The sequence below is a fragment of the Occallatibacter sp. genome (genome assembly GCF_036502485.1).
In the GTDB taxonomy this organism is placed as follows: Bacteria; Acidobacteriota; Terriglobia; order Terriglobales; family Acidobacteriaceae; genus Telmatobacter.
Map to the genome: position 1 here is coordinate 1 of NZ_DASXYM010000084.1, position 57,671 is coordinate 57,671.

38 protein-coding genes (1 of these 38 running past the window's edge) are annotated in these 57,671 nt (G+C 61.0%); 18 read left to right on the forward strand and 20 right to left on the reverse strand.

Translation table 11 applies throughout. From position 1 onward, the window contains the following. Positions 1-624: 624 nt before the first annotated feature. Positions 625-2,616, reverse strand: coding sequence for a sensor histidine kinase (locus VGL22_RS11905; protein WP_465267146.1), 1,992 nt, complete (start codon positions 2,614-2,616; stop codon positions 625-627). Between the two features lie 221 nt (positions 2,617-2,837). Here VGL22_RS11905 and VGL22_RS11910 point away from each other — a divergent pair, with 221 nt between their 5' ends. Then, entirely contained in the window at positions 2,838-3,752 is a 915-nt protein-coding gene (locus VGL22_RS11910) for a LolA-like protein (RefSeq protein ID WP_465267147.1), read from the forward strand. A 90-nt stretch (positions 3,753-3,842) separates the two neighbouring features. Here the strand turns inward: VGL22_RS11910 and VGL22_RS11915 are convergent, their stop codons facing one another. Continuing rightward, entirely contained in the window at positions 3,843-6,275 is a 2,433-nt protein-coding gene (locus VGL22_RS11915; RefSeq protein ID WP_465267148.1) for an ABC transporter permease, read from the reverse strand. Positions 6,276-6,523: 248 nt separating this feature from the next. Next, positions 6,524-7,132, reverse strand: a complete 609-nt coding sequence (locus VGL22_RS11920; RefSeq protein ID WP_465267149.1) for an HD domain-containing protein — start codon at positions 7,130-7,132, stop codon at positions 6,524-6,526. 581 nt (positions 7,133-7,713) lie between these two features. Between VGL22_RS11920 and VGL22_RS11925 the strand changes: the two genes are divergently transcribed. Further along, entirely contained in the window at positions 7,714-8,043 is a 330-nt protein-coding gene (locus VGL22_RS11925; protein ID WP_465267150.1) for a hypothetical protein, read from the forward strand. Positions 8,044-8,138: 95 nt separating this feature from the next. On the opposite strand, the gene VGL22_RS11930 is transcribed toward VGL22_RS11925, so the two are convergent. The 3 genes from VGL22_RS11930 to VGL22_RS11940 form a co-directional block, all read right to left on the reverse strand. Beyond that, on the reverse strand, positions 8,139-8,495 hold the full coding sequence (locus tag VGL22_RS11930) for a hypothetical protein (protein ID WP_465267151.1): 357 nt from the start codon (positions 8,493-8,495) through the stop codon (positions 8,139-8,141). 146 nt (positions 8,496-8,641) lie between these two features. Further along, positions 8,642-9,004: a hypothetical protein gene (locus tag VGL22_RS11935; protein ID WP_465267152.1), complete on the reverse strand. Its 363-nt coding sequence runs from the start codon at positions 9,002-9,004 to the stop codon at positions 8,642-8,644. Between the two features lie 151 nt (positions 9,005-9,155). Next, positions 9,156-9,773: a superoxide dismutase gene (locus tag VGL22_RS11940; RefSeq protein WP_465267153.1), complete on the reverse strand. Its 618-nt coding sequence runs from the start codon at positions 9,771-9,773 to the stop codon at positions 9,156-9,158. 245 nt (positions 9,774-10,018) lie between these two features. On the opposite strand from VGL22_RS11940, the gene VGL22_RS11945 reads away from it, so the two are divergent. From VGL22_RS11945 to VGL22_RS11975, 7 genes are all read left to right on the forward strand, one after another. After that, the gene (locus VGL22_RS11945) at positions 10,019-12,469 is read left to right on the forward strand and encodes a glycoside hydrolase family 15 protein (RefSeq protein WP_465267154.1); all 2,451 of its coding nucleotides are present in this window, start codon (positions 10,019-10,021) and stop codon (positions 12,467-12,469) included. A 46-nt stretch (positions 12,470-12,515) separates the two neighbouring features. Then, a complete protein-coding gene (tkt, locus tag VGL22_RS11950) occupies positions 12,516-14,522 on the forward strand; it encodes a transketolase (protein WP_465267155.1) in 2,007 nt (668 codons plus the stop codon). A 100-nt stretch (positions 14,523-14,622) separates the two neighbouring features. Further along, positions 14,623-15,105 (forward strand): ribose 5-phosphate isomerase B, encoded by a 483-nt coding sequence (gene rpiB, locus VGL22_RS11955; RefSeq protein WP_465267156.1) that lies wholly within the window; start codon positions 14,623-14,625, stop codon positions 15,103-15,105. A 359-nt stretch (positions 15,106-15,464) separates the two neighbouring features. Further along, complete coding sequence (locus VGL22_RS11960; protein WP_465267157.1) at positions 15,465-16,076, forward strand: HAD family hydrolase; 612 nt, start codon at positions 15,465-15,467, stop codon at positions 16,074-16,076. A 22-nt stretch (positions 16,077-16,098) separates the two neighbouring features. Further along, positions 16,099-17,004, forward strand: coding sequence for a phosphogluconate dehydrogenase (NAD(+)-dependent, decarboxylating) (gnd, locus tag VGL22_RS11965; RefSeq protein WP_465267158.1), 906 nt, complete (start codon positions 16,099-16,101; stop codon positions 17,002-17,004). A 107-nt stretch (positions 17,005-17,111) separates the two neighbouring features. Continuing rightward, complete coding sequence (gene zwf, locus VGL22_RS11970; protein WP_465267159.1) at positions 17,112-18,674, forward strand: glucose-6-phosphate dehydrogenase; 1,563 nt, start codon at positions 17,112-17,114, stop codon at positions 18,672-18,674. A 139-nt stretch (positions 18,675-18,813) separates the two neighbouring features. Beyond that, a complete protein-coding gene (locus tag VGL22_RS11975; protein WP_465267160.1) occupies positions 18,814-19,533 on the forward strand; it encodes a hypothetical protein in 720 nt (239 codons plus the stop codon). Between the two features lie 6 nt (positions 19,534-19,539). Here VGL22_RS11975 and VGL22_RS11980 read toward each other — a convergent pair whose 3' ends face one another. From VGL22_RS11980 to ptsP, 3 genes are all read right to left on the reverse strand, one after another. After that, entirely contained in the window at positions 19,540-19,947 is a 408-nt protein-coding gene (locus VGL22_RS11980) for a carboxymuconolactone decarboxylase family protein (protein ID WP_465267161.1), read from the reverse strand. Positions 19,948-20,041: 94 nt separating this feature from the next. Beyond that, a complete protein-coding gene (ptsG, locus tag VGL22_RS11985; RefSeq protein WP_465267162.1) occupies positions 20,042-21,820 on the reverse strand; it encodes a PTS glucose transporter subunit IIBC in 1,779 nt (592 codons plus the stop codon). Between the two features lies 1 nt (position 21,821). Then, positions 21,822-24,380: a phosphoenolpyruvate--protein phosphotransferase gene (gene ptsP, locus VGL22_RS11990; protein ID WP_465267163.1), complete on the reverse strand. Its 2,559-nt coding sequence runs from the start codon at positions 24,378-24,380 to the stop codon at positions 21,822-21,824. A gap of 373 nt (positions 24,381-24,753) precedes the next feature. Here ptsP and VGL22_RS11995 point away from each other — a divergent pair, with 373 nt between their 5' ends. Together VGL22_RS11995 and VGL22_RS12000 are read left to right on the forward strand one after the other, a co-directional pair. Then, the gene (locus VGL22_RS11995) at positions 24,754-26,442 is read left to right on the forward strand and encodes a carbohydrate porin (RefSeq protein ID WP_465267164.1); all 1,689 of its coding nucleotides are present in this window, start codon (positions 24,754-24,756) and stop codon (positions 26,440-26,442) included. A 121-nt stretch (positions 26,443-26,563) separates the two neighbouring features. Next, positions 26,564-27,262, forward strand: coding sequence for an alpha/beta fold hydrolase (locus tag VGL22_RS12000; protein ID WP_465267165.1), 699 nt, complete (start codon positions 26,564-26,566; stop codon positions 27,260-27,262). On the opposite strand, the gene VGL22_RS12005 is transcribed toward VGL22_RS12000, so the two are convergent. Further along, the gene (locus VGL22_RS12005) at positions 27,259-28,491 is read right to left on the reverse strand and encodes a BaiN/RdsA family NAD(P)/FAD-dependent oxidoreductase (protein WP_465267166.1); all 1,233 of its coding nucleotides are present in this window, start codon (positions 28,489-28,491) and stop codon (positions 27,259-27,261) included. The genes VGL22_RS12000 and VGL22_RS12005 overlap by 4 nt on opposite strands. Before the next feature lie 182 nt (positions 28,492-28,673). Beyond that, complete coding sequence (locus tag VGL22_RS12010; RefSeq protein WP_465267167.1) at positions 28,674-29,429, reverse strand: tetratricopeptide repeat protein; 756 nt, start codon at positions 29,427-29,429, stop codon at positions 28,674-28,676. A 360-nt stretch (positions 29,430-29,789) separates the two neighbouring features. Between VGL22_RS12010 and VGL22_RS12015 the strand changes: the two genes are divergently transcribed. Beyond that, positions 29,790-31,340, forward strand: coding sequence for a malectin domain-containing carbohydrate-binding protein (locus tag VGL22_RS12015; RefSeq protein WP_465267168.1), 1,551 nt, complete (start codon positions 29,790-29,792; stop codon positions 31,338-31,340). A gap of 145 nt (positions 31,341-31,485) precedes the next feature. Continuing rightward, positions 31,486-33,372 carry a VWA domain-containing protein gene (locus VGL22_RS12020; protein ID WP_465267169.1) on the forward strand — a complete coding sequence of 629 codons (1,887 nt, stop codon included), beginning with the start codon at positions 31,486-31,488 and terminating at the stop codon, positions 33,370-33,372. Between the two features lies 1 nt (position 33,373). On the opposite strand, the gene VGL22_RS12025 is transcribed toward VGL22_RS12020, so the two are convergent. Beyond that, complete coding sequence (locus VGL22_RS12025) at positions 33,374-34,513, reverse strand: multiheme c-type cytochrome (protein WP_465267170.1); 1,140 nt, start codon at positions 34,511-34,513, stop codon at positions 33,374-33,376. Next, complete coding sequence (locus tag VGL22_RS12030; protein ID WP_465267171.1) at positions 34,479-35,618, reverse strand: tetratricopeptide repeat protein; 1,140 nt, start codon at positions 35,616-35,618, stop codon at positions 34,479-34,481. The genes VGL22_RS12025 and VGL22_RS12030 overlap by 35 nt, the downstream gene beginning before the upstream one ends. A gap of 266 nt (positions 35,619-35,884) precedes the next feature. On the opposite strand from VGL22_RS12030, the gene VGL22_RS12035 reads away from it, so the two are divergent. The 3 genes from VGL22_RS12035 to VGL22_RS12045 are packed head-to-tail and all read left to right on the forward strand — an operon-like array spanning position 35,885 to position 41,376. Continuing rightward, positions 35,885-39,025 carry a VWA domain-containing protein gene (locus VGL22_RS12035; protein WP_465267172.1) on the forward strand — a complete coding sequence of 1,047 codons (3,141 nt, stop codon included), beginning with the start codon at positions 35,885-35,887 and terminating at the stop codon, positions 39,023-39,025. Between the two features lie 54 nt (positions 39,026-39,079). Then, the gene (locus tag VGL22_RS12040) at positions 39,080-40,222 is read left to right on the forward strand and encodes a tetratricopeptide repeat protein (RefSeq protein ID WP_465267173.1); all 1,143 of its coding nucleotides are present in this window, start codon (positions 39,080-39,082) and stop codon (positions 40,220-40,222) included. Beyond that, positions 40,222-41,376, forward strand: coding sequence for a tetratricopeptide repeat protein (locus VGL22_RS12045; protein ID WP_465267174.1), 1,155 nt, complete (start codon positions 40,222-40,224; stop codon positions 41,374-41,376). The genes VGL22_RS12040 and VGL22_RS12045 overlap by 1 nt, the downstream gene beginning before the upstream one ends. A 566-nt stretch (positions 41,377-41,942) precedes the next feature. On the opposite strand, the gene VGL22_RS12050 is transcribed toward VGL22_RS12045, so the two are convergent. The 4 genes from VGL22_RS12050 to VGL22_RS12065 all read right to left on the reverse strand — a co-directional run bounded on the left by VGL22_RS12050 (position 41,943) and on the right by VGL22_RS12065 (position 51,902). After that, on the reverse strand, positions 41,943-45,722 hold the full coding sequence (locus VGL22_RS12050; protein ID WP_465267175.1) for an outer membrane beta-barrel protein: 3,780 nt from the start codon (positions 45,720-45,722) through the stop codon (positions 41,943-41,945). 459 nt (positions 45,723-46,181) lie between these two features. Then, positions 46,182-47,969 carry a CRTAC1 family protein gene (locus VGL22_RS12055; protein ID WP_465267176.1) on the reverse strand — a complete coding sequence of 596 codons (1,788 nt, stop codon included), beginning with the start codon at positions 47,967-47,969 and terminating at the stop codon, positions 46,182-46,184. A 68-nt stretch (positions 47,970-48,037) separates the two neighbouring features. Then, positions 48,038-49,663 carry a tetratricopeptide repeat protein gene (locus tag VGL22_RS12060; RefSeq protein WP_465267177.1) on the reverse strand — a complete coding sequence of 542 codons (1,626 nt, stop codon included), beginning with the start codon at positions 49,661-49,663 and terminating at the stop codon, positions 48,038-48,040. A gap of 52 nt (positions 49,664-49,715) precedes the next feature. Next, positions 49,716-51,902, reverse strand: a complete 2,187-nt coding sequence (locus tag VGL22_RS12065) for a tetratricopeptide repeat protein (protein ID WP_465267178.1) — start codon at positions 51,900-51,902, stop codon at positions 49,716-49,718. A gap of 459 nt (positions 51,903-52,361) precedes the next feature. Here VGL22_RS12065 and VGL22_RS12070 point away from each other — a divergent pair, with 459 nt between their 5' ends. Together VGL22_RS12070 and VGL22_RS12075 are read left to right on the forward strand one after the other, a co-directional pair. Then, positions 52,362-54,488, forward strand: a complete 2,127-nt coding sequence (locus tag VGL22_RS12070; RefSeq protein ID WP_465267179.1) for a DUF3857 domain-containing protein — start codon at positions 52,362-52,364, stop codon at positions 54,486-54,488. Positions 54,489-54,760: 272 nt separating this feature from the next. Further along, positions 54,761-55,147, forward strand: coding sequence for a response regulator (locus VGL22_RS12075; RefSeq protein ID WP_465267180.1), 387 nt, complete (start codon positions 54,761-54,763; stop codon positions 55,145-55,147). A 111-nt stretch (positions 55,148-55,258) separates the two neighbouring features. On the opposite strand, the gene VGL22_RS12080 is transcribed toward VGL22_RS12075, so the two are convergent. The 3 genes from VGL22_RS12080 to VGL22_RS12090 all read right to left on the reverse strand — a co-directional run. Continuing rightward, entirely contained in the window at positions 55,259-56,212 is a 954-nt protein-coding gene (locus tag VGL22_RS12080) for a tetratricopeptide repeat protein (protein WP_465267181.1), read from the reverse strand. A gap of 14 nt (positions 56,213-56,226) precedes the next feature. Further along, positions 56,227-57,408 (reverse strand): tetratricopeptide repeat protein, encoded by a 1,182-nt coding sequence (locus VGL22_RS12085; protein WP_465267182.1) that lies wholly within the window; start codon positions 57,406-57,408, stop codon positions 56,227-56,229. A gap of 140 nt (positions 57,409-57,548) precedes the next feature. Then, positions 57,549-57,671, reverse strand: partial view of a TonB-dependent receptor gene (locus tag VGL22_RS12090; protein WP_465267183.1) — the 3' end only. 3,456 nt of this gene lie beyond the right edge of the window; 123 of the gene's 3,579 nt are visible here — the last part of the coding sequence; its start codon lies beyond the right edge, outside the window; it ends in the stop codon at positions 57,549-57,551.

Here is a 57,671-nt window from a genome sequence, read left to right on the forward strand (position 1 = left end):
ACGTTCCTCTATAACTACTTCTTCCGATTGGGATTTCTGGATGGGCGCGAGGGCCTGCTGCTGCACCTGAACCATTCCGTGTACATCCATTGGAAGTTCATCAAGGCGTGGTGGATCGGGCGGAAGGGGAGTCTACAGTAGCCCTCTGTCGGGGAGCCGGGGGGATCTGGCTTTGTTGGAGCCTCTGCGGAGTTCGGACGCTGCAAAGATTGGCCGGTCACGAGGCCTCCGCCGGATACGCCAAATTTCCCATAGTTACTCATCGGTAAGTTTTGTTCTTATTTTGCCTTCGCTCGGGGCGCCAATGTTTCGCCGGTTCCTCGTATTTTATTCGGGTTCGGGGCGAAGATTGATGTAACAGGATTTATTTTGATAACTCGCGTGTATTAATAGATTTGCAAGATATATTGCTGCGCGTTTTATGCAGCGAATGGAGGGGAAACCCTATTAGTTTTGTAGTAAACATGCTGGCGCGGGCCGGCGCGATGGCAGAGAGCTGCTGGGCGGGATGGCGTGGAACATAGCATGGTCGAGGGAATCTATTGTGCACCAGAGTGAACCTATGGACTGTGCCGGCGGTCACAGGGGAGCGGTCAGACAGGCGACGCTGCATCCCGTCTGACTTCAGGCCCCTTGCAGTTCCAGCAGGATCGCCGCGCCCCGCGGGACGAGGTTGACGGCCTTTGCGCTACCGCTGTTGTCCTGCATGATGGTGGCGCACAGGCTCAGGCCCAGCCCGGCGGCCTCGCCGCTGCCTGCCTGGGGCGGCACAAACGGGTCGAACGCCCGCTCGGGGTGCTCGAAGGCAGGCCCGCTGTGGGCAATCATGATTTCCACGTGCTTGCCGTCGGGCTTTGCCTCCAGGCTCACGGTCCGGTCGCTCGATTCTTCCACATGCTCCACCGCGTCCATGGCGTACTGGAGGCAGTGCAGCACCGCCTGGCGCAACTGCTGGGCATGCGCGCGGACCTGGGGCAGGTGCTCGTCCACCCGCAAGCGGAACTCGATGGCCCGCTGGAGGAATTCGGAGCGGTGCAGGCGCTCCATGTCCATCAGCATCTCGGTTACGGACACCTTAGCCAACTGAGCGCTGGGCGCGCGGGCCACGCGGTGCAGGCTCTCGAGGGTGGAGCGCATGGTCCGCGCCGCGCCGAGGATCGAGTCGACCGCCTTCAGCTCCTGGGTGTCCATACGGGGCGAATCCTCCAGCAGCGATGCGTATCCCAAAATCACTGTCAGGGGATTGTTCAACTGCTGTGTGACGTTGCCCGCCAGTTGACCCAGACCGGCAAACCGCTCGGAGTCAATCAGCTTCTCGAGCATTCTGGTCTGGCTGCGCATGGACTGCAGCCGGGAGGCCAGAATTTCGATGGGAGCCAGGTCGTCGGGCCGCAGCGGGTCTTCGGGCTCCCGCATCCCCGCAACCAGCAGGGCTCCTTCAATGGCGGTGCGGCCGTGCATCGGCGTAGCCAGCGCGGAAGTAAAGTGCAGGCGCATCAGGTCATCTCCCGGGGTGAGCCAGGGGCGGAGATCCAGGTACACTGTCACCCCGTTCGCGACGGGTTTGGAAAAGGTGAGGAAGTCGGCCACAGGAATGCGCAGCGCCAGGGAGTCCAAAGCCCGAAAGGCGGCGCTATCCAGCCCCGCCGAGCCGGCGATCCGGTACATCCCCAATGGATGCAGCAGCAGCAGCGCGGCCTGCGAGAAGCGGCTATTCTCCGCAATGGCCTTGCAGATCTGGTCAGCCTGGCGGTCAAAATCCTCAACGCGCTGGCGTGTGAGGGAGAGTCCGCCGTACGCCTCCATCTCCCGGCGTGCGCGGCGTTCCCTCGCTCCGGCGGCCGCATTGATGGCGAGCTCGGACTCCAGCGCCAGCACAATCAGCCCCAGGGCCGCCGCCACCTTGGACATGACGATGGCGCGTAACAGCCAAAGACTCACCAGGGGCAGGTGAGAAGCCGGGAAGATCAGCAGGATGGGCATGGCCCACACCGCGAATCCGAGCATGCTGAGGACCACACCGGGCGATAGCCGCCGGAACACCGAAAGCACGAGGAGGGCAGCCATGACGTGAATGCCCGATTCAGCCATTACCAGTGGCCAGAACACACCGGTCTTGAAGTAGAGCCACAGAGCGGCGCCGCCAAACATCACGCACGCGGCGATCGCCAGCGCCGGCGGGAGCGTTCCCCTGGCATTGCCCCAAAACAAAGCAACCACAATGGATAGGGCGGCCAACAGGGGGAAGATCCAGAAGAACAGACCGTGGGGGGTCACCTGGCGATAGAGCCCATAACTGAGGAGCGCATACACGATCAGGGGGAGAATGAAGGGGATGACGTAGAGTATCCGCATTTTGCCGATGCGGAACGAGAGCGGCGAAAGGGAGGCGAGGAAGAGGCCGGATGCCAGCATCGCGCACGACTGCGCAACGGCTGCCATCCAGGGGCGGGGGCTGTCCCACATCTGCCATACGGAGAACGGGTAAAGCAAAGACATCCGCACCAGCACAAAGCAGAACGCGAGGAACCAGAGAAGGTTACGCGTATCGCGTGTGCGCCAGTACAGATGACCAAAGGCAGGCAGCAGCAGCGCCGTCAAGATCAGCGCAGGCATCTGATACCAATCCGGCATCGAAGTGGGGAATCCCTTCTGTGTAATTCCTCGGGAGGAATTGCATGTGGTTCAATTGCACAGGGTTGCGGGTCCTGGCGCCCCCGGCATGATTATCGTGGCACCCGCCCTCAGTGTCCATGCGTCTAACGTTGTAGACGACGGCGTATGATGAAACGCCTCAGGCGAACTCTGCCGGTATCTACAGCTTCGGAGCACAAACGATGACTTCCCCCCACCGCTGGGTTCTCCCCCTGTCCGCCCTCACACTAGCCATTCCGCTGGCCTTGCCTTGTTTGGCCGCCGCCCAGGACAGGGACTCCTTCACGCCGATGCCGCTCGACGCCGGCTTCAGCCGGCTCGACCTGACGCCGCCCACCATCCAGCCTGAGGAGATCATCAAAAAGTTTGCGGCCAAAGAGGCGGAGTTCCAGGAAGCGCTGAATCACTACACATACCAGCGCCAGGCGCGCGTGCAGACGGTTGACGACGATACCAAGAAAGTGGACGGCGAGTGGTACGAGGTGGATGACGTCACTTTCACGCCGGACGGACGCCGCACGGAACGCACCGTCTTTGCACCCGAAAGCAGCCTGCAGCGGGTGATGATGAGCCCCTCCGACATGCAGGACATTCAGCGCGGCTATCCGTTCGTACTCACCACGCAGGAGATCCAGGCCTACAACGTCAGCTACGTGGGGCGGCAAAAGGTGGACGAGGTGGATTGCTACGTGTTCGACGTCGCGCCCAAGCAGATCCTCAAGAACAAGCGCTATTTTCTGGGGCGTGTGTGGGTGGATCAATCGGAGATGCAGATTGTTGTGACCAATGGCCGCATGGTTCCCGACAACACCAAGAGGGGCAGCGAAGACCTGCACCCGCCGTTCATGACCTGGCGGGCCCAGGTGGACGGCCATTACTGGTTCCCGGTCTACACCAAAGGGGAGGGCGTTCTCCACTTCGCCGGCGGAAAGGGTTACATGGGCGACGATGTTCACATCCGCGACGTGATCAAGTACACCGATTACAAGCAGTTCGGATCGACTTCGAAGATTATTTATGACGGCCAGGAAGTGAAGACCGACCAGCCCGCGACGCCGGGCCAGCAGCCCGCCCCACCCAAACAGCCCAAGCAATAGATAGATAGATTTCAAAGAAAGTTATTACAAAGGAGTGTGAACCTTGATGACAGCAGTGAGCCTCATGCCGAGGCTCACTCTGCTCACCAGCTACTCGTAGCGCAGAGCGGTCATGGGGCTCACGTGGGTGGCCCGCCGCGCCGGAATGAGGATTGCGAGGAAGGCCACGGCCACCAGCACGGCCGCGCCACCGGCGATGGCCAGAGGATCAGCCGGCCGCACAGAGAAGAGCAATCCTTTCATCATGCGGGTTATCAACGGCGCCAGGAGCACGCCGATCGCCAGCCCCACTGCGATCGTCGCCATGCCGCCGGCGATCATCATGCGCAGCACCTGGCCGCGGTTCGCGCCCAGAGCCATGCGCACGCCGATTTCCACCTGGCGTTGCGCCACACCGTACGAGGTCACGCCGTAGATGCCGACGCCGGCCAGCGCCAGCGCCAGGCCCGCAAACACCTCGAGCAGGATCAGAGCGAGCCGGCGGCGCTGCACTGACTCGCCCATCACCTCGGTCATGGTGCGCACGCGGTACACGGGCAGATTTGGATCGATCCCGGCCACCTCGCGCTCGATGGTGGGCGCCAGGGTTGAGGGATTGCCCGCGGTCCGTACCGCCAGCGTCATGCCGTTGAAGGGCATCTGGGCCTCCGGCGCATAGATCTCTACCCGCGACCTTGCTTCCAGCGTGCGATTGTGCACATGCCGCACCACTCCTACCACTGTCATCCAGGGCGAAGTGGATTTTACGCCGCCGAAGTGAACCCGCTTGCCCACTGCATCCTGGCCCGGCCAGTAGGTCTGCGCGAAACTCTCGTCGACCATTGCGACGCGCTGGGCTCCGTCGGCGTCGCGCAGCTCAAAGGCGCGCCCGGCGACCAGGGGGATTCCCATGGCGCGGAAGTAATCCGCCGTCGCGGTCCGCATATCCGCTTCCGGGGTGCGCTCCTCCAGCGGTACGGACTGGGTATCGACGGTAACGGTGCCTGATCCGCCGGGATCGCCCAAGGGCAGGGCGGACACCGCGCCGGCTGCCTCCACGCCGGGCAGGTTCTGCACGCGCTCGGTTAGAGAGCTATAGAAGGCGCGAACCTGTTCAGGTTTGCCGTAGACCGCCTGGGGCAGCGAGACGCGCATGGTCAGCACGCCTTCCGGCTTGAATCCGGGATCGACCTTCAGCACCTCGGCGAAGCTGCGCAGCAGCAGCCCCGCACCTACCAGCAGCAGCAACGAGAGCGCGGTCTCGCAGACTACCAGGGCGCTACGCAGCCGCTTGGGCTGCCGGCCTTCGGTGTTGCGGCCGGTGCGCAGGCCGTCGAAGTTGCGCTTGCGTGCGACCTGCACGGCGGGCGCGAGGCCAAAGAGAATCCCGGTGGCCAGAGAAGCCATGAGTGTCAGGGCCAGCGCGGGCATGTCAATCGAGGTATGCACCGCACGCGGGAGGGACTTGGCGGCGATGGCAACGAGCCCTTTTAAAGCGAGAGGCGCCACGGCCAGTCCCACCAGGCCGCCGGCCAGGGCCAGCATCACACTTTCAGTGAGCAACTGCCGGGCCACGCGTCCGCCGCTCGCGCCGAGCGCCATCCGCGTCTCGATCTCGCGCTGCCTCTCGGTAGCTCGCGCAAGCAGCAGGTTGGCGATATTGGCGCAGGCGATCAGCAGCACCAGTCCCACGGCCGCCATCAGGACCAGCAGCGAGGGTTTGACGTCGCCCACGGTCTCCTCCAGCAGCGGGTGGAGGATGATGCCGAAGTTGAACTTGCTGTAGGGATAGGAAGCGTGCTGCTCGAGGATGGTCCGGGCCGCGCGGTCCATGTCGCCCTGCGCCTGGGCCAGGGAGACGCCGTCGCGCAGGCGCGCCAGCACTTCCAGGCCGTGGCCCCCGCGGCTGTTCTCGCTCAGGTCGTCGGGGCTAAAGGCCAGGGGAGCCCAGATCTCGGTGTCGTTTGGATAGCCGAAGCTTGCGGGCATGACGCCGACCACGGTCATGCCGACGCCGTCGATATCGACGGTGCCGCCCACGATGTTGGGATTGGAGGCGAAGACCCGCCGCCACAGGCCGTAGCTAAGCAGGACCTCTTTCTCGCGTCCTGGCTGCGCCTCTTCGGCGAGGAAGGTCCGCCCCAGCAGCGGCTGCGTGCCCAGCATCCCGAAGAGGCTGGGCGAGACGGCTGCTCCCAGCACCCGCTGCGGGCTGCCCTTGACCCCGAGATTCACGGAGTCGGCCTGCATGGCTGCCATGTCGCTGAAGCTGTGCTGCAACTGCCGCATGTCGCGTAGCTCCGGCGCGGAGACCCAGTTCTGGTCGTTGGGCGCACCGATGCCGGTGAAGCGCGTCCAGACCTTGATGAGCTTGTCGGGCTTGGGGTAGGGCAGCGGGCGCAACAGCACCGCATCCAGCACGCTGAAGATAGCCACATTGGCGCCAATCCCCAAGGCCATGGTGAGAACGACCAGCAGAGTAAAGCCGGGCTTCTGCATCATCTGGCGAAGCGCAAAGCGCGCGTCCTGCAGCAGGACTTTCATTTGCAACCTCCGGTAGGGAACGGCGCTGCCCGGCGCGAAAGCAGATCAGGACGGCCGGACGGCAGGGGAAACCATCCCGTTGAAGACAGCAGCTATCCGGCCAAACTCATCCGGTACGGATCTGATGCAGGGCAGGAGCTTAGGCGCGCGCTGCGAAATCGATTTCGTCCGCAGGTGAAAACCATTGGCCGGAAATGAACACCCGGAAGAAGGATTAAAGCGAGCGGAGCTTACGCGCGATGCGGACCCTAAAACAGCAACTCGCCCGCTTCGGAGTGTATAGCCTCAAGAAACGCCTTGAGCGCCGCGACTTTTGGCTGGGCCAGCTTACGCGCCTTCTCCAGGCGGATCTGCTCCGGTAATCGTTCCACCGCGCGCAACAGGACTGGCACCACCTGGGAGTAGGTGGGATAGCGGGTGTCACGGCCTACTTTGACCAGGGCTCGGAGCGCGCCGATGGCGCCAAGCTGCTCCAGGATGTCGGCGTCGCGGAGCAGGGTCGCCTCCGCGGTGAGGGGGCTGTCGTGCGGCTGGTGGGTACGGATCGCCTCTGCCACCGCTTCGAGCTTCTCCCGAGGGAATCCCCAGCGGGGAAGGAATTCGCGGCAGCGCGCGATGGTGTAGGGCACATGATTCCAGCGCGCCAGTTCTTCCGGGTCGGCGGGGCGGTGACCGAGGAAGACGCCGAGGTCGTGCATCCATGCTGCCGCAAACACCACGTCGTCGTCGTATTCCATGCCTTCACCGATGATCCGAGTCAGCGCGTAGAGGCGCGGCTGATGGCCGAACTTGTCGTGAGGCGCGGCCTCCGCGCCGATGTATTCGACTACCGATTCACGCCAGGCTGGTTTGTTCATGCCGTCTCATCCCGTTCGTACCGATGCAATCATGCGCAAGCCCAAGGCCGTGTTGGCGCGGGCCTTAGCCTGCTAGCCGCAGCCTTCGGAACCCGTCGGACGTCTGCAGTGGAGACTGAAGCTGCGTAGTGAGGCAATCAGGCACCTTCCTCTTGTGAAGCGTTTGGAAAAGGTGGTCTTTTGCGGTAAGTCAGCTGTTGCAGGGGCTAAAGCCCTCGCATTCTCAATGCAACTTATCGGCACGACTGAAGTCGTGCCCTGTTACAAATATAAGGTCGCACGCTTAGTAGAATCAATCGCTTACAAATGCCTCTCGTTGTTTGTGCTAATTCTGTGCTATGGGCGTTCACAAGGTGGGTGCCTCACACCGAATAACTTCGGGCGCCGGGGCTTCCGCATCGGCGGTGATACACCCGGAGCGAGTTAGGGTTGTTTAGTGGCCGACTCGGAAGTAATGCCGCCCGAAATTCCCAAAGGCAACCGCGGATCCTTCACTGCGTTCAGGATGACATGGTTTTGATGAGATGGTTTTGATGACTTGGTTGATGACATGGTTTGGATGACATGGTTGATGACATGGTTTGGATGACATGGTTTGGATGCAGCCGGCCGCGGTTGGCAGCATCACAGCCACCCCCCACCCTCCTCTGAGAATGGAGGCGGCGAAGCCGCAGTTGGCCCCACCGCAGGTGGCGCAGGTGGCGCAGGTCGTGGCGGCGCCTCGAAAGCCCTCCACAACTCCTCCGCTCATCAATCGAAAAGAGATAGACCGCATTCTGGAACAGCTCTACAGCGGCATTCTCCCCGGAGAATCCCGAAATCAGCACCCCCACCCCCTCCCTCCTCTGAGAATGGAGGCGGCGAAGCCGCAGTTGGCCCCACCGCAGGTGGTCCCTGCCCGGAATGCCTGAAGGCCACAGGTGCCCGTCATGTTTACTTTGTAGTAAACACATCGCCCACACAAAAGCCCGGCGCCTTCGCGCCAGGCTTCCTTGCGTTCTCGCCTCTAGCGCCGATCCATCTCGTGCTCATCCTTCATGTGGTGCATGGCTTCGGAGTATCCGCGCTTGAACGCGTCCCGATAGTCATGCGTGAACTGCCGGTCCACCGGTGGATGACGGAACCGCTCGTGATCATCCGCGTCCTTGTGATCGTGGCGCTCCCGGTCTTTCCGGGCTGCCTCAATGCCGTCGCGAAAACCCTGCTTCTGTACATCGCGGTACTCGTCCGGAGGATTGTCCCACGGACGGTCCTGGTAAAGGCCTGTCGCGGCCGGCAAAGCCGCTGCGTGGGCTTTGGCCGTCAGCATGCTCGCGGGCGCCGCAAGCGAAACTGTGAGTGCCGCGATCGAAAACCATTTCATATTCATCGTTGGTCCTCCTTGCGCTCCAGATGCAAGAGATGGGCCGACCCTGATTCCGTGTTGCTTTATGAGAATTTTCGAGGTCGTCCGCCCGTCCGCATCACGAGCGTAGAACGCTCAAAATGCACGCGCTGCGCACCGCCCGCTTACGACGCGTGGCCGTGCGTCTTGGTGAGATGCCTCAGCGCGTCGTCATAGCCGCGCTTGAAACCCTCGCGATAGTCGGGAACGTAGCTGCGGTCCACCTTGGGATGCACGTACTCCTTGTGCCTCTCCAGGTCGGGCTCGCGGTGCTTGTCGTAATCCTTGATGGCCGCTTGGACGCCCGCATGAAATCCCTTGCGCTGCACGTCCTTGAACTCCGCAGGCGGCTGTGCCCAGGGAACCGTAAAACCATCCTGAGCCATCGCCGCTGAAGCCCGCCCGGCCACCGGCATGATCGAGAAAACCGTCAGGGATGCCGCCGCCAGAAGAATCTTCCGGCCGAACTTCCCTTGGAATACTTTCATCTACACGACTCCTTTTATCCCGAGTCGTAAAGATGGGTCGAGCGGCATCCGCGTTGCTTTGCGGTGCACACCCGCAGTGCACCTGTTCCGAGTTCATAGTTCACAGCCGTCCACCCGCTGAAGGCACAACTGTGAACTACGAACTGTGAACTTATCCCTTCGCCGTTTCGAAGCGCTTGGCCACTTCGCTCCAGTTCACCACGTTCCACCACGCAGCCAGGTACTCTGGCCGGCGATTCTGGTATTTCAGATAGTAGGCGTGCTCCCACACGTCGTTTCCCAGAATCGGATACAGCCCCTGCGACAGCGGCGAGTCCTGGTTGGGCGTGGTGATGATGCTGAGCTTGCCGCCCTTCCAAACCAGCCAGCCCCAGCCGGAGCCAAACTGTTTGGCGGTGGTCTCGTTGAATGTCTTCTTGAAGCTCTCAAAGTCGCCAAAGTCGGCTTTGATCTGGTCCGCCAGCGCTCCTGTGGGTGCGCTGCCGTTCTGGCCCGCGGGACCCATGATGGCCCAGAACATCGAGTGGTTGGAGTGGCCGCCGGCGTTGTTGCGCAGCACCGTGCGCACGTCCTCGGGAATCGCATTCAGGTCGGCGAGCAGCTCGTCCGCCGTCTTCGACGCCAGCTCCGGATGCTTCTCCAGCGCGCCATTGGCGTTGGTCACGTACGCCTGGTGGTGCTTGTCGTGGTGGAGCTTCATGGTCTCGGCATCGATAGTTGGCTCGAGCGCCGGGTAATCGTAAGGAAGCGGGGGTAATTCGTATGCCATTGTGGGGAATCTCCTCCATCGGAAATTGTAGCTCGGAAATTGTAGCTGGTTGGGGGTATGCCACGCGGACACGCAGCGATTCGGAATCAACAACTTCGCTTGGGTGGATGCGCCAGCACCGCCCCGGGATTCTTTCCCGTCCCGCTCTGAAAAGCGAAACTCCGCTCCGTCTGCGGCATCCTGACCAGTTAGCATCACAGTGCAGCTTTCCCCGCGGTTCGAGCTGAAATGAAGCACAACCCCTCATGAACGGACACTCCCTCTATCGCTGGCTGCAACAGGATGGCGAAGCCCCCGGCGCGCCCGGCCTTGAGCCCCGCTGGACCTCCGCCGTCAAAGACGCCGTGGGCACAGCCTACTCAGCCTCGTCGCGCCTCTGGTTCACCTGCTCCCACGGCATCGTCAACGAGCTCTATCACCCCACCATCGACCATCCCCAGGTCCGCGACATGGGTTTCCTCATCACCGATGGCGAGACCTTTGCCCACGAAGAAAAGCGCGACCTCGATTCCGAGTTCGAGTACATCCACGCCGAGACCCTTGGCGTCCGCTACACCAACCGCGACCGCGAAGGCCGCTACGCGCTGATCAAAGAGATCATCTGCGACCCGCATCACTCGGTCCTGCTGACGCATGTGCGGCTGGAGGGCGATCCGGAGCTCGTCGACCGCCTCCATATCTACGCGCTTCTCGCCCCCCACCTTGATGGCGGCGGCGCCGGCAACTCCGCGCGTGCCGTAGACGTCGCCGGCCACAAGATGCTCACCGCCTGGAAAGACCCATTCACGCTGGCCATGGGCGCAACCTGCGGCTTCATGCGCGTGAGCTGCGGCTTCGTAGGCGCAAGCGACGGCTGGCGCGACGTGATGGAAGACTTCGGCATCACCAGGGAATTCGGCTCTGCCATCAACGGCAACATCGCGCTGCTGGGCGAGCTCAACCTCGACTGCGCACGCAACTGCGGCAAAGCCGATGGCGCGCGGGAGTTCACCGTGGCCGTGGGCATCGGCGACACGATGCACACCGCCCTGCAGAAGACCATGAGCGCGCTCGTGATGCCCTACGAGCAGCACAAATCAAGATTCATCGCCCAGTGGCAGCGCGCCGCCAATCCTGAGTGGCTCGCAGAAAAAGCCCAGGACGGCGGCCTGCTCATGCGCGCCAGCCATAACGTCCTGCTGGCCCATGAAGACAAGACCTACTCCGGCGCGTTCGTCGCTTCCGCGTCCATCCCCTGGGGCAATGCCAAAAGTGACGACGACCTCGGCGGCTATCACCTCGTCTGGACCCGCGACATGGTGCAGACCGCCACCGCCATGCTGGCCTGCGGCCGTGTCGAAACCGCCCGCCGCGCCCTCGTCTACCTCGCCTGCACGCAGCAGCCCGACGGCGGCTTTGCGCAGAATTTCTGGGTGGACGGCAGCCCCTACTGGAGCGGCGTGCAACTCGATGAAGTCGCCTTCCCCATCATTCTCGCGTGGCGCCTCTGGAAAGCCAACGGCCTCGGCGAGATGGACATTTTTCCTTTTGTGGAGCGCGCTGCCGGGTTCCTCGTCCGCAAAGCGCCCATCACCCACCAGGAGCGCTGGGAGGAGAACGCCGGCTACTCGCCCTCCACGCTCGCAGCCGTGATTGCCTCCCTCATCTGCGCAGCGGAGATGATCCGCGACCACGGCGGCGCTGAACTTGCCGAGTTCCTCGAAGAGTTCGCCGACTGGATCGAAGGCCACCTCGAAGACTGGACCGTCACCAACGACGGCGTCCTGCTGCCCGAGGTAAAACGCCACTACATGCGCGTCCGTCCGCCTGAAGCCGGCGAGGCCTACTGGTGTGAGAGCTGCGGCACTGAAATGATCCGCCTCAACAACCGCCCTCCCGGCACCCGCTGCCAGTTCGAGGCGCGCGAGATCATTGATGGCGGCTTCCTCGAGCTGGTCCGTTACGGCATTCGCCGCGCCGACGACCCGCTCATGGTCGATTCGCTCAAAGTCGTCGATGCCGTGCTGAAACGCGAACTGCCCCAGGGTTCCGCCTGGCTGCGCTACAACTTCGACGGCTACGGCGAAACCGCGGACGGAGGCGCTTTTCACGCCTGGGGACAAGGACGGCCCTGGCCTCTGCTCACCGGCGAACGTGCCCATTACGAACTGGCCGCCGGCCATGACATCTCCAGCCACATCCGCATCTATGAGCAGTTCGCCACCCCCGGCCAGATGCTGCCGGAGCAGGTCTGGGACGATCGCGACATGCCCGAGCATGGACTGTTTACAGGCAAGCCCGCCGGATCGGCCACACCGCTGGTATGGGCCCACGCCGAATATCTCAAGCTGCTTCGCTCCGCCCTCGACGGCAAAGTCTTTGATCGCGTAACACCCGTCCACGATCGCTACTGCACGGAGGACGGACAGCGCACCGTAAGGCGCGGATTGGAAATCTGGTCCGTCCGCCGTCCGATCCAAAGAGTAAACGCCGGAGACACCCTCCGCATCCTAGACGGGGACCGCTTTGAACTGCTGTGGACCACCGACGGCTGGAACTCGACCCATACCACCCAGAGCCGCGGACTGGGCAGCGCCGGCTTCAGTGCAGACCTTGATACAGACACCGGGGCGAGCCGGATATCATGGACTTTGCACTGGCCGGAGTCAGGCCGATGGCTTGGATACAATGGAAACGTCGAGATCGTATCAAAGTAAATGGCTTTACTCAACGATTTCTGACTCACACTGAAAGGACGATGGAATGACGACCAGCCCTGCGAGCGTTTCTCTTGACCAATTGTCGATCGACACCCTGCGACTGCTCGCCGTGGATGCGGTGCAGAAGGCCAACAGCGGCCACCCCGGTGCCCCCCTGGGCTGCGCCCCCATCGCCTACCTGCTCTATCACAAGCTGATGAAGCACAACCCCACGCACTGGAAGTGGTCCGACCGCGACCGCTTCGTGCTCTCCAACGGACATGCTTCCGCGCTGTTGTACTCCACGCTGCACCTGGCCGGCTACGGCCTTTCGCTGGACGATCTGAAGTCATTCCGCCAGTGGCACTCCAAGACGCCAGGCCATCCGGAAAGCGGCGAGGCCGAAGGCGTGGAAGTCACCACCGGCCCTCTCGGCCAGGGCTTCGGCATGGCGGTCGGCATGGCCATCGCGGAAAAGCACCTCGCCGCGGTTTACAACAAGCCCGCCCACACCATCGTCGACCACCACACCTACGTCCTCTGTGGCGATGGCGATCTGATGGAAGGCATCTCGCACGAAGCGGCTTCGCTGGCAGGCACCCTCCACCTCGGCAAACTCATCGTTCTCTACGACGACAACCTCATCTCCCTCGATGGCCCCACCGAATGGAGCTACACCGAGGACGTGCTGAAGCGCTTCGATGCCTACCACTGGCACACCTCTCGCGTCTCCGACGGCAACGACCTCGTCGCGATTGAGAAGGCTATCGAAGAAGCCAAGGCAGTCACCGACAAGCCCTCGCTCATCGCCGTGCGCACCATCATCGGCTATGGCAGCCCCCTGGCCGGCACCAACAAGGTCCACGGCGAAGCCCTGGGTGCCGCCAACGTCGCGGCCACCAAAAAGTTCTTCGGATTCCCTGAGGACCAGAGCTTCTACATCCCTGAAGACGCCCTCAAGAACTGGCGCCAGGCCGTCGATCGCGGCAAGCAGGCTGAAGCCGAATGGCAGACACGCTTCGATGCCTACGCCAAAGAGAATCCCGAGCTCGCTGAGCAGTTCAAGCGCGCCGTCGTCAACAAGCGCAAGCCGGGCTGGGAGAAGTCGCTGCCCACCTTCGGCACGGAAAAGAAGATAGCCACCCGCAACGCCGGCAACACCATCATGAACGCCATCGCGAACGACGTGCCGGAGCTGTTTGGGGGGGCTGCCGATCTTACCGCCTCCACCAAAACCATCTTCAAAAACAGCCCGCACTTCGCCGAGGACCCCGCCGGCCGCAACGTCTTCTTCGGCGTGCGCGAGTTTGGCATGTGCGCCGCAGTCAACGGCATGGCCGCGCATGAAGGCCTGGTGCCATACGGTTCAACCTTCTTCTGCTTCAGCGACTACTGCAAGCCTGCACTGCGCCTTGCCGCGTTAGCCCGCGCGCACTCGCTGTTCATTTACACACACGACTCCATCGGTTTGGGTGAGGACGGCCCCACGCACCAGCCCATCGAGCACCTCATGATGCTGCGCGCGGTGCCCGACCTCACCGACTATCGGCCCGCCGATGCCAACGAGACCACCGCCTGCTGGCGCCTGATGCTGGAGCGCAATGGAGCCGCCTTCATGGCCCTCAGCCGCCAGGACCTGCCCGTCATCGACCCCGCCAGGGTGGACGTCTATGCCGGCGTGAGCAAGGGCGCATACATCCTTGAAGACGCGGAGAATCCGCAGGTCATCCTCATCGGCACAGGCGCGGAGGTCTGGCCCTGCATGGACGCGAAGAAGCTGCTGGAGCGGGAAGGCATTCGCGCCCGCGTGGTCAGCATGCCCAGTTGGGAAATCTATGACGAGCAGAGCGCCGCGTACAAAGCCGGCGTCCTGCCCCACAATCTCCCCCGGCTGGCTGTCGAAGCAGGTTCGCCGCTAGGCTGGTACAAATATGTTGGCGAAGACGGCGGCATCATCGGGCTCGATCGCTTTGGCGCCTCCGCCCCCGGACCCACCGTCCTCGAAAAGCTCGGCTTCACCGGGCCGAACGTAGCCGAGCAGGCCAAAAAGCTGATTAAGAGCAGGGAATAGGGAATAGGCAGTAGGGAATAGAACGTTGTGCCTGCCGCCCGGTGCACGCCTTCTACTCCCTGCTCCCCGCTCCCCACTCCCTGCACTCCAAGGAGTGCACGTGAAGTTAGTCATCAGCGCGGACCACGCCGGTTTTCCTCTAAAAGAGGACGTGCGCGCGTACCTAAGCAAGAAAGGGCATGAGGTCGTGGATCTCGGCGCCTTCAACGGCAATGCCCCAGACGACTATCCCGATTTCGCCGAGTTGGTCGGAAACGCAATCAATGAAGGCGTTGCGCAGCGCGGCGTTCTCATCTGTGGATCCGGCGTAGGCGTCTGCGTCGCCGCCAACAAGATCCCCGGCATTCGTGCCGGCATGTGTCACGACACCTATTCCGCGCACCAGGGCGTGGAGCACGATGATATGAACGTCGTTGTGCTGGGCGCGCGCATCATCGGCTCGGCCCTGGCCTACGAAGTGGTTGATTCATTTCTGAACGCGAAGTTCCAGGCAACGGAAGAACGATTCAAGCGGCGATTCCAAAAGGTCATGGCCATCGAAGCGAAGTACCGCTGCGGAGACGGCTCCAACAGCAACGCATAAGAATCGCGGAGCGATGCAAGGTCCATCGCTCGCTGAACACGAGAGAACTGCAGCACTCCGGCACCATCAGAGACCTGCGGCGAAACAGTCTTTGTAGCAGGAGTTGATCGCCGTGATCATCAGTCACCTGTCGCGAAGCAGTCTGTGACAGAGAGTGAATCGCGGTAAACGATCAGAAATCTGCGCGGGTTTGTAACAGGGCACGGCTTTAGCCGGGCCGATGAATCACTGATTCCCTGCATCGGGGCTTTAGCCCCTGCTATCTTGCCTCATCACATGAATTCAAGCCGTTCCATGGCTGCTCCGGTTTCCGCAGCCGCACAGGATGCAGCTACACGCTGCCTGGAAGTGAGGCGCCGATGTTCCCCTTCGACGTGATCCTTTTCGATGTAGGCGGAGTCCTGCTTACCAACGGTTGGGATCATTGCGAGCGCAAGGCTGTGCTGGACCAGTTCGGTCTGGACGCTGCCGAGTTCGAAGCGCGCCATCCGCAACCCAACGACGCCTGGGAACGCGACGTCATTACGGCTAAGCAGTACCTCGATCTCACGGTGTTCTATGAGCCACGCCGTTTCACCGCGGACGACTTCCTTCAGGCGCTGTTCGCGCAATCCGTCCCGCTTCCGCACGGCGGGTTAAGCATCCTTCAGGAGTTGGCCGCATCTGGCAAGTGGATGCTTGGCTGTTTGAACAACGAGGCACGCGAGCCCAACGAGTACCGCCTCAGGAAATACAATCTTCGCGACACGTTCGACGTCGCTCTAAGTTCCTGTTACGTTGGCCTGCGTAAGCCGTACCCGGCCATTTACAAGCGCGCGCTCAATATCCTAAGCAAGCCAGCGGAGCGCATTCTGTTCATTGACGACCGGCAGGAAAACGTCGCTGGCGCAGAGGCGGCGGGCATGAAGGCAATTCGGTTTGACGGCGCCGAGCAGTTGCGGCGCGATCTGGAAACATTAAGCGTCTTTTGACGCTTCTCGAAGGGAGAACGAGATGCAACTCGGTTTGATCGGCCTCGGCAAAATGGGCGGCAACATGGCGGAACGTCTGCGGCTCGGCGGCCACCAGGTGATTGGCTTCGACTTCAACGCTGAGGCCGTGCAGAAACTCACGGCGTCAGGCAACGTGGGCGTTTCGTCTCTCGAAGAGATGGCCAAAAAGTTTGAGGGCCGCAAGGCTATCTGGATCATGGTGCCGCAGGGCAAGCCGGTCGACGACACCATCGCCCAACTCGAGCCGCTGCTCAATCAGGGCGACATCCTGATTGATGGCGGCAACTCGAATTACAAGGATTCGCAGCGCCGCCATGCGGAAGTCGCCGCCAAGGGCTTTCAGTTTGTCGACGTAGGAACCTCCGGCGGCGTGTGGGGCCTGAAAGAGGGTTACAGCATGATGATCGGCGGCGACAAAGACGCCGTCGACTACCTCACCCCCATCTTTGAAACACTTGCCCCCGCGAAAGACAAGGGCTGGGGTCACGTGGGGCCGGCTGGCGCCGGGCACTTCGTCAAGATGGTCCACAACGGCATCGAGTACGGCATGATGCAGGCCTTCGCCGAAGGCTTCACCATCATGGAAAAGAAAGAAGAGCTGGACCTCGACCTGGCGCAGATTTCCGAGATCTGGCGTTACGGCAGCGTAGTGCGCAGTTGGCTCCTCGACCTTACCGCCGACGCCCTCAGCAAAAATCCCACTCTCGACGGATTGTCCGCCTACGTGGCTGATTCCGGCGAAGGCCGCTGGACTGTCTTCGAGGCGATCGACCTGAACGTCTCGGCCCCCGTCATTACTGAATCACTGATCCGCCGCATTCGTTCCCGCGAAGAAAACAACTTCACCGACCGCATGCTGGCTATCATGCGCAACGCCTTCGGCGGCCATGCCGTCAAGAAAGACTAACCAAGGGGAATACGAACAGCCGATAGGGAGTCTACAAAAGGCAGACTGCGATGTGGCGCCTGCTCCCTATCCCCTACCCCCTCCCCCTGTCGATCGGAGATCGATTTATGGCAACCGTGCAGATGAGAGTTCGTCCTGAGGACCTTTCGAGCGTGCCGCCGGCCACCGAAAGAATCCCCAATCCCGCCATCCTGGTGATCTTCGGCGCCTCCGGCGACCTGACCAAACGCAAGCTTCTGCCTTCGCTGTTTCACCTGCGTCAGGCCGGCCTGCTCCCAAAGCAGTTCGCCATTGTAGGGGTTGCGCGCCGCCCGCTCGGCAATGAATTCGCTGAAGACATGAAGGAAGGCATCCTCCAGTTTGGCGGAGTAGAAGCATCCGACCCGAAACTCGATGAATTCATTCAGCACGTCAGTTACTATCCACTCACCTTCGACGATGCCGCGGGATATGCCGGACTCAAAACCGAGTTAGACCGCATCGCGAAAGAGAAAGGCATCGGCAACGATCGTCTTTTCTATCTCGCCACGGCTCCGGAATACTTCGCTTCCATCGTCGAAAACCTCGGCGCCCAGGGCATGAACGAAGTGGAAGACGGGCGCATCGGCGTGGTCATTGAGAAGCCCTTCGGCCACGATCTCGAATCGGCTCGCGACTTGAATCACCAGGTCAATGCCGTGTTCCACGAGAACCAGGTGTTCCGCATCGATCACTATCTTGGCAAGGAGACGGTCCAGAACATATTAGTGTTCCGCTTCGCCAATGGAATCTTCGAGCCCATCTGGAATCGCAACTACATTGACCACGTGCAGATCACCGCGGCCGAGAGCATCGGCATTGAAGGCCGCGGCCCTTTCTACGAAAAGGCCGGCGCGCTGCGCGACGTGCTCCAAAACCACGTCATGGAACTGCTCAGCTTCGTCGGCATGGAGCCGCCCTCCAGCTTCGACGCAGACGCCGTCCGCCGCGAAAAGGTCAAGCTGTGGCAATCCATTCCCAACATTCCTATCCTCAACGCCGTGCGCGGCCAGTACGGTCCCGGCATCGTGGACGGCAAGCGCGTTGGCGGCTATCGGGAAGAGGAACGCGTCAATCCGGAGTCGGGCACCGAGACCTACGCGGCCGTGCGCCTGCAGATTGAAAACTGGCGATGGGCCGGAGTGCCCTTCTATCTGCGCGCCGGAAAACGCCTCAAAAAACGCGCCACTGAAATCACCATTCAGTTCAAGCAGCCGCCGTTGCTGATCTTCAACCGCATGCAGGCGGCGGGCCCCTGCACGGAGATCCAGCCCAACGTCCTCAGCATTCGCATCCAACCCGACGAAGGCATCGCCCTGCGGTTTGGAGCCAAGGTGCCCACCGCGCCGGGGATGGCCGTCTGCCCGGTGAACATGGATTTCGATTATTCGCAGGCCTTCGGCAAGTCCACCGCCACCGGCTACGAGCGGCTCTTGATGGATGCCATGCTTGGCGATCAGACGCTGTTCTCGCATCGCGACGGCGTGGAGATCAACTGGGCGCTTTATACGCCGATTCTGCAGGCTTGGGCCGCCAAAGAGCCTGAGGTGTTCCCGAATTACTTCGCCGGTTCCTGGGGCCCCGACTGCGCTGATCGCCTTTTGGAGCGCGATGGCCACATCTGGCGGAACAAACTGGGTAAGCCCGAATAAAGCGGGAAAGAAGAGGGCGGGGAATTGACAAGACATCTTGGCTCACAGGCTGACCGCGAGCCCTCTTCATTTTGGCAAATCTTCCTCGCCCATCACAACCGTTCGTGCCGGCTCGTGTCTAACTACACAGATGAAAGGCTTGCTCAATCTTGGTGTGTCTGGGTGGATGATCGCCCTTCTGTTGGTGATCGGCGCCGGTGAGGCCCACGCACAATCAGGAAGCTTCACGGTAAGTCAGAACGGCCACCAGGTTGGCACAGCGTCGTTTCAGATAACTCCCGGCACGTCCGGCTATGACTCCACCGCCACCGTGAAGGTCTCGATGCAGGGCCTCGAATATAGCCTGTCAAAGACTGAACAACAGGACACGAACCATCACCTTCAGCACGTTGTGCTCAGCGGCATCGTCAACAACTCCGTCGTCAACGTCATCGCCAGGCCCGACGCGTCGAACTTACTGGTGAATATCTCGGCAAAGGGTCGCAGTTCCACCTCACGCCTGCCCTTGCACGCATCGGCCGTACTTCTGCCGGACTTTGACCCCGGCGCACTTCAGACTCTGCTGCTGGCTGCCGCCGCGCAGAACGGCCGCGATCTCTGGGTCATCCTTCCCAAGCAGGCCGGATCAACGCAGGCTGTTCAGTTCGCAACCTTCGCAGATGAGCAGGGTGCCCTGGAGGGCAAGGCAGTTGCGGTGCACCATCTGGCTGCAACGATATCCGGAGAAGAAACCGACCTGTTCGCCGGCCCTGACAACCAGCTTCTCCAAGCCGAACTGCCGCAGCCGGGTTTCGCTCTGGTGCGCAAGGGCTTCGTGCTCACCCCGCCCAAACGCGCCCCGGCGCCATCGAATCAGTAGCCTGTCTCAGAAAACCAGAAACTCCGCATCCACCGGAACCTGCAGAGCATTCGCGAGGGCGTTAGTCTCAGCCGCCAGCCCTACGATCGCCAGCAACTCACCGTGCTGCTCATTCGTCATCCCTTTGGCGCGCGCCGCCGCCGTGTGGGAGTGAACGCAGTACGTGCAGGCATTGTTTGCGGAAACGGCAATGTAGATGAGTTCCCTGGTGAGCGGATCGAGAGTCCCCGGCGCGAGCATCACCTGCTTGATACTGGTCCACGTTCGTTCCAGTAACGCGGGTTGACTGGCGAGAGCGCGCCAGAAGTTGTTCACAAATTCCGATTTGCGGGTTATGCGGATGTCGTCGAATACCGCCTTCACTCGCGGATCGGCTGCGGCTTCTTCATCTGTCCAAAGCTTTGCAGTTCCCATAGGCCTGCCCCTTGTTGAGGGTCCGCGCCCAAAAGCCGAAACTCGCGCCCGACGCGTTTCCTCTATGTTCTCAGAGACAGCTGACCGTGCCTGATCAGGCCGCAAGCTGCGCACGCATCTCCGCAGCGTACTGGTCCGCGTTCAGTCCCGCGAGCAGATGGATCACATCTCCGTCCAGACGGACCACGCCACCAATGCCCTCCGCCTTCAGATCCGCATCACTCACATGGCTCACTTCGCGTACCACCAGCCGCAGCCTCGTTTCCGCGCAGGCATCCACGCGAACAATATTGCCCTTGCCGCCCACCGCCGCAATGTAGACATTGGCCTTGCGCGCCGCATCCGGATCGCGGAGCGGCGGCTGCATGCCAGGATTCACGGGCGCCTTCACTGGCGAAGGTTCTTCGATTTCGTCGGCCTCGGGCCCCGCAGTTTTCAGGTACTCCTGAATCTCGGTCTTTAGATTTTCGCTCTGCGTGCCGAAGATGGCCTGCACACCGTCTCCTAGAATCACCACACCCGCGGCGCCAAGAGCCTTGAGTCTTTCGGGGCTCGCCTTGGTGACATCATTCAGCTTCACGCGCAAACGCGTGATACACGCGTCCAGGCTGGCTATATTGCTGCGGCCGCCGAAGGCGCGCACAATCTGCAGCTCGAAGCTGTCTGCGGCAGAGCGCACCGCTGCGCCTGCTTCCTGTTCCACCTCGCGTCCCGGTGTGAGCAGATTGAAGCGGCGAATGGCGAAGGAGAACACGCCGTAATACATCGCAGCCCATATGGGCCCAAGCACCCACAGCCAAAGCGCATTATGCGATTTGTTGAACAGCACAATGTAATCGATGAGCCCGTGGGAAAACGTGAAGCCGTGCCGGATGTTCAAGAGTATGCACACAAGGTACGCCGCGCCGGCAAGCACCGCATGTATCGCATACAACACCGGCGCCACAAACAGAAACGAGAATTCGATGGGCTCTGTGATGCCGGTAAGAAACGCAGTCAGTGCCGCGGAGATCATGATACCGCCCACCTTGACTCGCTGGTCGGGACGCGCAGCGCGCCAGATAGCGATAGCTGCCGCGGGCAGGCCGAACATCTTGAACAGATAGCCACCGGTCATCCTGCCTGCCGTGGGATCGCCCGAGATGAAGCGCGCAATCTCGCCATGTACGAGCGTGCCGGTCGCCGGGTCGGTATAGTCGCCGGCCTGAAAGAAGAACGGCACGTTCCACACGTGGTGCAGCCCGAATGGAATGAGCGCGCGCTCCACGACTCCGTAGATCGTGAAAGCCAGCGCCGGGCTCTCGTGCACCGCCCAATGCGAGAATGCGTCGATGGCACGATCAATGGGAGGCCAGATGAAGCTGAGCATGGCCCCGGCCACTATGACGGCGAACGCCGTGATGATCGGAACCGAGCGCTTCCCGGAGAAGAAGCCGAGATAGCTGGGCAACTTCGTTCGATAGAACCGCTTGAACACCGCTGCCGCGATCAGTCCAACGATGATGCCACCGAATACGCCGGTTTCGATCGATGGGATACCCATGATCGTGTCGGTTTCGATGCCGCGCAGCTTCGCGCAGGTTCCCAGCGTCGCCAGGAACACCACATAGCCCACCGTGCCGGCCATGGCGGCCACGCCGTCGTTGTCGGCAAGCCCGATGGCGACGCCGATCGCAAACAGCAGGGGCAGATTCCCGAAGATGGCGCTTCCCGCGGTCGCCATGATCTGCGATAGCCACAGCGGCAACCATGGAAAATTCGCACTGCCCACGCCCAGCAGGATGCCCGCCACTGGAAGCACGGACACCGGCAGCATCATGCACTTGCCCACCTTCTGCAACAGAGAGAACGCGCCCTGAAAGGAGATCTTCATGTCATGCCCCCGCGCCGGTCAGTGATGGTTCGGATTCAAAGCTCGCCACGAGCGCACGCACGTCCTCCGCGGACTCGGCAGTGAGGGCGCTGGTCGCCAGCTTGCGGCAGCTATCGATGTTAAGCGTGCGGATCTGCGCCTTCACCGCGGGAATCGCCGGCAGGCTGGCGCTGAGTTCATCCACTCCCAGCCCAATCAGCAGCGGCACGGCACAGGCGTCGGTAGCAATTCCCCCGCACACCCCCACATGCCGGCCCGCCGCGTGAGCGCCCTCGACGGTATGTGCGATGAGATTGAGCACCGCTGGATTGAGCCCATCTACTCGTGGGGCCAGCTTCGGATGACCACGGTCCATGGCCAGCGTGTACTGCGTCAGGTCGTTTGTGCCGATGGAGAAGAAGTCCGCCTCGCGCGCAAACTGCGCCGCCATCACTGCCACCGCCGGGACCTCCACCATGATGCCCGTGGGCACCGTCGGCACGCCCAGCGCAGCGGCTTCTTCCGCCAGCATCGCTTTCACATCGCGCAGCTCATCCAGGGTGGTGATCATGGGAAACATCACCCGCACCTGCCCGTAAGCCGCAGCGCGAAGGATGGCGCGCAACTGGGTGCGCAGAATCTCCGGGCGATCCAACCCCACACGAATTCCGCGCTCGCCCAGGAATGGGTTGTCCTCTTCAGGAATCGGCAGATAAGACAGGGGCTTGTCGCCTCCCACATCAAGGGTGCGTATCGTAAGCGGATGCTCCAAGCCCATCGTTTCCGCAATCGACTTGTAAAGCTCGAACTGCTCCTCTTCGCCCGGCGCGTCCCCACGTTCCATGAACAGAAATTCCGAACGCAGCAGCCCAACGCCTTCCCCGCCCAGCGTTACCACCTGCCGGGCCTCCTTCAAGCCGCCGATATTGCCGAACACCTCAATGCGCGTGCCATCTGTCGTAATGGCAGGTTCCATCGCATGCGCCAGGTTGGTTTTGCGGCGCTCTTCCGCTACCTGCTGCGCGGAACGCACTTTCGCAATCTGCTCGGCCGATACGTGCAGCCGCAGTGTTCCCTTATTGCCGTCAAGGATCACGGTGGTGCCGTTGGGGACGTCGAGAGCTCCCGGCTCAATCCCGGCCAGCGCCGGCAACCCCAGCGAGCGCGCCAGGATCGCCACATGCGACGTCGCCCCGCCGCGCGTCGTCGCGAAGCCCCGCACCCGCGAGCGATCAAGCGTGGCGGTATCGGAAGGCGTCAGGTCTTCCGCGATGAGAATCGCATTGGCCGGATAATCAGGCTGGCGGATGTCCGCGCCGGCGAGCAGGGCTAGCACCCGCGTACCCACGTCGCGCAGATCATTGGCGCGCTGCGCCAGCAGTTCATTGCGCAGCGCGGCGAGCCGGTCCGCGTGAACGGTTACGGCCTTTTTCCATCCGAACGCCGCACTCTTTCCTTTCGCCATCGCGGACTCCACCATCTCCAGCAAATCCGGATCGGCAAGCAGCTCCTGATGCGCCGCGAAGATCGCCGCCTTGGCTGGATCGGCCTTGGCATGCAGACTCGCCCGCAGTGCTTCCAACTGCCCCTGCGCCGCAGAAAGCGCTGCATCGAAGTGGCGGCGCTCGTCGTCGACGCCGTGTCCAGATTCCTGCACCTCAATCTCCGCGCGCCGTACCTGAAAGATCTCGCCCACCGCAAGGCCCGGTGAGGCTGCCACGCCCGCCAGCACGTTAGGATCGGCCGACTTCCGTCGCGACGCCGGCGCAGCCGAGGCATTCACAGTGGTGGTTGCAGGCGCCGGCGCAGGAGTACATCCTTCGTCGCCACAGCCCTCAGCCAAAACCGACCGCAACTTCTCCACAGCGGCCGCAGCATCGGGACCCGAGGCAATCACGTGCACCTTGGCTCCGTAGGAAACCTCCATCGCCATGATGGCCGTGACACTGCGCGCATTCGCCTGCCGCTCTCCGGTCTGCAGCTTGATGGCTGATTTGAAGCTGCGCGCCAGATTGGCCAGTACCGCCGCCGGACGTGCATGCAGCCCCGTGCGATTCGGAATGATCACGGCTTCAGAGGTGACGGTCGCCATACCCTCCGCGGCTGTCGCGGTTTCCGCCGCGGTGAACGTCACCGTGAACAGTGTGTCTTTGCCGGCCGCGACAAAACCGCTGGCGCGCTCCCAAGCCGCAACGCGATCGCTGTTTGCCACCACGATCTGGGTCAGCAGGCTCTTGGCACGGGTGGCAAGAAAATCGAGATCGAACTCGATCAGTGCATCGCCGGCCCGCACCTTGTCGCCCTTCTTCACGTGTGCGGTGAAACCCTCTCCCTTCAATGCAACGGTGTCAATGCCTACATGCATGATGAGTTCGAGGCCCTCCTGCGTCCGCAGCGTCAAGGCGTGCCCCGCAGGATGCACCGACACGACCTCGCCATCGCACGCAGCCAGCAGCACGTTGTCCACAGGGTCGACGGACAGTCCATCGCCCACCATCTTCTGGGCAAACACCGGATCCGGGACACGTTCAAGCGGCCACACCTGGCCGGAAAGTGGAGTGAGAATTCTGATCTGTGCCATATGCCATCGCTTTCATCGAGAGATAAGAGGCATGTTTCAGTGCGCTTGCTCGGGTTGAACATGCAGCAGGGATGATGCACCTGCACGGGCAGTTCGTTTTTGACGAACGTCTACGTTACGGTTTTGTTCGCACTCGAGTCGCGCGCTGAAGGTAAGTTCGATTGCGGTTTGGTGTCAGCTGGCAAAAATGCGAGAACCAGGTCTGCATGCGGTGAAACAGCGATCGCTGCAGGTCTCTCGCACGCGGCTGAACGTTTTGACAGTTAACTCGCGCGCGCAGGAGTGATCGCATGCTGCGTAAACTCCATGCTCTTCCTTCTCATGCCTCTATTGGCGAAAGGAAGTCGTATCGCAAGCGCCCGGGAGGTGTGACGTGCGGAGGTACAAAGTCAGAGTTGCCGTCGCAATTTGTATAACGCTGCTGGTCTTTGAAGCCAGAGGACAGGCCCAGTCAGCCGGCGAACTTGAGCAGATCCGCCAGCAGATGGATCAGCTAAAACAGGATTACGCCGCGATGAGCCACGCGTACCAGGACCGCCTCAAACAGCTCGACCAGCGCTTGCAGCAGCTCGAAACCGCGAACGCACATCCCGCAGCAGACTCCGCCGCGGTAGCCTCTGCCGCTCCGATCTCGCGCCCCGCCTCCATCGGGCAGGCGGCAACAACTCAGCCTCCGGCGCAGTCACAGAACCAGTCAGCCCAGGCGAGCGACCCGTTCGAACACCCCACAAACTCCATGCAGCTCTCACTCTCGCAGCAACAAGCGTCTCCCGTGCGCGAGAGGATGGAGACAATCCTGCGCAATTACATCGACATCACCGGGTACTTCCGAGCGGGATACGGCCATGACGATGAAGGAGGTCCGCAGGTTGGCTTCCAGGCGCCGGGCGCGCTCGCCAAGGGCCGCTTGGGTAATGAGCCTGAAAATTACGGGGAGCTCGCCTTTTCCAAGACCTTTTACCTCCCCGACGCGTTCTCTCTTGCGCACAACCCCGCTGGGGGACCGTCTACGCAGCCTCTCGGGCACTTCCAGGTCCGCGTCTCGATGTTCAACCCCTACCAGAACTACAACGTTTCCAGCGGCACCAGCTTTGGGATCGCGGAGGCATGGGGCGCCATCGGCAACATCAGCGCCGCCCAGCCCACCCTGAAGGTGTGGGCGGGAAATCGCTACTATCGCCGTCATGACATGCACATCGACGATTTCTTCATGTACAACATGAGCGGCGGTGGCGGTGGCGTGGAGGATATCAAGCTGCCCTTCGGGAAGTTGGCTCTCGCCTGGATTGGGATCGGTTCCCAGAGCGCATTCAGCGATGCCCCGCAGCCCGATGCCACAAACAAAGCCGGCTTCAACAAGAGCAACTTCGACCTTCGCCTCTACGAGACGAAAATGTTGGGCGGCACCGGTGAATTCGGCTTTGACGTCACCCACTCCACCGCTGGAAAGGATCAAGCGGGAAATTCCGCCTCAAGCGCGACCGGTGTTTCCGTCACCTTCATCCATACCGCCGAAAGATGGGCCGGCGAAAGCAACATGAACAAATTTTTCATCCAGTACGGTCACGGGCCTGCCAAGACCTTCACCTCGGGATTCGAGACCTATGCCACTTCCGCGGGAACTTTCATCCGGCCGGATGCTTCGGGGTCGTACCGCTTCCGCGTGGCCGACAACATGATCTTTGAAACGGGCAATCACTTCACGGTCAGCCCGGTCGTGCTCTATCAGCTCACGGAGTACAAGGAGTACGGAGGCAGGCAGCATTGGTTCTCCAGCGGCGCGCGCCCGCAGGTCCATTTCAATGACTATGTGAACCTGGCCCTCGAGCCCTTCGTGGACTGGACCGACAACAAGGACACCGGCGTCAGCGATTACCTTTTCAAGCTCACGTTCGCACCGCAGGTTTCGCTCGGCCGGCACTTCATGAGCCGTCCCGCCATACGAGGCTTTGTGACGTATGCGCAGTGGGGCAACGGTTTCAAGGGGCAGATCGGCGGCCCCGATTACACCACGAGCACCCAGGGCCTCACCTGGGGCGCGCAGATGGAAAGCTGGTGGTGATCCACCTTCGCTCCGCGCGCACTCGCGGCATCTTCGCTTCTGGGACGAGGGTGGGCACAGCGAATCCCGCCAAACCCCTGATGTAGCATGATCTCGACCGCCGATGAGCCCGACGCGCCCAATGCTCTTGCTTCTACCCGGACTGGAAGGTTCCGGTGACCTCTTTGACGCCCTCATCGAAGAACTCGGCCCGCGCTTCGACACGCAAGTCGTCCGCTATCCCGCTGCGTGCTACTCCTATGCCGACGCCGAGCGCGAGGTGCGTGCGGTGTTGCCTGCCTCAAGGTCTTGCATCCTGTTGGCGGAGTCCTTCTCTACGCCTCTTGCAATCGAACTCGCGGCAAAGCTGCCCAGTGCCGTTGATGCCCTCATCCTGTGCAATGGATTCGCCTCGAACCCGCTCAGCGGCATCGAGTCCATGATGGCTATAGCGGCCTCGCCCTGGTTCTTTCACATCCCGCTCACCACCATCGCCGCCCAAACGTTTCTCGTTGGCTCCGATGCGCCCGATGGCGTGACCGAGACAGTCCAGCGAACCATCGCCCCGGTCGCCCCCGCCACACTGGCCGCCCGATTCGGAGCCGTTCTCCGCTGCGATGCCCGGGAAGCCCTGCAGAAGCTTGCACAACCCATCCTCTATCTGTATGCCACGCGCGACCGCCTCATCGGCGCCGCCGGGGTCAACCAGATTCTCCGCCTCAGGCCTGACATTCCCATCGAGCGTATCGACGGCCCGCATCTGCTTCTGCAGACACAGCCACGCCGCTCCGCCGAGATCATTACCCGCTTCATCAGCACAGCCGTACCCGCGCCGACTTAGACCGCGCTGCCCGCCGCCACGGCCGACGCCCAAGCCCACTGGAAGTTAAACCCACCCAGGTGCCCGGTCACGTCCACCGCTTCGCCAATAAAGAACAGGCCCGGCATAATCCGCGCTTCCATGGTGCGGGCGTTCAAATCGTCGGTATTTACGCCGCCGGCCGTCACTTCGGCCTTCTCGAAACCCTCAGTCCCCGCGGGATGGAACTCCCAGTCGCGCAGCCTCCGCTCGCTCGCGTCCAATGCCGCGTTCCCCCACCCTTCGGGGGCGCCTACTTCGGCCACGCGATCTGCCATCCGCTGTGGCAGGAACCCACGCAGGGCCTGGCGGAAGGCTGTCTCATCGCGCCGCCCCCGCGGCTCCAGCAGCGTCTGCAACAGTCGTTCGCCGCTCTTCAGAGCTGGCGCAAAGTCCAGATGAAGAGCCTCTCCCGGCCGCCAGTAGGACGACGCCTGCAGAATCGCCGGCCCGCTCAGGCCCCGGTGGGTCACCAGCATCTTCTCGCGAAAGCGCTTTGCCGGCCTACGGCCATGCCTCGCATCCGAGTCCTCGCCAGCCCATGCAATCACCTCAGCCGACACGCCTGTCAGTTCGGTCCAGTGTGCCTCCTCGCCGCCCAGCACCAGCGGCACCAACGCGGGGCGGGGATCAACCACGCGCAGCCCAAACTGCCTCGCAAGATCGTACGCCAGGCCCGTAGCCCCGAGCTTCGGAATCGACAACCCTCCGGTCGCCACCACCACTGCGTCGGCTTCGAAGTTCCCCGCGTGCGATTCAACCCGGAACCGGCCGCCCTCGCCGGCCCGCTCCACGCGAACGTCCCGCGCATTCAGAACCAGGTGCACCCGCCCCCGCTCACACTCCGCCCGCAGCATGTCGAGAACAGCCCACGATGAGTGGTCGCAGAACAGTTGACCCAGCGTCTTCTCGTGCCAGGGGATGCGATAACGGTTGATGAGTTCCAGGAAGTGCTGCGGGGTGTAAAGCGCCAGCGCTGATTTGGCAAAGTGCGGATTGGCGGAGAGAAAGCGGTCGGGCGCGCAGTGGATATTGGTGAAGTTGCACCGGCCGCCGCCGGATATCAGGATCTTCCGTCCGGGCTGGGCGTTGTGATCCAGCAGCGCTACCCGCCGCCCGCGCTCTCCGGCCACCGCCGCGCACATCAGCCCTGCAGCTCCGGCTCCCAGAACTACGACATCGTAAACGCGCGCGACGGAGCCGATGGGCATATCTCCATTCTCTCAGCCCTTTGCTTCATCCTCGGCGCTCTTACACAGTGATCACTTGAGCACTGCATCCCCTAAAACATCTGATCCCAGACACGGCAACGCCCCCGCGGTCCTTCCAATCGCGAGGGCGTTCCGGTTCGTGCGGCATGCAGGAGGCAGTTAGCTGGCCGCACCGCAGGCGTCTACCGCTTAATGATCTTTTCCAGCCGTGGGTCGCCCCAGAGCGACGCGAATAACTTCTCCTCGTACACTTTGCTCAGTCCGGAGAAGTGTTGCTCCCTGGCGCGGCTCAGATACTCGAGTGCGCCCTCCATGTTGCCGCGTCGCGCGTACGCCATGGCGATCATGTAGTCTACCCGGCCGCGCTGCTCCGGTGTGCTCACCCGCACCTGAACCCCATCCGCGCTTCCGCTCAGGATGTCGGCGTTCAGTTCCAGCGCCCGCGCATATTCCGTCATGGCCCGGTCCATCTGGCCCAGCCCGGCCCATGCCTCAGCCATATTCAAGTGCGCAGGTGCGCTCGCCTCATTCAGCTCGAGCGCCTTCTTGAGATCCCGGATCGCCGCGTTGTATTTCTTGTTCAGGCACTCCGCGGCGCCCATATTGTTGTACGCATTTACGAACAGCGGATCGTGCTTGACCGCCTGCGAAAATGCCTTGCGCGCCGATCCATAGTCCCGCAGTTGCAAATACGAGATCCCGAGCTTGTTGTAGAGCTTGGCCTCGCCCGGAGTAGCTTTAATCGCCTCCTTGTAATATCCCGTGGCGTCGCTGAACTGCTCGTGAATCCGGGCAAGGTCCCCTTTCAGCTCTGCCGCTTCGGCCACCTTGATCTTGTCGACCCGGGCCACGTCTGCGGCGAATGGGTCGGCCTTCGCATAGGTAACAGCGCCGAACGCCATGGCCAGCCATCCCATCATCCACATAAGTCCTCTCATTGGGTACCTCCGTTCGTCCCTTTCGGTTTGCCCTGAAGTGTTGCTGTTGCCTTCCGGACTCACCCTCATCTTCGAGTCCTAGTAGACGTCGCTCCTTCCCCCGCCACAACGCTAGACCTGCTACCCGGGAACCGAATTCCTGTTACATCGGTGTGTATTTTGCGGAAGTGCTCTCAAATGATCGGGATCCGATTCATCGCTTCTGGCGTATTCACTGTCAGTGGCGTCGAGTTACAGCAGCGGTCGTGGGGCTAATACCCCGTTACACCCGGTTGCAGGCCCTATCGGTACACCGTTAAATCCCACTCGAAGCAGGGAAGTGGCGTTACCATAGGCTTCGATCCGAAGATGGATAGCCGAATGACCTCAGGAAGCACCATGCCGGTCACGCATCTGGAAGAACGTGAGGAACTTGCGGCCGTGCTCCGTGCTCCGGAGTTCGCTCGGGCACCTCGTCTGGCACAGCTCCTCGAATATCTCTGCGAAAAGCTCTTCGCGGGTGCCACCGGTCAGATCAAGGAGTATTCCATCGGCGTCGAGCTCTTTGGACGTAGTCCGGCATTCGACCAGGAATCCGACTCCATCGTCCGCGTGGAGGCCAATCGCTTGCGAAAACGTCTCGCTGAGTACTATGCAGGCGAGGGTGCCGGCCACGCCCTCCGGATCGCAATTCCCGTCGGACAATACGTGCCGGAGTTTCAACGCAGCCGGCGTGCCGCACCGGATCCGGATCCGGCACTGCTCTCTGGAATCCCAACGTCCCCAGCTCCCTCTGCCGGCCGCCGCAGGCAGCTGATTCTCTGGATTTCCCTGGCCGGAGGCGCATGCGCCATCCTGCTGGTCGCCGCATTCGTTGCTTTCTGGGCGCGCGGCCGGCAGCCGCACGTCACCGCTGAGCCGATCACTGGGGAGCGTTCCTCAGGCTTCCCGCCGGATTTCGCCGTCGGCGTGCCCTCCGGAGACGAGGTTCGGATCCTCTGCGGCGCCACCCATAGTTTGGTTGACCATGCCGGAAAGCTCTGGACCGCTGACGAGCGCTTCACGGGGGGTGCCGCCATCAAAAGCTCGGTTCAGCACATCTGGCGGACCCAGGAACCGGCCTTCTACCGCACCAGCCGCCAGGGCGATTTTCGCTACGATCTGCCCCTGCGGCCAGGCGTTTACGAGCTGCGCCTCCACTTTGCTGAAACCGTCTATGGGCCGGAGTCCACCGGCACTGGCGGCGAGGGCAGCCGGCTTATGACGGTCCGCGTCAACGGCAAGGCTGTTCTGTCCGCGTTTGATGTGGTGGCCGACGCGGGCGCCAGCCGCACCGCGGACGTGAAGGTCTTCCCCGATATTTCGCCAGGCAATGACGGCCAACTCCACCTCGAATTCGCTGGCCAGGACGGCGCCCAGGCGACCCTTTCTGCCGTAGAGATCGTGCCTGGGCGAAGGGGGAAGATGCGCCCCGTCCGCATCCTGACCCGCCAAAGTCCCTACTATTCCAACGACAGCCTCTGGTGGAGTCCCGACAGCTACTTCGAGGGCGGTCAGTTCGCCACCTACACCACGCCCGTGACCGGCACCGACGACCAGGAGCTCTACGATTCCGAACGCTGGGGGAACTTCTCGTACGCTATTCCAGTCGCCCCCGGCCGCTACACCCTGAGTCTCCACTTTGCGGTGCGCCATGGTGAATGGCCGACGTCGTCCTCCGGCGGTCCCGGCGCCGCCCACATCTTTGATGTGTACTGCAACGGCAAAGCCCTGCTAGAAAACTTTGACCTGCCCCGCGAGGCGGGCAACAAGGACATACTGGTCCATCGCGCCACCGGCCTGGAACCTAATGCCCAGGGCAAGCTCATGCTCACTTTTGTTCCTGTTCAGGGGTACGCAACCGTGACCGGGATTGAGGTGGTTCCACAGTAAGCCCCGCCCTGGCAGAGCCAGGAGGGCAGCGCTATCCGGTGCGTATTGAAGACCGGTTGGAGCCTATCGTTTCCGGCTGGCAACCGGAAGTAGATCATTCTGTTCTCGCGGTGGTAAGCTCTTCTGCACCCTGGGAGGTGTCCCTGTGAAAGGCCGCTTCGTTTCCCTGCTTGCGCTGGCTGTCGGTTCTGTCGTCCCCCTTATCGGTCAGGATGCGCCCATCGACTCCGGCACCACCCTCCGCATCAACAGCCGCGCCGTGCTGGTGGATGTGATTGTCACGGATCACGACGGGAATCCCGTGAAAGGGCTGCCAAAGGACGCCTTCCGGCTCATCGAGCAGGGGTCTCCGCAGACCGTCTCCTTCTTTGAAGAGCATCGCGGTTTGACGCCGGAAAAGAGGCGGGACATTTCCATGCCGCAACTCCCTCCAAACGTCTTCAGCAACTATTCGCCGATTGCGACCCCACCGGCCGTAAACATCCTGCTGCTGGATGCTCTGAATACACCCATGCAGGATCAGGTTTATCTGCGCCAGTCGGCCCAAAAATACCTCAAGAGCCTGAAGCCGGGGTCCCGCCTCGCGATTGTGACGTTGGGGCTCAAATTGCGGTTTGTGGAGGGCTTTTCCGACGATCCAGCGGTGCTGGCTACAGCGCTGGGATACAAGAAAAACGACAAGCCCGAGCCCGCGGTGCTGCTGCAATCCAAAGAAGAGACGCACGCCGAGAGCACGGTGGTGAGCCTGATGAACCAGATGGTGGGCGCAGGGGCGGGCGGGTTGACCCCGGCCGCCTCGGCCGCCATGATCCAGTCGTTTCAGCAGTTTCTGGCGGAGAACAAATACGCGCAAACTGCCGACCGGGAGTACCGGACCACGCAGGCCCTGCAGCAGCTTGGGATTTACCTTTCCGCCTTCCCGGGGCGCAAGAATCTAATCTGGATGTCGGGGGCCTTTCCGCTCGATATCTTCGGGGTGACCGATATGCGCTTTGACGATTCGGTCCCAAAGACGGTGAATCTGTTGGCGGCGGCGCGGGTGGCGGTGTATCCCGTGGACGTTCGGGGTGGCTGGACGCACACCGTTTTTACGGGAGAGAGTCGGGTCGACGATAGGATATCGACGCAACAGGAGATGATCGGTCCGGCGCAGGGGTTTCCGCCGACAACGAGCGATCCTTCCACGATCAATACCGGGCACGACGATGTTACGACTCCGAGCGGCGTTGTGACTCACGCTATCCAGGCGGAGAGCGCAGCCAACAACTCCAGCAATGCGACGATGGACATGCTGGCTGACCAGACGGGGGGCAAAGCGTTCTACAACGGCAACGATCTGAGCGGGATTCTGGATCGGGTGGTGTCATCCAGTTCCGACTTCTACACGCTGTCGTATACGCCCTCCGACCCCAAGATGAACGGCTTATTCCGCAAGATCGACGTCTCGGTTACGGGCGGGAAATACAGGCTGTCCTACCGGCGCGGCTACTATGCGCGGGAGAATGGCGAGCCCGGCGCCGCACAAGAAGCCCAGCAACGCGCCGTACGACAGGCGGAGAACAAGGGCGATCCCCTGCAGCCGTTTATGGATTTCGGGCTTCCGCAAACGGATCAGATTCTCTATACAGAACGCATACTGCCGGAGCAGCAGCCAGCCGGCGCCGACAGCGGGAACAGCGACCGCTACGCCGTCGATTTTTTGGTCCCCGTCACCGATCTCGACCTGAAGGCAGGCGCCGAAGGAGTGCGCCAGGGAACGTTGAACCTGTGCCTCATCGTATATGACAAGTACGGCGACATTGCCAACCGCCGGGAGCACCTGGTTGCGCTGAACATCAAGCCGGATCAGTGGGAGGAGTATCAGAAAAACGGCGGCGTGCACCTCCATGCCGAGGTGGCAGTACCCAAGGGACAGTTCTGGCTGCGCACCGGGATCTACGATCAATCGACGCGCAAGGTGGGAACCATGGAGGTTCCCTTCAGCTCAGTCCAGGAAGGCGACGCCTCCTCTAATCAGGCCCAGAAGTATTGAACTAATTGGGATAGGGATCGCCGGGATGCACGACCCGGATCTGGTGGTCAGTGAACTGCGCGTGGCCGCCGGGCAATTCCACCCTGGGCATGTGGCAGGTGGAGCACTTGGCCTTGGCGACGGGACACGTTTTTGCATTCGACGGTGCTGCAGCCGGACCAGCTGCTTTGGTCTGTGCGTGGCAGGCCAGGCACTTCTTGTCGTAAAAGGCCTGGTCGTGGTTCACCGGCTGGTGAGGATCGTGGCATGCCAGGCAGCTGATACGGGGATCGTCGGCCGCAAAACAGCGGCTGTTCTGCAGGCGATAGGGTTGAAAGCGAACGTAGGCCGGACCCTTCCAGTGATTGCGCACCACGGTTTCCCAACTGCGATGGCACTGACCGCAGAAGTTGAGAACGTCGCCTGAGCTCATACGCTTGAGCGGCTTGGGGATTGTCTTGAAGTTGTCGTCAGCGGCGTCGGCCATGTGCTGCTGGGCTCCCTGATGGCAGCGCTCGCACTCCAGTCCCATGGTTAGCTTGTCCAGCGTAAGGTGCGTGCCCCTGGTCGCGCCCGACGCGTGACAGTCAAAGCACATCAGGCTCTCCCATTGAGAGAGCTCGCGGCCCATGGCCTCGGTCAGATTTTTCGGCTTCAGCTCCTGGTCGCCGGGGGTAGTGGCCAGCGCTTGCTCGCGAGGGTAGTAGCTCACCAGGCTCTCGTAGAGCTTGCCGTCTTTCTCGAGAACGAACGTCTGTGAGTGCTGACCGAAGACCCAGTGGATGGGAAGACTGAGATTTCCGCTGGCGTCGGAGACCGTGTAGATGCTTTTGCCGTTGCTCGTCTGCACGGTATAGGAGTAGCCGTTCTGCTGCACCGTGAGGTTGGGATGGGCAAGCAGGGTGGGATTGGTGGCGACGGGTTCCATGGCGTGGCGCATGGGTGCGTGCGCATAGGAGTTCACAACCCCAACGTGACAGGTGCCGCAAGTGACGGGCTGTGTGGCTTCTTTGCCCTGTTTGGCCGAGGTGCGCGCGGCGGGGAATGCGCACAGCACGGCCAGGCAGACCGCCAGCGCCGCTGCCGCGGCGCTGCTGCGGCCGGTGATGCGGCGCGAGGTGAGCGCCCTATTTCGCCAGCTTGAGGCAGACCATGCGCTCACGGTATGCGTCCTCTCGTTTTCCGGCGCGGGCATAGAGAGCAGCCAATCCCATGTGCGCCTCCAAATTGTCGGAGTCCTGCGCCAGAACCTTCTTCAATAGCTCGGTTCCGTGTTCGATATCTCCGGTTTCGCCGAGGGAGCGGCCGAGGGCGAGCTGGGCCAGCAACATGTCGGGCGCGGCGGCGTACGCCTTCTGCGCCTCAGGCAAGGCTTCCTTGAACTTGCCGGAGATCACCAGGCAGAACGCCAGCAGAGCGCGGGCGGCCTCGTTGGCCGGAACGACGGCCACTTCCTGCTGGAACTGGTCAACAGCCAGTTCGGGATCGTGCGAATAGAGCAGAAGGCCGTAGAACAGGTGGAGATTCGGCGCAGATGGATACTTCGTGAACATCTGCTCAAACAGGGTGTCAGCCTGATTGCTTTCGCCCGCCAGGAAAGCGAAGCCGGCGGCGCCTGCACCGACATACAGGTCGCGATCCTCGGGCCTGATCTCGGAGGGGAAGGACGTGGAGCGCATACCAGCTAAGCCGATGCCGATGAGGATCTCCGGAGTGTTGATCTGCTTTTCCGCAAGGGCGCGGTACTGTTCGAGGGCATCCTGAAAGCGGTCTGCCCGGGTGAGGTCCAGAGCGAGGTGAAGGCGGACGATCTGCTCGTTGTGCGGATCGCTGGCAGCTCCGTGCTGGACGGCCATTTCCAGGTCGCGCAGGGAGCTTTTGTAGTCAGCGATTTCAAACTCGGAAAGTCCGCGCAGTGCCATGGCGGGTACAGCATGGGGAACGATTTGCAGCATGTGATTGGCTGCGTCAATGGCCCCCGGATATTGGTTGGTGCTGTATTGGAGCAATGTGAGATACCACCAGCCCTCAGTCCAATCCGGCCTGGCCTGCACGGCTTTCGCATAGAGGTCAATGGCGGCGGGGATGTTCTGCCGGTCGCGCGCCGCGGCGGCCTGGGCGGCGAGGTCATCGAATCCCGGCGCCTGCTGGGCCGCGGCGTCTGGGTGGGCACAACAGGAGAGCGCAACCAGCAACGCGTATCCCGCTGCCGCTCGCCTGAACCGCTTCGCGCCGCGGCAACGCTTTTTGAACCTCGACAGACTCATTGTGACGAATTCTAGAGACACGCAAAAATATCGTCGGGTGGCTTCATTGCGGGAAGCGCCATGCCGACGTGACCGGGAGTTGGGTCTGAAACCATCGTAGCATCGAAGTTTTCCGCTCTGGGGGCCCAGAAAACACACGGTTTGGCGCTAGAATTGCCGCGTGTGATTTTTCAGGCCGGGGGCGCCGCGTAATTCGGTTTAGCAAAGGCTGGCCGGGGTCCTCAGCGCTGAGCTTTGTAAAAATCAGGCCCATACAGGTGACTAGAATGAGATTTAAGATCGGCGGCCGCATCGCCGGCGGTATCGCGTACTGTTTGACTTTTGTTTGCCTTGTTCCCGCAGCCAAGCCGGCTGCCGGCCAGACGCCTCCTCAGTCCGCAGCGCCAGCCACATCCGGCGCGCCGTCAACACAGGTTGCTGAGCCTGCGCCCACCCAACAGGATCTGACGCTGCACACAAATGTGGACGAAGTGTCGCTGGACATGGTGGTCCACGACAAGGGCAAGAAGCTGATCCTCGATCTCAAGCCGGAAGATCTGGCCGTTACGGACAATAACACGCCGGTGAAGTTGACGGGGCTTCGCCTGGTGCGTGGAGACTCAACACGAGGGCACCTGGTGACGTTTGCCTTCGACGCGTTTGTGGGCCCTACCGCAAAGAACGCGCGCAATGTCGCCCAAAAGATCCTAAAGGTTTTGCCGGCTAAGGGCTACTCGTTCTCGGTTTTAGATTTTCGTGGGCGGCTGCGCATTATTCAGGGATTCACGGACATTCGGAAGCAGGTGAGTGACGGGATCGACGTAGCGACGGAGAGCCAGACGCAGCACCTGGACTCGACGTTGAGCAAGGACATCAGCATAACCGTCGACCTGTCGGAGAAGGCCCGCCAGAAGCGCGTAGAGGCGGCTGAGCAGGAGCTGTTCAAAACGTTGCACACCGGCACGGATGAAACCGGGAAGCACCTGGAAGCGACGCAGCGCGGATATCAGCAGTCCCTTTTGGCGGCGTTGCAGGAGTCTCAGAAGTCCATGCAGGAGAAGCACGGATATATCAACCTGGACGGGCTGCTGGCGCTGATCCATTCGCAGCAGAAGCTGGGCGACCGGAAGGCAATTATCTATTTCACTCATAATGTGGTGATGGATTCGGCGGCCAAGGAGAAGCTGAAGACCATCTCCGCGGACTCGACCCGCGCCGGCGTGACCATTTACACAGTGGATCTGGATGCCATCAACCAGGCCGGCCAGTACCAGCTCGACAATGCTTATCTGCGCGGACGGGCGCCTTACAATCCCACTCCCCAGGTGGTGGATGCGCATGGCGATGTGGCGGTCCAATTGCACCAGGACAGTGGATTTGGTATCCAGGGCGATCCTTCGCCGACAGGTCCGCAGTGGGGCGCGAAGCAGGATATTCAAATGATGACGGACTTCCATCGCCAAGGTCCGGCCTTCTCTCCGTTTGGCGACACCAAGAGCCCTATGGCCCAGCTTTCCACCGACACCGGTGGCATCTACATCGATGCCCAGGAAAGTTTGAAAAAGCCGCTGGAGCAGATGCTGGAGGATCTGTCGACTTACTACGAGGCCACCTATACTCCTCCATTCAAGGAGTACGACGGCAGCTTTCGCTCGATCGCGGTGAAGCCGATGCGTACCGGGCTGCGGGTTCAGTCGAAGACCGGCTACTACGCAGTGGCGCCGGGCACCGATGAACGAATTCGTCCGTTTGAAGTTCCGCTGATGAGGTCGCTTGCGCAGAGCTCACTGCCTTCAGACCTGGCGTTCCACGCGACTGTGCTTCGTTTTGGAGATCTTCCTGACGGCAACACCACCTCGCTGGTGGTAGAGGTTCCGTTTTCCGCTCTGCAGGTGAAGGAGGACACGCACACAAACCTGTTCTCCGCACAGGCGGCCATCTTTGCGCAGATCAAAGGCGCAGACGGCACGGTGGTGGACCACTTCGGGGAGAACATCTCGCGGCGCGGCGCGCTGGAGACGCTGGATCGCAATCCTCTTTCGACGCTGTCTTTCGAGCGACATTTCATCACCGGCCCAGGCAAGTACACCCTGGAGGTAGCGGTGGCAGACCCGGTGAGCGGGAAGGCCGGCGCACGGCGTATGAGCTTCGAGATCGAGGACCAGTCGAAGACGGTGGGTATGAGTGACATGGTGCTGGTTCGGAAGTTGAACAGCATTCCTCAGGGCGAAGAAGACGCGCTGAACCCGCTGCGGTACGAGCATGACCGGATTTCTCCCAACGTGACCGGACAACTCGCGCCCGGATCCAAGGGGATTTCGCTGTTCCTGATGCTGCATCCCGATCCGGCGTCGTCCGAGCCTGGAACGCTGGAGATGCAGGTGGTGCATAACGGATACGCCGGCCGCCGGATTCCGCTGCCCCTGAACATGAATGCCGGCCAGCTTTCCGTACCGTATATGGCGAGTTTTGGCTCCGGGGAAGTAGCACCGGGGCAGTACGAGGTGAAGGCCTTCTTCACTCAAGGCGGAAAGTCGGCCACTCAGGAAATCGCATTCAGCGTGGGTGGAACGGGCCCCAGCACGGCTGGCAAGTCCAGCGACTCCGAAGTCATCGCCATTGCGGCCGCGCCCGAAGTGAATATCCCGGGCCAGTTGCACATCACGGCCAGCAAGAGTAGCGCCCCTGCGTTGTCGCCACCGGATGCGGCGCTTCTGGTTGAGGATGCGCGCGCGCGTGCTGTTAACTATAGCGAATCACTGCCCAACTTCATGTGCCTGGAAGTGACCAGCCGCTCCGTTGACCCGAGCGGGATTGGCAATTGGAAGCTGAAGGACTCCATTGTGGAACTGCTGCGGTACCGTGAGAAGCATGAAACGCGCACGACAATTGAAGTGAACGGCCAAGCCAGCGACGTAAGCCACAATGCGATGAAGGGGATGCTATCTGAGGGCGAATTCGGCGGGATGCTCAGGCTGGTCTTTTCGCCGACGGCCAAAACTCGCTTCGAGTGGAAGGAGACGGACGACCTGAACGGCGGCACCGTACAGGTGTACGATTACGCCGTCGACCGGGCGAACTCCAAATTCGGGGTGGTGGGGACGAGTGGGCGCGAGGTGATCGCCGGGTTACATGGTCGGGTATTCATCGACTCCACCACGCGCAGCGTTCGGCGGATCACTCTTATCGCCGACCTGCCAAAGCAGCTTCCGCGAGACTTCTCCACAAGCGCGTCGACGATGCGCGTCGATTACGATTACGTGTCGATCAACGATCACGACTACCTCGTGCCAGTGACAGCGGAGATGCGGATTACCAAGGGAAAACACTCCATGGCCCTGAACACCATCGAGTTCCGCAATTACAAGCGGTTCGGGTCGAACATGCGCATAGTTGACTACAAGGCGCTCCCCGCAGAAAAGAAGTAGGGTGGAAACCGCTCGAGGCAGCAGCGCATCTCGCCTTTGTTTAAACTGAAGTCAATGCAATCCCGGTTTTCGCTGCCGCTGCTGTTCTGCCTTACCTACGCAGGGTTGGCGCCGCCTGTGGTGGGCCGCGCGCAGCAGCAGGTGCATGCGGCCTCCGCGGACGAACTTCTGCGCAAGGCAATCACAGAACAGCAGAGCGGAAACATTGCGGCAGCCATCGCGGACTACCGAAGGGCGCTGACGTTGCGGCCCGAGATGGTGGAAGCGCGGGCCAATCTGGGCGCTGCGCTCGCTGCTACGGGCGATCTGGACGGGGCGATTCAGGAGTACACTCGTGCTTTGCCCAAAGCTCCCGACAAAGCCGCGGTACGAATGAATCTGGCTCTGGCTTACTACAAGAAAGCCGACTGGAAGAACGCACAGGCGGAGTTTGCGAAGGTGCATGCGGAGCGACCGGGCGAGTTGAACTCGGCAATGCTGCTGGCTTATTGCGACGTCAAGCTGGAGCGCGCGGCAGAGGCTGTGCAGCTTTTGCAGCCGCTGGAGCCGGGGCAGGAATCCAACATGGACTTCGAATTCGTGATGGGCTATGCGCTTAGCGAAGCTGGAAATCTGCAGGCAGGGTTGCCGCGCCTCGAAGCATCTGCGCGCGCCACACACTCTGTTGATGCCTTTGTGATCGCCGGGTCGGCGCACCTGCATCGACGCGAGTTCAAGGAAGCGCGAGCGGACCTGGATGAAGCTGTACGGCTCGATCCCAATTTTCCGGGCGCGCAAACGCTGGCAGGGCAGGCGCGCGATGCGCTTGGCGACGTGGACGGGGCTCGGCCCGCTTTTGAGGCCGCCCTCCGCCAGGATCCGCGTGATTTGATGGCCAATCTTTACCTGGGAACGATGCGCTTGAAAGACCGGGATCTGGATGGCGCGCGCCCCCTTCTCGAGATGGCCGTGCAGCTTGCGCCGCAGATGCCGCAGGCACGCCTGCAGTGGGCCAAGCTGAACAGCATGACCGGCCAGTACGCGGAGGCGGCCAGGATTCTGGAGGACCTCGAAAAGGCCGATCCAAGCTGGCTCGATCCACACATTGAGCTCGCCGCAATTTACTACAAACTGCATCGCCCCGACGACGGGCAGCGCGAGCGCGACCTGGTGCAGCAGATGGAAGCCAAGGAACAAAAGCAGGGGCCGTCGCGCTGATGAAACCCCGTGACCGTGCGGCCTTGCTCGCGCTGGCGCCATACTTATGCTGCATTTTTGCGCAGGGCGCTACCGGGCAGAGCGGATCGCAAGCGCTGGAGCTGGCGCGCAGTGCTGAGGCCTCGCAGTCGAAGGGGGATCTGAAAGCTGCAATCGAGGGCTTTCGACGGGCGCTCGCGCAGGAGCCCACGCTGATCGAAGCACAGGTCGGCCTGGGGTCCGCACTGATCGCTGGCGGCGAGCTCGATGAGGCCATCGCAGTGGAAACTCGCGCGTTGCAAGGGTCGCCCGACAATGCGGCGCTGCGCACCAATCTCGGCCTTGCCTATTACCGGAAAGGCGACCTGGCGAGCGCACGCCGGCAGTTGGAGAAGGTGCGAGCCTCGCATCCTGACGACGTAAAAGCGGCAGTGCTGCTGGGGTTTACATTCAACAAGCTGGACCGCGAAGCGAACACGGTAGCGCTCCTTGCGCCGTTGGAAAAGGAACACTCCAGCGATCTGGATCTGGAGTATGCCCTGGGGTATGCGCTGATGATGACAGGGCAACGTGAGGAAGGGCTGGACCGCGTGGAGAAGGTGGCGGCCGCGCGGCACGCTGCGGACATATGGATGCTGGCAGGATCCGCTCATTTCGAGCTGGGTGAGTTCAAGCAGGCACTGGCGGACGCGCAGCAGGCCATTGCCGCAAATGGTTCATTCGCGGGGGCCCACACGCTGGCTGGCAAAGCCTTCTACGCGAGGCGCATGCTGGATGAGGCGGCTCGTGAATTTCAGACGGCACTGAGCCAGAATCCCACCGACTTCACAGCCAACCTGTACCTGGGAATCATCCGGTTTGATGACAAGGATCTGGAGAGCGCCCGGCCACTTCTGGAATTGGCTCTCTCGATCCATCCCGAGGACCCGTTGACCCGGCTGGAAGTGGCACGCCTGCGGAATCTCGAAGGCAATCTTCAGGAGGCGCTGGCCATGCTGGAGGCGCTTGTGCAGTCAGATCCGGACTGGCCTGATCCGCACGTGCATCTGGCGGCGTTGTATTACAAGATGCACCGTCCAGAGGACGGACGGCGCGAGCGCGAGATTGTGAAGAAGCTGCAGGAGATCCAGCACAAGCGGGGACAGGGAGAAGGCAGTGTCACTCCCGGTCCGTAGTATTTCCCGCACAGACCGGGAAGAGATCGCCGGAGCTCGACTGATTTACCCGTTAGGCTGAGTCGTTACCGATTAGTAACTTTCTGCATTTTCAACGCGCTCGGAAAGGGTAAATGTTTCGCTAAACATTCTACTTACATTCGCGTTCAGGGCGAAAACCGATGTAACGATTAAGTAAGATGTAACTAGTTTATTTAGTGGCTCTTAAGCGACTTTATGCGGTGTGTAATCTGCAGCGAATGGAGCCATAACCTTATTAGTTTTCTAGTAAACGGGCTAGCGCGACTCGAAGGCACGCGGTGGTCTGCTGGCGGGATGGTGTTGGACGGACCATGAGCAAGGGAATCCATTGTGCACCGGAGTGGACCCGTGGGACTGTGCTGACGGTCACATGTGAGCCGGACGGGGAGCTATCGCAAAATCTGACCTTTCATTTTGCCGGCGCTCACCCCGGTCTGTTGATTGCGAACCCGCGCGCGGCGCAGTACCTGCAGGAAATGCCGGCATAAATAGATGGAGGGGATGGCCGAAGCCATCCCCTCCACTCAGGTATTCCTTCCGATGAGCTAGAAGTAGTACTTGGCTGCGAACTGCATCCAGCGATATCCGAGCTTTGCAGCCGGGGTACCGGTGGTCTGTGCGTTGTCGTTGGAGACCAACGTCGAACCGGTGCTTACGCCGGTAAAGCGCAGCTGGTTGTCGTTTGCACCGTTGACGCCAAACGCGGGGTTGGGGTGGTTGAGCCAGTTGGTTGCCGAGATACGGACTTCGATGCGCTGTGCGTCCGTGATACGGAAGGCTTTGAACACCGCGAGGTCGCTGTTGAAGTAGTGCGGCGTGCGGATGTAAGGCCAGATTACTTGACCCATCTGTCCGACCGAGTCTGCCGTGGGAGGCAGCGGCGCCACAAAGCAATTGGGATTGAAGTACTGACCCTTGGCCAGGTTCTTGCGCGGATCGCAGATCAGCACCGGCTGCAGTCCCTGTTGCGACTGCTCGGTACCGAACCACGTGGTCCAACCGATCGCGGTGGTATTGTTCGTACCTTCCTGAGCGGCTCCCTTGATTGGCATTGTGAACACCTGACCATCCGGGTGTGCCGTGGTTTTCAAGGGATTGTACTGCACGTTCATGTTCTGGTTGGTCGCCTGGTAGGGCGAGCCGTCCTCGTAGCTGGTGTAGGTGGTCAACTGCCAACCGTTGACAAGCATGCCAAGCATCGCGTTGTTGTGGACTGGCTTGGGCAGCTTGTAGCTAGCCGAGAAGTTGAAGATTTTGGTGTGGTCGTACTGCAGCGGACCGTAGTTAGCGTCCAGGTTGAACGGATCGACCGTGGGGCCGTTGCCGTTTCCGTTACTGGTCGAGCCGTCGCGCGTACCCAGTACCTTGCCGAACGTGAAGTTCGTGAACAGGTAGAGGTTGCCCGACTGCTTTTGAGCAGAAACCTGCAGCGAGTTGTAGTTAGCGTATCCGCCGTGGGTCTGGATCCAGATGTGACCGTAGTTCTGCAGCGGATGGTAGTGCTGATGGTTCATCTTGCTGTTGACTGTAATGCCGGGTCCCATGTAGGGCGACACGTTATAGAACTTACCGTCGATCGGGTCAGCATTGAAGAATGCGCCGTAGGGTACCGGGTTAGCATCCGAGATGTGACCGTTGGCGCCGTTCAGCCATTGGTTGCGGCTGGCGCTACCCACATACGAGATTTCCATCACCGTATGCGAAGGCAGAGCCTGCGCAATACCGAAGCTGTAAGTGTCCGCATAGGGCACCTTGTTGTCGCCCATCTTGTCGGCCTTGACGCCGTCAACGTGGACCTGGTTCACACCCTGCGGCACGACTAGCGCGAAGCTGGTGGTGTCGGCGGGGAGATGGGTCTGAGGATTGTTGGTGAAGACTACGCCATCCTGGATTCCGTATCCATAGAATCCCTGAACCTGGCCGGTGCTTCCGGTGTTGAACGGGAATGAACCCAGCGGACCGCTCATAGCACCGCTGGCATCGTTACCGGAGATCTGGTAGCGATAGGTACCGAAGCCACCGCGAACAACTGTCTTGCCGGTGCCAAAGACATCATAGGCAACGCCGACGCGAGGGTTCCAGAGGAACAGGGGGCTATGGAAACCGGAGACCGGAATGTCGGAGTTGTTGGCGTGCCATTGCAGACCGGTGTTGGCCGGAGGATTGGCAGTGTTGTCGTAAACGACGGGATTCCAAACCTGGGTTCCGCCCTTGGTGTCATACCACTGGCCTTCGTGATCAGCGCGAAGACCGATGTTGAGAGTCACCTTGGCGGTCGCCTTCCACGAATCCTGTGCCCACAAAGACCACTGGTGGAACTTGATGTCGGGAACAGCGTCGAAGTTCTGTTCGAGATAAGACTGGTTGCGGCCGATCAGGCGATCGAGCGTTTCATTGTAGGTCGAGCTCGCTCCCCAGTTAGCCACGCTGTATTGGCCCTGGACACGGTCGCCGTTCGACTGCAGGTTGCCTTCTTCATCCCAATAGAAGCCAGCCTTCAGCGAGTGGGTCTTCACGATCTTGGTGAAGGTGTCGCTGATGGCGGGCGCCGAGGATGTCTTACCGAAGGTGTTCGCGCCATAGATGCCGCTGTTGAAGTCGAACTGGTCGACCCAGGTTGTGCCCGTGTCCCAGCCGCCTTCAAAGCTGGGCATCTGATCGGTCTTCGGAGTGCCGAAGGCGCTCTGCGACGGCAAGCCCAGGGCCTTGCGGCTGCTAGCCTCAGGGTTGCTCAACGTGTTCTGGTTCTGGAACTTGGCATACGAGTACACGAACTCGTTGGTGGAGGTGGGGCTGAACACGTGCGTGTAGTTGGCCAGATAAACATTGGCCGTCAGCTTGCCGGTGGGCTGAGAGGGATAGGGAACCGTCCAGGGCGCCGTCCACCAGATGGACAGCGGATGCTCGTCGGTTTCCTTCTGCAGAGCATAGGAACCCCACAGCTTATTGTTGTCGTTGAAGGCGTAAGTCACCTTCCCGGTTAGTTCCCAGCGGTTCTGCGGAAGGCTCGGGGCATAGGCGAAGTTGTTCCAGCCGTTTGCCACGTTGGGCGTCTGGTTGGGCATAGGGTTCAGGTTCGTGACCGCCACGCCAACTGGGTCAAAGTACTTGCCCAGGGTTTTCATCCCCTCGGTCGTCTGTCCGGCGGTGCTTCCCACCCAGGGCGAGTTCGTGGAGTTGCAACCTTGCCAGCCGTCGTCGTGATCGCAAGGCAGTGCATAGGCTCCGACATAACGGCCCGTGTTCTTCGACGGATCGTAGACGTTCGGATCGAGGCCGGGATTGGTGAAGTCGCCGGCGCGCTGTGCCGGGGTCGGTACGTTGAACTGAACAGGGTTGGTGTAGGGATGCTGGATCATGTTCTCGTAGCCGGCCCAGAAGAACAGCTTGTCCTTGTTCTTGTTGAAGCCGAGGAACGAGATGGGGCCACCGATGTTGCCGCCGATGTAGTAGAAGTCCTGCGGCGAGAGGGTGGGGTTGTTTCCGGCTGCGAGCGCCTGATATTTGGCGTTCCAGTCATTGGCATATCCGAGGCCGGTGTTACGGGCATAGATATAGGCTTCGCCGTGGTACTTCTGGCCGCCGCTCTTCGAGAAGGCCTGCAGAACCGCGGGGCCTTTCGCATATTCAGCGCCATAGGAGGCGGACAGATACTTCACGCTGTCCGTCATATCCTGGTTGATGTTGGCAACCTGGGTCCCGGCGTTGCCTGGATCGATCAGGTTGGCGCCATCGAGAATTACGGCCGTGGAGCCGTAGGGCTGGGTACCGTTGGCGGAGAAGCTGCCCGCCGGACCGTTATTGGTACCAGTCACCTGGCTGTTGTAAGCAGATCCCGCGCCGCCATTGTTGCTGAAGGCTACGCCCGGCATCATCTTGATGAGTTCGGCGGCGTTGCGGCCGGTGAGGACGGCGGAGTCAACCAGCTCATTGTTGAGCGTCGCGCTGACTTCCGCATTGTCTACCGGGACTTCCACGTCGGCGCCGGAGATGACCGTCACTTCCGCGGTTTCGGATCCCACCTTGAGGTGAATGTTAGGAACCGTACGGCTATCGCCCTGGTTCAAGACAATTCCGTTCATTTCCCAGGAGGTGAAGCCTTTGGCGGAGACGGTTACCGTGTAGCTTCCGGGAATCAGAGCCGTTACCGACCAGTAACCTGAGCTATCGGCCTGGCTATGACGGATATCGCCCGTGGCATCGTTCTTAATTACGATGTTGGCACCTGGAACGCGAGCGTCCGATTGGTCGGCGGCAAGGCCGTTCAAGGTGGCAGTGAGTTGTTGCGCGTTGAGCAAGGTCAGCGACGACAGCATGACTGCCATGAGCAGCCAAACTGTTCGCCCGAACCAGTTGGACAAAGTGGATCTTTGCGATCCAACTGTGTGGATTATGTACATCTTGTTAAGCCTCCTGAATGTCTCCGGTTGCTGTGACAGGTCCAACTTTTGCGGCAAACACGGTTCTTTCCGGGATTTCTTGTTTTCACGTCACCCAGAAGCCGTAGTTTTGATCCTCGGTACCGATATCACGTTCAATACACACCCGGCAAGTGCTATTTTGTCCCGGTTGCCTTAAGTAAAACGGTTTCGCTCGAATCTTTCGAGTGCGGCAGATCCAAGTTCCTCGCCGCATCTGATGATTTAGCCATAACGTCATGACTTACAACCGGATAGGACCTGACTCCGAAGGGTTATCGATAGCCTCTAAGTAACGTTGAAAATGTTCCCATTCCAGGCTGCGCGGTTACTTTGGTGAGAGGTTTCCGCGAGCCGTTCCCGGCCTCAAGAAGCGGCGAACGGCCGGCCAGGAACAATCCCTTTTCCTTCGAGAATTGTCACCAGCCGGTTGGCGGCCTGTCCGGGATACTTTTCAATCGCGCCGGACGGCCAGCGCACTTCGATGTCGGCTGTTTTCTGGGACCCCAGGCCGAAGTGCAGGCGAGGGTCATTGGAGGAGACGTAGCTGGCCTGACTGGTGACGGCCTGCGCCTGGATTTTGCCGCCGTAGTGCAGCAGGACCTGGGCGCCGATGGCACTGCGATTGCTTTTGGATCCTTCCAGGCGCACTTTGATCCACTGGTTTTCTTTGGGGCAATCGTTGCGCAGCAGGGTTGGCGGCTCGTGCTGGTTCATGATCACGATGTCGAGATCGCCGTCGTTGTCGAAGTCGCCAAAGGCGCAGCCACGGCTCACGTGGCGGGCATTCAGGCCGGTCCCCGCGCCGTTCGTGATCTGCTCGAAGGTTCCATTGCCGCGGTTCCGGAACAGGATGCGCGGGCACGTATAGCTGAAGCGAGGATTCACCTTTTCAAGTTCGGCATAGATATTGCCGGCCACCCAGAAGAGATCCGGGTAGCCATCGTTGTCGAGGTCCGGCATGCCGATGCCCCAGCTCACGTAGCGGCGCTCGCCGGAGATGCCGGTCTCATGCGCCACGTCCTCAAACTCGCCTTTGCCCAGGTTGTGATACAGCCCGCTGGCTTGGAGCTGGAAGTGGGTTTTGGCGATGTCGAGACGGCCGTCAAGATCATAGTCACCGATCGCGACCCCCATGCCGGCCTGGGCATTGCCTTCGGGGCTGATGGCGACGCCCCGCAGGAGGCCGTCTTCGCGGAAGGTACCATCGTGGTTGTTCAGCAACAGGAGGCTGGGGGTGGTGTCGCAGGCGACGAAGATATCGGGCCAGCCATCGTCGTCGGCGTCGAAAGTGATGGCGGTCAGTCCATAGGAGCCGCGAATGGCGGAGATGCCAGACTCTTTGGAGACATCCCTGAAGGTCCCGTCCCCGTTGTTCCGATAGAGGGCGTGGAAGGGGGCCTTCAATCCCTTCGGTCCGCAGGCCACCGGTACGCCTTCGTAATTGCAGTTGAGAATGTCCATGGACGGCCTGGCTGCATGGGCCATGTCGATATCCACATAGTTCGACACGAACAAGTCCAGCAGGCCATCCCGGTTGTAATCCACCCATGTGCAGCCGGAGCCGAAGCGAACGCCTTCGTGCTTCAGGCCGGCCTTTTCCGTTACGTCTGTGAAGGTGCCGTTGCCGTTATTGCAATAGAGCTTGTTCTGGCCGTAATAGGTGATGAACAGATCTTCGTGGCCGTCGTTGTTATAGTCGCCGACGCACACGCCGACACCCCAGCCCGCATCCCATAGTCCGGCCTCCCTGGTAACGTCCTTGAAGGTGCCGTCGCGGTTGTTCTTGTAGAGCCGGTTGGATGCGCCCTGGGGAATGCCGTCAAGGGTGCGGCCGCCCACGATGAAGATGTCCATCCAGCCGTCGTTGTCGTAGTCAAGGAACGCGCAGCCCCCGCCCATCTCCTCGATGATGTAGGTCACGGACTCAGGCGCCCCGTAGTACATGGTGGCGGTCAGCCCTGCCTGCTTGGCAACGTCAGTGAAGGTGGAAAATGGCCGGGCTTCAGGCGGGGCAGGACTGGCGGACGACTTCGTTACGGCAGGCTTGGCCTGTGCTGAGAGCCGGGCCAAGGCCGTCGACGCACACAGCAGCGGTGCGGCGCGCAGCAGCTTGCGCCGGGTCCATGGGGCAAAGAGAGTGGATTTCTTCATCGGGGCTTAGGGTCTCATTCTCACACTCTGGCAATTCGGCAGGCAATGGGAAGGCCGACCGGCAGCGTTCAGGGATGGTCCTTTTGCGCCGCGGGATCGCGCGCCAACTGGTCCTGCAGCTCGCGTGCCTCTTGATTCTGCGGCTCAAGCTCCAGGGCTTTGGCTACGGCCTGCCTGGCCTGGCTGAACTGTCGTGTGACGGCCAGCTCGGCGGCCAGGCTGATCCAGGCCTCTGGCCAGCCCGGGGCCGCGGTAACCGCGGCCCGGTACTGGTTGACGGCACCCTCCGGATCGCCCGAACGGCTCAGCAGAGATCCCAGAGCGTTGTGCGGACCGGGCAGCGAGGGGTTCAGACCGATCGCCTTCTCGAGCTCCTGCCGGGCGCCGGCAGAGTCGCTGGCGTGGTCCAAGGCGATTGCCATTTTGAAGTGGTAGTTGGGATTGGCGGGCTGCTGCTCCAGAGCTTCCTTATAAAGAGAGATCGCTTTGCTGCTGTCGCCGCTATTAAGAGCCGCGTCGCCCTGGGCGATGGACTCCGCTGCCTCCAGACGGTCCTCGTCGTCCTTTTTCATTTGCTGATACTTCCTGGTTTCCGCGGCGGCGGCTTGGGCATCCCCCATACCCCGAAGGGCCTTGGCCAACGCAAAGTGCACCTCAGGATCGTTGGTTCCCAGCTCAATAGCTTTTTCGAGCTGCTGCCTGGCCTCCGGCCACTCCTTGAGCAGCAGCAGCGTGTTCCCCAATTCGTAGCGCGAGTGATTGAAGTCCGGCTGCAGGGCGACCGCCTGCTCAAGGAGCGCCTTGGCTTGGGCGTAGTCGCCTGTGCTGCGTTTCACCAGCCCGTTGAGAAAGAGAATCTCAGGGTCCTTTGGCCGCGCTTCGAGCAGCTTTGCGCCCAGGGGGGCGGCTTCGTCGACGTGATTGCGCAGTACCAGCAGGCGGAAATAGTCGAGCTCTGCGTCTGTGTCACCGGGGTGAGCCTCTGCCAGGGACCTGGCGAGGCGAATGGCAACCTCATAATTTCTCTGCTTCACCAGCACAACCAGCATTGCCTGCTGCAGAGACATGGAGCCGGGGTGCTCCGCCAGAGCCTGGTTCAGCACCTTCTCGGCGGCATCGGCGTCGTTCAGCAGCCCGAAGGCTCGCGCCAGCGCAATGGATAGCTTTTCGGTTCGCGGGGCGTTCTCCAGCAACTGGATCACGTCGGCATAGTCTCGCCGCTTCATCAAAAGGGCGGTAAGCCCGTCTAAAGCCGGCTCTGCTTTGGGATCGATGGCGAGGGCGCGTCGCCACTCGCTCTCCGCCTTGTCCGTGTTCCCCATCTGGTCGTAAATCGTGGCCAGCAGCATGTGTGGCTTGAGGGCATGGGGGTCAAGTTCGGCAGACTTCCGGATCTCCGGCAGGGCCTGCTCGGGGTGCCCGGCTGCCACCATCGAGAGCCCCAGCAGGTAGTGCAGCTGCGCCGACCCGGGATCGGCCTTCAGCCCCGCTTGAAACGTCTCGCGCGCGCACGGGTACTGCTCATGGCTGGCATACCAGCTGCCCAGCACGGCGGAGTTTTCAACTGTTGCGCGGGCGTGCATCTTCGCCACCAGGTCCTGAGGTCCATTGCAAGCCGCATGGGCGGGTCCCGCGAATCCCAGAAAGGCACATAACAGCAGGCATCCCATGCCGGGACTACGCAGGCTACGCATGTGTAACTTCTCCGGTTGAAGGATACACGAATGCCAGTGCTGCAGGGAGCTTCTACTGTGCCCCTTTGGTGCTGTCCCGCTGCAGGGCATCGAGCGCCATCCGCAGCTCCCGCACGGCCTGTTCTTCCCGGGCCTGCTCGGCAAGGGAAATGGCCTGCTCCAGCGCCTGTACAGCTTGTTCGCGGTAGCCGATCCTGGTGTACGCCTTTGCCAGTTCCGCAAAGCAGCGCCAGTTTTTGCCGCGGCTATAGCGGGCAGAATCCATGAGCGGCCCGATGGCTGCCTGGTAATCGCCGCGCGACTCCAGCATTACTCCCAGGTTGAAGTGGAACTCCGCGGATGCGGGATCGAGCTCGATGGCTCTGTGAAGCTCCTCAACCGCGCCGGCCGCATCCCCATTCAGGTCCATGGAAATGGCCAGGTGGTCTCGATAGGTACCGCTTTTCGGCTCCAGTTCCACGGCTTTGCGATACTCCGTAAGCGCATCCGCCTCCTGTTCGTTGCCGCTCAGCGCCGTTGCCAGCACATAATGCGCCAGCGCGTCCTGGGGGTCACGGTCGATAGCCTGCCGGATGGTGGTGATGGCCGCGGGCAGACTCCCGGCCTGCATCAGCTTGAACGCCTGATCGAAAAGGCTGTAAAACTCCGTCGCCTGGGGATCGATCTTGGCGATCTCCTGGCCCTCCGCCATGTTGAGGAACTCCGGGATGTTCACCGCACGATTGGCCGCCGTGGTGTTTTCGACCATCACGGCCGGCGTGTCATTGCCGTCCCGGTCAATGTGGGTGAGCATCAGCTGCGTGTACGGCCCGCGGCCCTTTGATGAGAAGGCAAGCCACCTGCCATTGGGCGAGAATGAATGCCAGGAATTCATAAGCTTCGTATTGGCGTGAAGAGGCCTCGCCGCGCCACCGGTGAACGGCACGATGTAGAGCATACTGTCCGGGCGCATCAGCAACCCGTTTTTGCATTTGACGAAGATGATCCACTTGCCGTCGGGAGACACCTTGGGAAAATTGTTGCTCATGCCGTTTTGCGAAGCCCCTTCCAGGGGAACCGCCTCGCCTCCCCGTCCTTCATTGAAAGGAATCTTGTACAAGTCGTACTGAATCTGCGTCTCATTCGGATCGTTGGCGTACATGGGCCTGGGTACACCGGGCGGATAAGGCTCGCGAGCGAGCGCACGGCTGAAGATCAGCCATTTGCCGTCAGGGGACCAGAAGGCGCTGGTGTGGACGTAGCGGGGATCATCGGCGCCCGGCAGCGGCTTCATAGCGCCGGCCTTCCTGTCGTACCAGGCGAGGATCCCTTTTGTCGGGTAAAAGACCTGGCTAAACGCAATGCTGTTGTAATTGGTGCTGAAGAGCCGATCGAGAATGCCCGCCGCGAAGCCTGGCGTTTTGTCCCCGTTGCGGTTGGCGTTGTTGGGAGGGCCAATGGACGTGACCACGTAGCGGCCATCCGGCGACACCTGCGACATGAACCCAAACCGCTTCACGGCGGCATCGCCTGCCCGGGCTTCATCATTTAACTGGAATGAACTCCAGTGGATCATGTCGCGATTCGTAATCGTCATCTGCCGCGACACTGGCAGCAGGGCATACAGGCCCTTGTCGTTGCGTGGCCCGTCCATGTCGAGCCCGAAGGTCTTCCCGTCGCGAGAAAAGGAGTGGCAGTTGGCGCAGGTGGGCAGGTTCTCCATCACCACCTTGCTTTCAGGCTCGGCGATGTTGCGAATACGCCATTTGATCAGCGGCAGCGCCTCCTGCGGCAGGGGTGTAATGGGCCCCTTCTGATCCGGCGAAGGCAGCATCAGCGGGACGTCACGGTAAAACACCGGTGCGCCCACCGGATCGGTCGAGGTGGAAATCGCCACGTGCCCTGAAGAAACTACGCTGCCCTGTTCGTCGACGCCTTCGATTGTCACCCGCGCGGGCAGGTGTGTGCTTAGCCGCTTGATCTTCGCCCATGTGGCCGCGTCTGGCTTCCATGTCCGCGTGCCGGCCTGTTCGGGGATCAGCTGAATCCCCGGACCCGCCTTGGGGTCGATCTCACCCACCCTTAACAGCGCGCCCGCGCATTCGATTTGCATTGCGGGTTTGCTGTTTCCAAACGAGATGGCAATTACCCATTTTTTCGCCAGATCCGCCGGATCATGCCAGAGAAACGTCGGTGGGGTCATCTCGGGCGGAAACACCGACCCATTCAGCGGATAGTCGATGGCCAGGGCGGCAGGCACATTCGCATTTTCTGCCGCTCGAACCGTCAGCGTCGGACCTGCTCTGCACAAAAGCAGGGCTGAGCAGGACATTACCACTCCGGCCAAAACAAGCGGGCCTGCAACTGGCTTCACTGGCTCTCCTTCCGATTTCACACTGGCACTGCCGGACAAACGTCGGCAAAACAGGCAGGCCGACCCTTGCGACCTGCTGCTGGTGATATCGGTCACATTCGCGAGGGAGCATACTGGACGTCGCAGCTCATCCGCTGTGAGCTACCGCACTCCACGCGAAGTTCCTGCAAACAATGGACTAACTGCGCGCGCCAACCACAGTCTCACTCAGTGATTGGTATCGGGCCCACTGTGCTAAAGCCGCAAGTAACCGTAGAATTGATTTTTCAGCGTTGAAACTCAGACAGGCTCATCGAACGTACCTTATGTAGAGCCTGCTCAGGATTGATCCCGGGAGATATTCCAATGCGCCTTCATCCAGCCGCATGGTTCGGCCTCGTTTTGGCCGGAACCTCGCTTATCGTCACCGCCCACGCACAGTTTGCGCCCCCGAGCCCGGAAGAGCTGAAGATGACCTCGGACCCCCGGGCTCCCGGGGCGGACGCCGTTTATCTCGACCGCGTGGAAACGACGGACGACCCGCATCACTTCGCGACCGTTTACGCCCGCATCAAGGTCCTGACGGAAGGAGGCAAGGAAGCCGCCACGGTCCACGTTCCCTATCAAAAGAACTTCGTCTTCCACGCCTCGGGCGACAACTCCAGCCGCATGGGCCCCGCTTCCAATCACTGGGACGCCCCGGACGTCACTCACTCCGGCGAGGACCGCCCCAATGACGTGGATTCCTTTACCGTGAAGACCGACATCGCGGCCATTGAGGGCCGCACCATCCACCCCGATGGAACTGTCGTCCCCCTCACCGGAACCCCCGCCGACCTGCTCAAGGTCAAGCGTGGGAGGAATCAGACGAATGAGGTCATCTTCACGCTGCCCAGCGTGGAAGTGGGCAGCATCCTCGAATATCGCTACCAGATTCGCTATGACCGCTTCGCCGAGGCGCCTGACTGGCAAGTGCAGAAAGAGTACTTCACGCATCACGCGCACTTCACGTTTACACCTGACGAGCAGTTCTCCCCGTTCCGCAACAAGCTGGGAACTGCGGGAACCCAGGACAGCGGTCTGCTGGACTATCACCAGGAGATCATGACCGATCTCCGCGATGCCGCCATTCTGCCAGCCACGGCCGTGCTCAAATCCGAGGCTTCCGGTATCTACTCGCTTGATGTGAACGATGTGCCGCCGGCGCCCATGGAGCCGTTCAGCCCGCCGCTCGAGGGACGGACCTACCGCCTCGCTTTCTATTACCTCGCCACTCCGGACGAAAAAGAGTTCTGGCGCAAGGACATGACCTTCTGGAATAAGAAGGTCAACCAGTACATCGAACCCACCAACCTCCTCAAGAGTACGGTGAAGGAAACCCTGTCCGGGGCCGCCACCGACATCGAGAAAGCGAAGAAGCTCTACGCTCTCACCGAGAAGATCGAAAACATCGACTTCAGCCTTGACGGCGAGCCCGGCATCGATAGCGCATGGATTCCCGCCGGCAGCGTGGAGGAGGTGTTGCTGGACAAGAAGGGCTCCAGCAATCAGATCGCATACCTGTATCTCGCCATGGCTCGCATTGCCGGCCTCAATGCCCACCCCCAGCGCATCGCCAGCCGGAGCCAACGCATCTTTTCACCGCAGTTCCGCGATCCTGGTCAGCTTGATACGGTGCTGATCGCTCTCAACATCGACGGCAAAGACGTCACCCTCGACCCCGGCGCACGCATGGCTCCCTTCAGCACGCTTCACTGGGCGCATGCTGCGGCGGCCGGCCTTGAGCTGAACGGCGGAAAGGTCGAGACTGTCATCACCCCCGAACAGAAAGTCACCGACAATGCCGTCATCCGCGTGGGCAGCCTGAACGTTTCACCCAAGGGGATCGTTTCCGGCACGCTGAAGGTGGCGTTCCTCGGCCAGGAAGCACTGCGACTACGCCAGATCGCCCTCAGGAACGGCCCGGATGCTACCAAAGAACAGCTCGACCACATGCTTGCCGCCCAAGTACCAGCGGGCGTCGAGGCCAGGGTGGATCACGTGGTCAACCTTGAAGACTCGAGCAAGCAACTGTTGGCCATCGTGCCCGTCTCCGGCAATCTGGCTACCCAGGCTGGAGGGCACCTAGTGCTGCCACGGAACTTCTTCCGCACCCGCGAAACGAACCCCTACCCGTCTGAGGATGCGCGCCTGAGCCCTATTGACGTCCATTACCCCGCCCAGGAGCAAGACCATGTGACCTACGTTCTGCCTTCCGGCTTCGTTGTGGAGGGCAAGCCCGAAGAGTCCATGGTGAAATTCCAGGATGGCGCGGCGTTCGAGATGAAGGCCAAGGCAGAGGGCTCTGCGGTGGCAAACACCCGCGTTCTGGCCCGCAGCTTCACCATGCTCGATGCCAAGGATTACGGCTCGTTGCGCGATTTCTATCAAAAAGTGGTGGCGGCTGACCAGCAGCAGATTGTCCTGAGCCCGGCGGCGCAGGCGACCAATTAGCAAGTCAGCCTCCGGCTTCGATCGGGCGCTGAGTCTGACCATCGATGCAGCGAGAGAACACCGAGCCCATTGGGCGTCTAAAGGGCGCCGGATTTCGGTTTGCGATCAACCTGGAGTCTTGGGAAGTCGCGTGAGACTCATCCGGGCATTCCCGGTGCAGACAACGCTCCACAGCATGGTGGGATGACTGACGAAAGTTGTAGGCGCTCTTCTCGTCCGGGCTATAGTGATGCCGTCGGCCTTCCGCAATAATTCGTCAGGTTGGAAATGCCATGATGAGTACCACTGAAGGTCGGCGCATCCTTGTAGTGGACGATGAGAGGGTGATCGCGGACAGCCTCACAGCAATCCTGTGCACGCAGGGCTACAGTGCCAAAGCAGTGTACAGCGCGGCGGGAGCGATGGCTGCTGCTCACGACCTCACGCCGGACACAGTCATCTCGGATGTTTTCATGCCTGAGATGAATGGGATCGAACTAGCCTCCTACTTCGCTGAAAACCATCCGACCTGCGCTGTCATGCTGATGTCGGGCGACGACAGTGCTCCGGCCCTGCTTGATGCAGCCCTCCGCCAGGCGCGTCCACTCTCCAGACAAAACAAACCCGTGACACCCACGCAGATTCTGGAGTGGTTGTCATCCCTGGCTCCGATAAACTAGCGGTCAGCTCGCGGAAAATCGCCCATTCGTTTTCGCTGAGGGATGCTGGCGGTGGAGCGAAGCGGCGCCACATCGTTTGCGAACTCCGGGACGTATCAGCGGCCTAGTATCTCAGGGCTTTGAGGCCGGGTCATGCAGTGCGAAAGGGTTCGGCGTTTTGCCAGAGGATTGGGTTGTGCTGAGTTGTTTGCAAATGGCGAACTCCTGATTGGCTCGGTCTGTTTTGCCCATCTTGCGATAAAGCTGCGCGAGCTGAAAGTGGAGCGGAGAAACAGAGGGCGCAAGCGCAACAGCGGTTTCCAGTTCCGTCTCCGCCTGCGGCAGCTTTTCCATCCTGGTATAGGTTTTGGCAAGCTGCTCATGTACGCTCGGATTCTCAGGCGCAAGCGCAACAGCCTTGCTCAGGTATGTCAGCGCCTGACCGTCTTGGCCTGCCTCAGTCAGGAGGGCTCCGAGATTAAGGAAAGGCTGCGCATCCGCAGGCTGATCGCCTTGCCAGCGTACCGCGGTCTCAAATGCTTCCTGTGCTTTGATTCGATCTCCCAGTTCCTGCCATGCAAGTCCGAGATTGTTTTCAGCTTCGACATATTCGGGGCGTAAAACCAGAGCGCGATCGAAAGCCGCGATGGCTTGCTGAAAATTGCTCTCGCTGTACCGCGCGCGACCGAGTAGATACCAGGATTCGCTGTCGTCAGGCTTTTCCTTAACGACTTCAGAAAACCATCTCTCGGCATCGCTGTAGCCGCCCAACATCACATAGTCGGAGGCGATTACCTTGAACTCGTCGGCTTTAGGGCGGCGGTATTTCGCGCCGGCGGTGAATTCATTCAGAGATTCTTCCGGCTTCTGCTCCCGGAACAGCACGTAGCCCAGGAGAAAATGCGCATCTGCCGACTGTCCATTGGCTGCCAGGTAGTTGTGGAGGATTGACTCTGCCTCCGCGACGCGATTGGCCTTCAGCGCACCCCGTGCATCCGCAAGTGGATCGCTTTGCCCCGCTGCCTTGCCGGCGACACAGGCTAAGGCGGCAAAAATCAGCGCAAAAGATCCTTTACTCAGATGCACGACAGCTCTCCGGATCAGTTCGGGGTGTTCTTGAGGTTTGTTACGTCCTGCGCCTGGGTGGCAACTTTGGCGCTGGCTTCTTTTTGTAGTTTGCTATAAGTTTCCAGTTCAGCCTGAGCTTCCTCGCGCTTGCCCTGGGAACGGTATACCGCGGCAAGCAGATAGTGGATGCTGGGCTCGCCCGGCGAGTCTTTTAGCGCCAGCATGAGATCTGGCAGCGCATCGGCATGTTTCCCGAGACGGACCAAGGCTCGGGCTCGATCGACGCGGGCCTGCATGAGGCCGGGACAACGATCGATCGACCTATTCAATTCAGCCACAGCCGCATCGCCCGACTCGTTGGCCTCAAGCATTGAATTGGCTAGTTTCCAGCGCGCGATGCAGTTGTTGGGATCGTTCTGGAGCTCTTCGCGGAACTCCGCTTCGGCGGTGGTCCACTTGCCGATGTTCCAGTAAGCATCCGCTACATGCATGTGAGTACCGGGCTGCCGGGGGGCTTTGTCGACTGCCTTTTTGTATTCGACCAGGGCAAGATCATAATTGTGCATGCTCTGGTCGATTTCGCCGGCAATCTCGTGCGCGACCACGGAATCAGGATCAATCTCATTGATCTTGCCCAGGGCGTCTTCCGATAGCTGCAGGTACGTTTTCCCCAGCAAGTACCAGGCTTCCTGGTCCTTGGGATTGCGCTCGAGGAAGCTCTTCAGGCGGGCAGTCGCTTCCGAGGTTTTTCCCGCGTTCAGCAGCACTTTGATCAACACTCTGTCTGCCTGATCGTCTTTGGGGTTAGCGCGCAGAGCCGACTCAAGCAGGGGACGCGCCTTGTCGTTCTGCCCTAACTGAAAGTAACTCATGCCGAGCATGGCCGCCGAGCCGGGAATCTTCGGATTCAATTGCAGGGCCACCTCCAGTACTTTGATGGTTTGCTCGTACTGATGCTCGTCGAAGTAGATCATGCCCAGATTGTTATAGGCAGCAGCAAGGTGGGGCGCGAGTTTGAGGATCTGCCTGTACTTCTCAATCGCGGTGGCGTCATCTCCATTTTTGCGCGCCGCCCGGGCCTGTTCGTAAAGGCCCTGCACCTCGGGCGTAACTTCATTTTCGCCCTGCGCAAGCACGATGCCCGAGAACATGGACGCGAGCATGCACGCCAGCACTCCGCGGACGATTCGATGGTGCAGACACGACTTCTTCATGGCTGGTGATTATAGTGGGTCGGCGATTGCAGCCGCCCGGGGAGAGTATGCCTTCGAACAAAATGGCCGGGTTGCATTGAGCAACCCGGCGCTACAGGAGGCCTACATGGTGTATGTAGTGCCTGGTCGGCTCTCCGAACTCAGAATTCGAGCCGGAGGCTGACCTGGCCTTGTCGATTGCTGAGGTTAGATCCCTGCGAGGTGACCTGTCCGAACGTGCCATTGCTCCTGTTTCCGTCCGGACCATTGAACTGTGTTCGGTT

Coding starts and splice junctions, on each gene's coding strand:
- VGL22_RS12015 (WP_465267168.1), top strand. CDS start 29,790: ATGACCTCAGGAAGCACCATGCCGGTCACGCATCTGGAAGAACGTGAG.
- VGL22_RS11960 (WP_465267157.1), top strand. CDS start 15,465: ATGTTCCCCTTCGACGTGATCCTTTTCGATGTAGGCGGAGTCCTGCTT.
- VGL22_RS11945 (WP_465267154.1), top strand. CDS start 10,019: ATGAACGGACACTCCCTCTATCGCTGGCTGCAACAGGATGGCGAAGCC.
- VGL22_RS12060 (WP_465267177.1), bottom strand. CDS start 49,663: ATGCGTAGCCTGCGTAGTCCCGGCATGGGATGCCTGCTGTTATGTGCC.
- zwf (WP_465267159.1), top strand. CDS start 17,112: ATGGCAACCGTGCAGATGAGAGTTCGTCCTGAGGACCTTTCGAGCGTG.
- VGL22_RS12075 (WP_465267180.1), top strand. CDS start 54,761: ATGATGAGTACCACTGAAGGTCGGCGCATCCTTGTAGTGGACGATGAG.
- VGL22_RS11940 (WP_465267153.1), bottom strand. CDS start 9,773: ATGGCATACGAATTACCCCCGCTTCCTTACGATTACCCGGCGCTCGAG.
- VGL22_RS11905 (WP_465267146.1), bottom strand. CDS start 2,616: ATGCCTGCGCTGATCTTGACGGCGCTGCTGCTGCCTGCCTTTGGTCAT.
- VGL22_RS12070 (WP_465267179.1), top strand. CDS start 52,362: ATGCGCCTTCATCCAGCCGCATGGTTCGGCCTCGTTTTGGCCGGAACC.
- VGL22_RS11935 (WP_465267152.1), bottom strand. CDS start 9,004: ATGAAAGTATTCCAAGGGAAGTTCGGCCGGAAGATTCTTCTGGCGGCG.
- VGL22_RS11915 (WP_465267148.1), bottom strand. CDS start 6,275: ATGAAAGTCCTGCTGCAGGACGCGCGCTTTGCGCTTCGCCAGATGATG.
- VGL22_RS11930 (WP_465267151.1), bottom strand. CDS start 8,495: ATGAAATGGTTTTCGATCGCGGCACTCACAGTTTCGCTTGCGGCGCCC.
- gnd (WP_465267158.1), top strand. CDS start 16,099: ATGCAACTCGGTTTGATCGGCCTCGGCAAAATGGGCGGCAACATGGCG.
- ptsP (WP_465267163.1), bottom strand. CDS start 24,380: ATGGCACAGATCAGAATTCTCACTCCACTTTCCGGCCAGGTGTGGCCG.
- VGL22_RS11920 (WP_465267149.1), bottom strand. CDS start 7,132: ATGAACAAACCAGCCTGGCGTGAATCGGTAGTCGAATACATCGGCGCG.
- VGL22_RS11910 (WP_465267147.1), top strand. CDS start 2,838: ATGACTTCCCCCCACCGCTGGGTTCTCCCCCTGTCCGCCCTCACACTA.
- VGL22_RS12035 (WP_465267172.1), top strand. CDS start 35,885: ATGAGATTTAAGATCGGCGGCCGCATCGCCGGCGGTATCGCGTACTGT.
- VGL22_RS12055 (WP_465267176.1), bottom strand. CDS start 47,969: ATGAAGAAATCCACTCTCTTTGCCCCATGGACCCGGCGCAAGCTGCTG.
- VGL22_RS12010 (WP_465267167.1), bottom strand. CDS start 29,429: ATGAGAGGACTTATGTGGATGATGGGATGGCTGGCCATGGCGTTCGGC.
- VGL22_RS12030 (WP_465267171.1), bottom strand. CDS start 35,618: ATGAGTCTGTCGAGGTTCAAAAAGCGTTGCCGCGGCGCGAAGCGGTTC.
- VGL22_RS12050 (WP_465267175.1), bottom strand. CDS start 45,722: ATGGCAGTCATGCTGTCGTCGCTGACCTTGCTCAACGCGCAACAACTC.
- VGL22_RS12085 (WP_465267182.1), bottom strand. CDS start 57,408: ATGAAGAAGTCGTGTCTGCACCATCGAATCGTCCGCGGAGTGCTGGCG.
- ptsG (WP_465267162.1), bottom strand. CDS start 21,820: ATGAAGATCTCCTTTCAGGGCGCGTTCTCTCTGTTGCAGAAGGTGGGC.
- tkt (WP_465267155.1), top strand. CDS start 12,516: ATGACGACCAGCCCTGCGAGCGTTTCTCTTGACCAATTGTCGATCGAC.
- VGL22_RS12045 (WP_465267174.1), top strand. CDS start 40,222: ATGAAACCCCGTGACCGTGCGGCCTTGCTCGCGCTGGCGCCATACTTA.
- VGL22_RS12040 (WP_465267173.1), top strand. CDS start 39,080: ATGCAATCCCGGTTTTCGCTGCCGCTGCTGTTCTGCCTTACCTACGCA.
- VGL22_RS11980 (WP_465267161.1), bottom strand. CDS start 19,947: ATGGGAACTGCAAAGCTTTGGACAGATGAAGAAGCCGCAGCCGATCCG.
- VGL22_RS12005 (WP_465267166.1), bottom strand. CDS start 28,491: ATGCCCATCGGCTCCGTCGCGCGCGTTTACGATGTCGTAGTTCTGGGA.
- VGL22_RS12000 (WP_465267165.1), top strand. CDS start 26,564: ATGCTCTTGCTTCTACCCGGACTGGAAGGTTCCGGTGACCTCTTTGAC.